The 57,671-nt window shown below is 39.5% G+C and carries 56 protein-coding genes and 1 tRNA gene (1 of these 57 only partly in view); 22 read left to right on the top strand and 35 right to left on the bottom strand.

Translation table 11 applies throughout. From position 1 onward, the window contains the following. Positions 1–80: 80 nt before the first annotated feature. The 5 genes from arfB to ACSVH6_RS03525 are packed head-to-tail and all read right to left on the bottom strand — an operon-like array spanning position 81 to position 4,052. Positions 81–482: an alternative ribosome rescue aminoacyl-tRNA hydrolase ArfB gene (arfB, locus tag ACSVH6_RS03545; RefSeq protein ID WP_438075600.1), complete on the bottom strand. Its 402-nt coding sequence runs from the start codon at positions 480–482 to the stop codon at positions 81–83. After that, positions 472–2,073, bottom strand: a complete 1,602-nt coding sequence (locus ACSVH6_RS03540; protein WP_438075598.1) for a DUF4301 family protein — start codon at positions 2,071–2,073, stop codon at positions 472–474. The genes arfB and ACSVH6_RS03540 overlap by 11 nt, the downstream gene beginning before the upstream one ends. Next, positions 2,040–2,657: a nicotinamide riboside transporter PnuC gene (gene pnuC / locus ACSVH6_RS03535; protein WP_438075596.1), complete on the bottom strand. Its 618-nt coding sequence runs from the start codon at positions 2,655–2,657 to the stop codon at positions 2,040–2,042. Before pnuC ends, ACSVH6_RS03540 begins: the two co-directional genes overlap by 34 nt. 19 nt (positions 2,658–2,676) lie before the next feature. Next, positions 2,677–3,393 carry a geranylgeranylglyceryl/heptaprenylglyceryl phosphate synthase gene (locus ACSVH6_RS03530; protein WP_438075594.1) on the bottom strand — a complete coding sequence of 239 codons (717 nt, stop codon included), beginning with the start codon at positions 3,391–3,393 and terminating at the stop codon, positions 2,677–2,679. Positions 3,394–3,395: 2 nt separating this feature from the next. After that, positions 3,396–4,052: a 4'-phosphopantetheinyl transferase family protein gene (locus ACSVH6_RS03525; RefSeq protein WP_438075592.1), complete on the bottom strand. Its 657-nt coding sequence runs from the start codon at positions 4,050–4,052 to the stop codon at positions 3,396–3,398. A gap of 140 nt (positions 4,053–4,192) precedes the next feature. Here ACSVH6_RS03525 and ahcY point away from each other — a divergent pair, with 140 nt between their 5' ends. Beyond that, entirely contained in the window at positions 4,193–5,509 is a 1,317-nt protein-coding gene (gene ahcY / locus ACSVH6_RS03520; RefSeq protein WP_438075590.1) for an adenosylhomocysteinase, read from the top strand. 53 nt (positions 5,510–5,562) lie between these two features. On the opposite strand, the gene ACSVH6_RS03515 is transcribed toward ahcY, so the two are convergent. Then, positions 5,563–7,953: a T9SS type B sorting domain-containing protein gene (locus ACSVH6_RS03515; protein WP_438075588.1), complete on the bottom strand. Its 2,391-nt coding sequence runs from the start codon at positions 7,951–7,953 to the stop codon at positions 5,563–5,565. A gap of 232 nt (positions 7,954–8,185) precedes the next feature. On the opposite strand from ACSVH6_RS03515, the gene ACSVH6_RS03510 reads away from it, so the two are divergent. After that, the gene (locus ACSVH6_RS03510) at positions 8,186–8,560 is read left to right on the top strand and encodes a hypothetical protein (RefSeq protein WP_438075586.1); all 375 of its coding nucleotides are present in this window, start codon (positions 8,186–8,188) and stop codon (positions 8,558–8,560) included. A gap of 82 nt (positions 8,561–8,642) precedes the next feature. Further along, the gene (locus tag ACSVH6_RS03505) at positions 8,643–9,113 is read left to right on the top strand and encodes a hypothetical protein (RefSeq protein WP_438075584.1); all 471 of its coding nucleotides are present in this window, start codon (positions 8,643–8,645) and stop codon (positions 9,111–9,113) included. 487 nt (positions 9,114–9,600) lie between these two features. Here ACSVH6_RS03505 and rpmA read toward each other — a convergent pair whose 3' ends face one another. Then, positions 9,601–9,861, bottom strand: a complete 261-nt coding sequence (rpmA, locus tag ACSVH6_RS03500) for a 50S ribosomal protein L27 (RefSeq protein ID WP_290874740.1) — start codon at positions 9,859–9,861, stop codon at positions 9,601–9,603. Between the two features lie 24 nt (positions 9,862–9,885). Next, positions 9,886–10,296: a 50S ribosomal protein L21 gene (gene rplU, locus ACSVH6_RS03495; protein WP_438075581.1), complete on the bottom strand. Its 411-nt coding sequence runs from the start codon at positions 10,294–10,296 to the stop codon at positions 9,886–9,888. A gap of 213 nt (positions 10,297–10,509) precedes the next feature. Here rplU and ACSVH6_RS03490 point away from each other — a divergent pair, with 213 nt between their 5' ends. Further along, positions 10,510–11,838, top strand: a complete 1,329-nt coding sequence (locus tag ACSVH6_RS03490) for a M16 family metallopeptidase (protein ID WP_438075579.1) — start codon at positions 10,510–10,512, stop codon at positions 11,836–11,838. A gap of 13 nt (positions 11,839–11,851) precedes the next feature. Then, positions 11,852–13,906: a M16 family metallopeptidase gene (locus tag ACSVH6_RS03485; protein ID WP_438075577.1), complete on the top strand. Its 2,055-nt coding sequence runs from the start codon at positions 11,852–11,854 to the stop codon at positions 13,904–13,906. A 51-nt stretch (positions 13,907–13,957) separates the two neighbouring features. Here ACSVH6_RS03485 and ACSVH6_RS03480 read toward each other — a convergent pair whose 3' ends face one another. Beyond that, positions 13,958–14,824, bottom strand: coding sequence for a DMT family transporter (locus ACSVH6_RS03480; protein WP_438075575.1), 867 nt, complete (start codon positions 14,822–14,824; stop codon positions 13,958–13,960). A gap of 113 nt (positions 14,825–14,937) precedes the next feature. Between ACSVH6_RS03480 and ACSVH6_RS03475 the strand changes: the two genes are divergently transcribed. Then, positions 14,938–15,327, top strand: coding sequence for a heavy-metal-associated domain-containing protein (locus ACSVH6_RS03475; RefSeq protein WP_438075573.1), 390 nt, complete (start codon positions 14,938–14,940; stop codon positions 15,325–15,327). Positions 15,328–15,372: 45 nt separating this feature from the next. Here the strand turns inward: ACSVH6_RS03475 and gldD are convergent, their stop codons facing one another. From gldD to mutY, 4 genes are all read right to left on the bottom strand, one after another. Beyond that, positions 15,373–15,933, bottom strand: coding sequence for a gliding motility lipoprotein GldD (gldD, locus tag ACSVH6_RS03470; protein WP_438075571.1), 561 nt, complete (start codon positions 15,931–15,933; stop codon positions 15,373–15,375). Between the two features lie 5 nt (positions 15,934–15,938). Then, positions 15,939–17,234 (bottom strand): gliding motility-associated protein GldE, encoded by a 1,296-nt coding sequence (locus ACSVH6_RS03465; RefSeq protein ID WP_438075569.1) that lies wholly within the window; start codon positions 17,232–17,234, stop codon positions 15,939–15,941. A gap of 25 nt (positions 17,235–17,259) precedes the next feature. Next, entirely contained in the window at positions 17,260–17,694 is a 435-nt protein-coding gene (locus ACSVH6_RS03460; protein ID WP_438075567.1) for a single-stranded DNA-binding protein, read from the bottom strand. An 85-nt stretch (positions 17,695–17,779) separates the two neighbouring features. Beyond that, on the bottom strand, positions 17,780–18,820 hold the full coding sequence (mutY, locus tag ACSVH6_RS03455) for an A/G-specific adenine glycosylase (protein WP_438075565.1): 1,041 nt from the start codon (positions 18,818–18,820) through the stop codon (positions 17,780–17,782). Between the two features lie 116 nt (positions 18,821–18,936). Here mutY and ACSVH6_RS03450 point away from each other — a divergent pair, with 116 nt between their 5' ends. The 3 genes from ACSVH6_RS03450 (at position 18,937) to ACSVH6_RS03440 (ending at position 23,530) form a co-directional block, all read left to right on the top strand. Next, complete coding sequence (locus ACSVH6_RS03450; protein WP_438075780.1) at positions 18,937–19,248, top strand: HU family DNA-binding protein; 312 nt, start codon at positions 18,937–18,939, stop codon at positions 19,246–19,248. A gap of 366 nt (positions 19,249–19,614) precedes the next feature. Then, positions 19,615–21,159: an Rne/Rng family ribonuclease gene (locus ACSVH6_RS03445; RefSeq protein WP_438075563.1), complete on the top strand. Its 1,545-nt coding sequence runs from the start codon at positions 19,615–19,617 to the stop codon at positions 21,157–21,159. A 124-nt stretch (positions 21,160–21,283) separates the two neighbouring features. Further along, a complete protein-coding gene (locus ACSVH6_RS03440; protein WP_438075561.1) occupies positions 21,284–23,530 on the top strand; it encodes a DUF7619 domain-containing protein in 2,247 nt (748 codons plus the stop codon). A gap of 31 nt (positions 23,531–23,561) precedes the next feature. On the opposite strand, the gene ACSVH6_RS03435 is transcribed toward ACSVH6_RS03440, so the two are convergent. Beyond that, positions 23,562–24,005 (bottom strand): nucleoside deaminase, encoded by a 444-nt coding sequence (locus ACSVH6_RS03435; protein WP_438075559.1) that lies wholly within the window; start codon positions 24,003–24,005, stop codon positions 23,562–23,564. A gap of 37 nt (positions 24,006–24,042) precedes the next feature. Between ACSVH6_RS03435 and ACSVH6_RS03430 the strand changes: the two genes are divergently transcribed. Beyond that, positions 24,043–25,839, top strand: a complete 1,797-nt coding sequence (locus tag ACSVH6_RS03430) for a 1-deoxy-D-xylulose-5-phosphate synthase (protein ID WP_438075778.1) — start codon at positions 24,043–24,045, stop codon at positions 25,837–25,839. A 235-nt stretch (positions 25,840–26,074) separates the two neighbouring features. Further along, positions 26,075–26,431, top strand: a complete 357-nt coding sequence (locus tag ACSVH6_RS03425) for a hypothetical protein (RefSeq protein ID WP_438075557.1) — start codon at positions 26,075–26,077, stop codon at positions 26,429–26,431. Between the two features lie 8 nt (positions 26,432–26,439). On the opposite strand, the gene ACSVH6_RS03420 is transcribed toward ACSVH6_RS03425, so the two are convergent. The 11 genes from ACSVH6_RS03420 to ACSVH6_RS03370 form a co-directional block, all read right to left on the bottom strand. Continuing rightward, a complete protein-coding gene (locus tag ACSVH6_RS03420) occupies positions 26,440–27,774 on the bottom strand; it encodes a deoxyguanosinetriphosphate triphosphohydrolase (protein WP_438075555.1) in 1,335 nt (444 codons plus the stop codon). Positions 27,775–27,829: 55 nt separating this feature from the next. Continuing rightward, positions 27,830–28,285 (bottom strand): GNAT family N-acetyltransferase, encoded by a 456-nt coding sequence (locus ACSVH6_RS03415; protein WP_438075554.1) that lies wholly within the window; start codon positions 28,283–28,285, stop codon positions 27,830–27,832. Beyond that, positions 28,282–28,794: an RDD family protein gene (locus tag ACSVH6_RS03410; RefSeq protein ID WP_438075553.1), complete on the bottom strand. Its 513-nt coding sequence runs from the start codon at positions 28,792–28,794 to the stop codon at positions 28,282–28,284. The genes ACSVH6_RS03415 and ACSVH6_RS03410 overlap by 4 nt, the downstream gene beginning before the upstream one ends. 4 nt (positions 28,795–28,798) lie before the next feature. Beyond that, positions 28,799–29,023 carry a hypothetical protein gene (locus ACSVH6_RS03405; RefSeq protein ID WP_438075551.1) on the bottom strand — a complete coding sequence of 75 codons (225 nt, stop codon included), beginning with the start codon at positions 29,021–29,023 and terminating at the stop codon, positions 28,799–28,801. A gap of 436 nt (positions 29,024–29,459) precedes the next feature. Next, positions 29,460–31,892, bottom strand: coding sequence for a ribonucleoside-diphosphate reductase subunit alpha (locus tag ACSVH6_RS03400; protein WP_438075549.1), 2,433 nt, complete (start codon positions 31,890–31,892; stop codon positions 29,460–29,462). A gap of 200 nt (positions 31,893–32,092) precedes the next feature. Further along, positions 32,093–33,070, bottom strand: coding sequence for a ribonucleotide-diphosphate reductase subunit beta (locus ACSVH6_RS03395; protein WP_438075547.1), 978 nt, complete (start codon positions 33,068–33,070; stop codon positions 32,093–32,095). A 341-nt stretch (positions 33,071–33,411) separates the two neighbouring features. Further along, on the bottom strand, positions 33,412–33,960 hold the full coding sequence (locus tag ACSVH6_RS03390; RefSeq protein WP_438075545.1) for a hypothetical protein: 549 nt from the start codon (positions 33,958–33,960) through the stop codon (positions 33,412–33,414). A 68-nt stretch (positions 33,961–34,028) separates the two neighbouring features. Further along, positions 34,029–37,424, bottom strand: coding sequence for a hypothetical protein (locus tag ACSVH6_RS03385; RefSeq protein ID WP_438075543.1), 3,396 nt, complete (start codon positions 37,422–37,424; stop codon positions 34,029–34,031). 82 nt (positions 37,425–37,506) lie between these two features. Next, positions 37,507–38,760 carry an aspartate kinase gene (locus ACSVH6_RS03380; RefSeq protein ID WP_438075542.1) on the bottom strand — a complete coding sequence of 418 codons (1,254 nt, stop codon included), beginning with the start codon at positions 38,758–38,760 and terminating at the stop codon, positions 37,507–37,509. A gap of 3 nt (positions 38,761–38,763) precedes the next feature. After that, the gene (locus ACSVH6_RS03375) at positions 38,764–39,237 is read right to left on the bottom strand and encodes an N-acetyltransferase family protein (protein ID WP_438075540.1); all 474 of its coding nucleotides are present in this window, start codon (positions 39,235–39,237) and stop codon (positions 38,764–38,766) included. A gap of 5 nt (positions 39,238–39,242) precedes the next feature. Next, complete coding sequence (locus tag ACSVH6_RS03370) at positions 39,243–40,091, bottom strand: M48 family metalloprotease (RefSeq protein ID WP_438075538.1); 849 nt, start codon at positions 40,089–40,091, stop codon at positions 39,243–39,245. A gap of 134 nt (positions 40,092–40,225) precedes the next feature. Here ACSVH6_RS03370 and fbp point away from each other — a divergent pair, with 134 nt between their 5' ends. Next, positions 40,226–41,233: a class 1 fructose-bisphosphatase gene (gene fbp / locus ACSVH6_RS03365; RefSeq protein ID WP_438075776.1), complete on the top strand. Its 1,008-nt coding sequence runs from the start codon at positions 40,226–40,228 to the stop codon at positions 41,231–41,233. Positions 41,234–41,261: 28 nt separating this feature from the next. Here the strand turns inward: fbp and ACSVH6_RS03360 are convergent, their stop codons facing one another. Further along, positions 41,262–41,693 carry a TerB family tellurite resistance protein gene (locus ACSVH6_RS03360; protein WP_438075537.1) on the bottom strand — a complete coding sequence of 144 codons (432 nt, stop codon included), beginning with the start codon at positions 41,691–41,693 and terminating at the stop codon, positions 41,262–41,264. Positions 41,694–41,843: 150 nt separating this feature from the next. Between ACSVH6_RS03360 and ACSVH6_RS03355 the strand changes: the two genes are divergently transcribed. The 3 genes from ACSVH6_RS03355 to ACSVH6_RS03345 all read left to right on the top strand — a co-directional run bounded on the left by ACSVH6_RS03355 (position 41,844) and on the right by ACSVH6_RS03345 (position 44,612). Beyond that, positions 41,844–42,437: a HupE/UreJ family protein gene (locus ACSVH6_RS03355; RefSeq protein ID WP_438075535.1), complete on the top strand. Its 594-nt coding sequence runs from the start codon at positions 41,844–41,846 to the stop codon at positions 42,435–42,437. A 143-nt stretch (positions 42,438–42,580) separates the two neighbouring features. Continuing rightward, entirely contained in the window at positions 42,581–43,009 is a 429-nt protein-coding gene (locus tag ACSVH6_RS03350; protein ID WP_438075533.1) for a deoxycytidylate deaminase, read from the top strand. A 34-nt stretch (positions 43,010–43,043) separates the two neighbouring features. Beyond that, a complete protein-coding gene (locus ACSVH6_RS03345; RefSeq protein ID WP_438075532.1) occupies positions 43,044–44,612 on the top strand; it encodes a S41 family peptidase in 1,569 nt (522 codons plus the stop codon). Here the strand turns inward: ACSVH6_RS03345 and ACSVH6_RS03340 are convergent, their stop codons facing one another. From ACSVH6_RS03340 to ACSVH6_RS03330, 3 genes are read right to left on the bottom strand one after another with little or no spacing between them, the layout of a single operon-like run. After that, complete coding sequence (locus tag ACSVH6_RS03340; protein ID WP_438075530.1) at positions 44,613–45,221, bottom strand: FAD-dependent oxidoreductase; 609 nt, start codon at positions 45,219–45,221, stop codon at positions 44,613–44,615. Between the two features lie 3 nt (positions 45,222–45,224). Beyond that, positions 45,225–45,422, bottom strand: a complete 198-nt coding sequence (locus tag ACSVH6_RS03335) for a hypothetical protein (RefSeq protein ID WP_438075528.1) — start codon at positions 45,420–45,422, stop codon at positions 45,225–45,227. Between the two features lie 38 nt (positions 45,423–45,460). Next, positions 45,461–46,036, bottom strand: a complete 576-nt coding sequence (locus ACSVH6_RS03330; RefSeq protein ID WP_438075526.1) for a MarC family protein — start codon at positions 46,034–46,036, stop codon at positions 45,461–45,463. Between the two features lie 83 nt (positions 46,037–46,119). Between ACSVH6_RS03330 and ACSVH6_RS03325 the strand changes: the two genes are divergently transcribed. Next, positions 46,120–46,692, top strand: coding sequence for a DUF3109 family protein (locus tag ACSVH6_RS03325; protein WP_438075524.1), 573 nt, complete (start codon positions 46,120–46,122; stop codon positions 46,690–46,692). Positions 46,693–46,725: 33 nt separating this feature from the next. Here ACSVH6_RS03325 and ACSVH6_RS03320 read toward each other — a convergent pair. Next, a tRNA-Ala gene (locus tag ACSVH6_RS03320) sits at positions 46,726–46,799 on the bottom strand. A 165-nt stretch (positions 46,800–46,964) separates the two neighbouring features. Here ACSVH6_RS03320 and ACSVH6_RS03315 point away from each other — a divergent pair. Together ACSVH6_RS03315 and ACSVH6_RS03310 are read left to right on the top strand one after the other, a co-directional pair. Beyond that, on the top strand, positions 46,965–48,854 hold the full coding sequence (locus ACSVH6_RS03315) for an Omp28-related outer membrane protein (RefSeq protein WP_438075522.1): 1,890 nt from the start codon (positions 46,965–46,967) through the stop codon (positions 48,852–48,854). Between the two features lie 32 nt (positions 48,855–48,886). Beyond that, complete coding sequence (locus ACSVH6_RS03310; RefSeq protein WP_438075520.1) at positions 48,887–49,633, top strand: T9SS type A sorting domain-containing protein; 747 nt, start codon at positions 48,887–48,889, stop codon at positions 49,631–49,633. Between the two features lie 79 nt (positions 49,634–49,712). Here the strand turns inward: ACSVH6_RS03310 and ACSVH6_RS03305 are convergent, their stop codons facing one another. Together ACSVH6_RS03305 and ACSVH6_RS03300 are read right to left on the bottom strand one after the other, a co-directional pair. Then, positions 49,713–51,398, bottom strand: a complete 1,686-nt coding sequence (locus ACSVH6_RS03305) for a DUF6029 family protein (protein WP_438075518.1) — start codon at positions 51,396–51,398, stop codon at positions 49,713–49,715. 3 nt (positions 51,399–51,401) lie between these two features. Then, the gene (locus tag ACSVH6_RS03300) at positions 51,402–51,881 is read right to left on the bottom strand and encodes a TlpA family protein disulfide reductase (RefSeq protein ID WP_438075516.1); all 480 of its coding nucleotides are present in this window, start codon (positions 51,879–51,881) and stop codon (positions 51,402–51,404) included. 91 nt (positions 51,882–51,972) lie between these two features. Here ACSVH6_RS03300 and ACSVH6_RS03295 point away from each other — a divergent pair, with 91 nt between their 5' ends. The 4 genes from ACSVH6_RS03295 to ACSVH6_RS03280 all read left to right on the top strand — a co-directional run bounded on the left by ACSVH6_RS03295 (position 51,973) and on the right by ACSVH6_RS03280 (position 54,321). Further along, complete coding sequence (locus ACSVH6_RS03295) at positions 51,973–52,809, top strand: Omp28-related outer membrane protein (protein WP_438075514.1); 837 nt, start codon at positions 51,973–51,975, stop codon at positions 52,807–52,809. 84 nt (positions 52,810–52,893) lie between these two features. After that, positions 52,894–53,067, top strand: coding sequence for a hypothetical protein (locus tag ACSVH6_RS03290; protein ID WP_438075512.1), 174 nt, complete (start codon positions 52,894–52,896; stop codon positions 53,065–53,067). A 36-nt stretch (positions 53,068–53,103) separates the two neighbouring features. Next, positions 53,104–53,553 carry a 6-pyruvoyl trahydropterin synthase family protein gene (locus tag ACSVH6_RS03285; protein WP_438075510.1) on the top strand — a complete coding sequence of 150 codons (450 nt, stop codon included), beginning with the start codon at positions 53,104–53,106 and terminating at the stop codon, positions 53,551–53,553. A gap of 15 nt (positions 53,554–53,568) precedes the next feature. Next, positions 53,569–54,321 carry a UDP-2,3-diacylglucosamine diphosphatase gene (locus ACSVH6_RS03280; RefSeq protein ID WP_438075773.1) on the top strand — a complete coding sequence of 251 codons (753 nt, stop codon included), beginning with the start codon at positions 53,569–53,571 and terminating at the stop codon, positions 54,319–54,321. A gap of 22 nt (positions 54,322–54,343) precedes the next feature. Here ACSVH6_RS03280 and ACSVH6_RS03275 read toward each other — a convergent pair whose 3' ends face one another. From ACSVH6_RS03275 to ACSVH6_RS03265, 3 genes are all read right to left on the bottom strand, one after another. Continuing rightward, positions 54,344–55,618, bottom strand: coding sequence for an MFS transporter (locus ACSVH6_RS03275; protein ID WP_438075508.1), 1,275 nt, complete (start codon positions 55,616–55,618; stop codon positions 54,344–54,346). After that, the gene (recJ, locus tag ACSVH6_RS03270; protein ID WP_438075506.1) at positions 55,619–57,313 is read right to left on the bottom strand and encodes a single-stranded-DNA-specific exonuclease RecJ; all 1,695 of its coding nucleotides are present in this window, start codon (positions 57,311–57,313) and stop codon (positions 55,619–55,621) included. 180 nt (positions 57,314–57,493) lie between these two features. Beyond that, a protein-coding gene (locus ACSVH6_RS03265) for a helix-turn-helix domain-containing protein (protein ID WP_438075504.1) crosses the window boundary here: on the bottom strand, positions 57,494–57,671 show its end. The gene runs 365 nt beyond the window's last position; 178 of the gene's 543 nt are visible here — the last part of the coding sequence; its start codon lies beyond the right edge, outside the window; the stop codon is at positions 57,494–57,496.

Below are 57,671 nucleotides of genomic sequence, written 5' to 3'. Positions count from 1 at the left end.
TTGGGTATAATCTCAGCTCGTTATTTGAGCACCCCTTTGAGACGCCGCAAAGATATAACTCTTTCTCTGAAAGTTCCTAGTTAAAAATGCGGTTTTCTTCTGTTCTGTTTGATTTCCGACAGATTGCGCTTGGCTTTAATTCTTTTTTCAATAACAGAACGGGGTATTTTGGTCGCCTTTCTTTTCTTAGGAACAATCAAAGCCGTTTTAATAAGTTCTAAAAATCGCTTGGTGACTATCGTTTTGTTTTTGAGCTGGCTTCGGTCTTCATCGCAATTTAAAATCAACAGCTGCTCTGAAGTCAATCTACTGGCCAATTTATGTGTCAACAGTTCTTTTTCTTCCGCAGTAAGGGCCTGTGACTGTTTCACATCAAAAGTAAGGACGACCTTCGAAGAAACTTTATTGACGTTTTGTCCTCCGGCTCCCGAACTTCGCACCGCTTTAAACTGGAGCTCCGTTAAGATGATATCAGTTTTCATATTGCGGTTGGTGTGCCGGTTTTAGTAAATCATTGACGGTTTTCACCGGATTGAAAGTAACCAACGGCACCTCAACAAAAATGGTAATCCACTTAGCCATGGCACCATTCCAAAGTCCGGGTAGTTCATACCCTTTCAAATCCTTCCCTTTATTGTTTTTATGTACAATAAAACCGGTACTCGAATCAACAAACTGTGTCAAATCAAATTTCTCCCCTTTATAATTCTTGGTAGCACAAACCAAATCCACAGGGTTAAAATGAGTAGCTTTGGCTAAAATAGCCGCCTGTTCCGGGTTATGTACATCCACCTGAGAGCTTTCCACAATCTGCAACGACACATTGCCTTTGTAACTTCTTACCCAAAAAGGGCCGCCTCCGGGTTCGCCCTCATTTTTTACCATGCCGCAAACGCGTATCGGACGATTCAGTTTGGTTTTGATAAAATCTATTTTGTTGTCTAAGGTGTATTTATAAAAATCTTCCAGCACATCAATATTCAGTTTTTGCTGCATAAAACGAATGATGCCTTCAATGTCTTTTTCTGTTATTTTTTGGTTATCGATATCCGATAATATTTGGAAAACCTGTTCCTGCAATTCCAATAAAACCCCAGCCAAGCCTTTTTTGTACAACGTAATTTCCTGAATGTGATTTTGGATGACATTGTCTATATTTTTGATAAAAATCACATCTGCATCCAGATCATTCAAATTGTTGATTAAAGCACCATGACCCCCCGGACGGAAAACCAAACGTCCTTCTTCATTACGAAACGGCTGATTTTGCATATCCACAGCAATGGTATCTGTACTTTTAAATTGGTACGAAAACCCAACATCCGTTTTAGTCCCTGACCGCATCTCTATCTTTTCCTGAACAGAGGCTACAATGTTTCGGAACAGCCTTTCATGATTTTCAGATACCGTAAAATGGAGATGGGATTCCGAATTGGAGCTGGCATAAAAAGCACATTCATTCAGATGCTCTTCTACCGGTGTGGCAATATGCTCCTCATATTTATGAAAAGCCAGAGTCCCTTTGGGTTTACTGGCAAAATCAAAATGATCATGAGCCAACATGGCTTGAATAAAACGATAACTCTTTTCGTGACTTTCAAGCGAATAGTATTCGGGATAAAGCGTTTTAATCTTGGCCTTTACTTCGTCATAAAACGGAAACTTCTCAATTCCTGCCAGAAAAACGGGAAGGTTTTTATCTTTTTTTCGGTTGATGTAGGCGTTGATGGTTTCGTTTTCGTGATCAAACTCATTTAAAAATTCATTCAAAAACTTAAACATTCTGCTGGCCGCTCCCGAAGCCGGGACAAACTTTTTGAGTTTTAGCCTTGTCTTTTTTTGGTCAAAAAAAGCCGCCTGCTCTTGAAATGCCTCTACAGACAATTTTACAATACCATCACCAAGCGTTGCCGGGCGCTCCAGAGTAATCTTCGGGATGCCGGATTGAAACAACAGCAACTCTCCTTCGATTTTATCTAAGGTAATTTCATGTGCTTCGATTTGGTCAAAATCGGCTTGTGTAAATCCGTATTTATGGGCTAAAGTGTCTTTTGTTGTAAGATGCGCTTCCATTCTAAATAGCCGTAAACGGCAATAATTGTAAAAATTAAATATTGAATACTCGTAAACGAATAACCCTTGACATAATACATCGGGATGGAAATAATATCACCGACAATCCACAAAATCCAGTTCTCTATTTTCCTTCTCGCCATGAGCCACATGCCCACAAAAAAGATTCCGGTCACTAGGGTATCCACATAGGAGGTCCAATGGGTAAATTTATCAAAAAAAGTGTAAACCACTATAACAAACAGCACTGTTAACACAAAAATGACCCCCGACCATTTCTTTTCGGACGCGTTCATTCTTGAAACAGGGAATTCAACTACGTCTCCTTGCTTTCGGGTCCAGTGGTACCAGCCGTAAACACTCATCACTACGTAGTAAAAATTAATCATCATATCTCCCAGCAAAGACCATTTCCACAGCAAATACACATAGATGGCCGTGTTGATGATTCCGGTAGGAAACACCCAAATGTTGTCTTTTTTGGCATACCAAACACTCAACAACCCGAAAAGAATAGCCGTCACTTCCAACAGGATGTCATACATCGGATAGTTTTTGTATTGTGAAAACAGGAATTCAAACATGTCAATGAGGATTTAGGATTTATTTTGAAAAAAAATCACTGTCGTTTTCAAATGCGGTTCCTATGACTACCATATCGGCACCATGAGCAAAAGCCGCTTCTATCCCGGCTTTGGAACGAATACCGCCGCCAACAATCAACGGAACCGAAATCCGCTCCGCCACCGCGGCAATCATTTCCAAAGGAACAGCCTTTTGCGCACCGCTTCCGGCTTCCAGATAAATAAGTTTATTGCCGATTAGTTCTCCTGCCTTAGCCGTTTGCGCCACATAATCCGCATTGTTCCTGTCTAAGGGAGTCGTTTGAGTCACCCGTTCTACAGCCGTTTCGCTGCCGCTTTCAATCAGGATATAACCCGTTGAAATGATTTCCAATTGGGTTTGCTCTAAAATTGGAACCGCAGCAATCTGATGTCCTATCAAATAATCCGGGTTTCTGCCCGACAACAACTGCAGAAACAAAATCCCATCCGCTTTCGCTGAAATTTGCGAAGGATTTCCAGGAAACAAAACAACAGGCAAAGCCGTTTTTTCTTTGATTAAGGTCAGCATGGCATCCAAATGATTTCCTTCAAACGAACTGCCGCCAACGAGTATATGGGTTACCGGGGCACCCTTTATTTTGGAAATGACGGTGTCAATCGAATGCAAATCCAACTTGTCCGGATCCAAAAGAATAGCTAATAGTTTTTGATTCCCCGATTTGGCATCGAGTATATGATTGTAAAGATTTCCCATGGTTATCTTTCAGCCGAAGCAAAACCGGATGAAACAGCATTAAACGCACACACAAAAACATAGTTTTCGATAAAATCAAAAAGAATGTCAAAGCGCTCCGTTGTATTATTGAATCGCAGCGTTACGCCGCATTTTTTATCCTCCAGGTTAAAATCATCCTCAAAGATGTGGTCCTTGAAACTAATCCCCGTTTCATTTTTGATTTTAAACACCGATTCTTTAATCCCCCAAACTACGGTAGCCTTTTTTAATTGGTCGTCAACATTCAAATTTTGCAAATGCGAAACATCCATAAAACGAGGCGCCAGTTTCAGCGTTTTGTCTTTCAGCATTTCCAAATCGGCGCCAATGTTTTCATCACTCAACATAATCACCGAAAAATCATGGGAATGCGATATCGAAATGTGCCGGCCGTCTTTCAAATGGGGCTTCCCAAAGGCATCATAGTACAAATCAAAATCAGTATACCCCGCTTCCATCAGCAGCCTTCGCACCGCCATAAACCCTTTTTGATGGTCTTCAGATTTCATACCTTCCAAACGGGTCAACGAAACTTCCTTAAGCGCAATACTGTTAAAAAGCACGTCAAAACTTTCCGTGATTTTCCAAACCAGCAAATCAGTATGGGCATTTAACGCTTTGATTTTTAGTAACGGCATGAGTAATTTGAAATTATCTGTTTGTTTTTCAGAAAATTAAGAGGCTAAACAATTCACAAAAAAACAAAAAACCTTTTTTTAATTCTTTTCTATTGCGTAATTTTGCGCCATCTTTTAAAAAAAACAAATATACACAATAGATGAGTACACAAACATTACCTTATGTAGCTTACAAAGTTAAAGATATTAACTTAGCAGCTTGGGGAAGAAAAGAAATTGAATTGGCAGAAGCCGAAATGCCGGGATTAATGGCACTTCGTGCGGAATATGGTGCGAGCCAACCCTTAAAAGGAGCCCGTATCGCAGGATGTTTGCACATGACCATTCAAACAGCGGTTTTGATTGAAACTTTGATTGCGCTTGGAGCCGAGGTGACTTGGTCTTCTTGTAACATTTTCTCTACTCAGGATCAGGCGGCTGCGGCTATTGCTGCTGCAGGAATCCAGGTATACGCTTGGAAAGGTCTTGACGAAGAATCTTTCGATTGGTGCATTGAGCAAACTTTATTCTTTGGTGAAGACAGAAAACCATTGAACATGATATTAGACGACGGTGGTGATTTAACCAACATGGTATTCGACCGTTACCCTGAATTAATCCCTGGCATCAAAGGATTATCAGAAGAAACGACTACAGGAGTACACCGTTTATACGAAAGAATGAAAAACGGAACCTTATTCATGCCGGCAATCAACGTAAACGACTCAGTTACTAAATCAAAATTCGACAACAAATACGGTTGTAAAGAATCAGCAGTTGATGCGATTCGTCGTGCCACTGACGTAATGTTGGCAGGAAAAAGAGTAGTAGTGTGCGGGTACGGTGACGTAGGTAAAGGAACTGCCGCTTCTTTCCGTGGTGCCGGTTCTATCGTAACCGTTACCGAAATCGACCCAATCTGTGCCTTACAAGCAGCGATGGACGGTTTTGAAGTGAAAAAATTAGACACTGTAGTAGGAAATGCTGATATCGTAATCACTACTACCGGTAATAAAGACATCGTGGTAGGAAGACACTTCGAAGCCATGAAAGACAAAACCATCGTATGTAACATCGGTCACTTCGATAACGAAATCGATATGGCTTGGTTAAACAAAAACCACGGCGCTTCTAAAATCGAAATCAAACCGCAAGTAGACAAATACAACGTAAACGGGAAAGACATCATCATCTTGGCTGAAGGTCGTTTGGTAAACTTAGGCTGTGCTACCGGTCACCCAAGTTTTGTAATGAGTAACTCATTCACCAACCAAACTTTGGCTCAAATTGAGTTATGGAACAACAGCGCTGCGTACAAAAACGAAGTGTACATGTTACCAAAACATTTAGATGAAAAAGTAGCAGCCTTACACTTAGCCAAATTAGGCGTGGAATTGGAAACCTTAAACGACGAACAAGCCGCTTACATTGGCGTAGAAGTACAAGGACCATTCAAACCGGAATATTACAGATACTAATCGTTCAACGATTTAATTATAGAAACCCTTGCTGAGAAGCGAGGGTTTTTTATTTACCGCTTTAAGGCAAAATGACCTCTTTCTGTTCTGCCGTCCTTGAACTTTATGAGGTACCAATAATCATCGGAAGGAAGTTTTTTCCCATTGAAATTCCCATCCCAGCCTTCACCTCCCGCAGTAATTTGCTTGATAAGTTTCCCAAACCGGTCAAAAATCTGAATTACCATATCAGGATGTGCTGTGGCACAATGCAGATACCAGTTATCCTGATAACCGTCTCCATTTGGAGTAAAATAAACCGGAATACCAATGATTTCAAACGTTTGTGAAGCTACACCACAACCATTCCTGTCGCTTGCATAGGCAGTGTGGTTCCCGCAGGAAACATTATGGAATTGATTTGACGGCTGGAAAGGACCATTCGGTTCATCAATGCTATAACCATAATTTGGCGAAGCCGGATTGATGGTAACCGAATTGTTTTCGATAGCAGTCCCCTGACTAATTACAGAAGTGATACTTGCACCTTCAGAAGCATTCACCAAAATAGTTCTTGTGTTGCTGCAACCATTAGCATTCACAATGTCTACAGCATAGTTTCCGATTTGACCGGCAATAATTGAATAGCTTGTATCAGGAAGTGTTGCTCCATTAAAATGCCACACGAAAGTATAAGGCGCTGTGTCGAGCAAACCCGCATCAATTGTGGCTTGAAATCCCGGGATGTTAGTACAAATATAGGTTTCGTCATTGGCTTCAATTTGGGGAAGCCTGTTAACTCTCAACATAATTTCACTAACCCCCGAACAACCGTTCATATTGTCGTCTATCCTCACAAAAACGCTAGAGTTATAGGGAACTGTATTGGTGTACGTAAGATTGGTAATCCGGTTTTGTTCTAGCAGCGCATCTTGAAGCGTAGCATAATAGGCTAACGTCTGCATCGGTGACAAGATTACATTTGCCTGGTTAAGGTCAAACGTTGCGAAACCATTTCTATTTATATCACATGTTTCCAATCCGGCAATAATCTGCCCAGCTGTGGTATTTACATTAAGTGTTAATGGATAAGTGATGCTGCAACCATTCTGATAAGACAACTTTGCTATGATGATTTGCGGATTGGAGACATTGGTATAATTTGCCGAGAGCGGATGATTAGCGGCAAGGCTTGCGTTATCCAAATAATAGGTCACACTAATGCTCGAAGAACCGCCGGTAAAAAAACCATCAGCCTCTCCAAGATTGAATAAGGTAATGCCGTCCTGGCTGGCACCATAGTCGCACTGAACTAAATTGGCAGCCGTTACGATAGGAAATGTGTTTACAATTAAATCGATGGGACGTATTAAAAAACAGTTTCCAACTTTGACTTTTACAAAAACCGTCTGAAGATTGGGAGTCGAATTATAAAAAAATTGAGGAAGCGGATTACTCTCACTGTTGGCATCAGCTTGCGACAAATAATAACTGATGGTAGTCCCGGGTGTAGCACCCGGATAGATGAAAGCCGTTACATCGTGCATATTAAAAGTTGCCTGACCGTTGAACTGGCTCCCATCGGCTGTGTCATCGCATATAGAAAACGCTGTTCCCTGCAAACTAATCTCGTTCGAAATACTGATTTCAAATGAGGCATTATTATAGCATTCTGTTATAGTGTTCTCTATTCTCGCATAGAGGGTCTGTGGGTTTGAGGTATTTACAAACGAGCTGGGAGTCGGTATTTCATTAACACCCAAAAACGCATCACTCTCGCTGGTATAATAAGTAACAGCAACATCGGTTTGGCTTCCAATGATAAGAGGAGTGTTTTGTGTTAAATCAAAGGCAGTCGATGCATCCGGAACACCATCCGTATCACATTCGGTTAAATCCATTGAAGTCACTCCGGGTGGAAGCACAATTTGAGGAGATTGGTTAAAGGTGGCCGTGCCACTCCATAGTACCGAAAAATTACTATTGCCAAAAGCGCGGTCAACGACAAGCATATAGGTTTCTCCCGCTAAAACATCAACATTCGAAACAAACCCGTTTCCATCGGCAGAGGGTCCTTCATTGCTATCGGTTTCAGAACTTCGTGTTCCGGTATGATTAGAGTTTAACCCTGCAGCAATTGGATTAGTTGTCGAACAGCGAATTATGTATTTGTCCGTGCACGACTCATAGTAAAAAAGATAAAAATCGAAATCTTCATTGAGGTTTAGGCTTTGAGGAACAATCGTGAATTCAAGGGTTCCCGAAGTAGCAATATTAATTTTCATCCAAATGCTGTTGAATTCTTGGCTTCCGCAGCTGCTCACTTCCTGTACAGCTCCCGGACCGTTTACTTCAATGTTGTTAAAATTGGTGTCTCCACACACAATCACCGCATTTACACAATCATTCTGAGCACTACCGTTAGCAGATGATAACAGTAAAATTAAAAAGAGTAGGTATTTCATAGCTGAATCAAATTTACGGTATTTCTGTAGGAAACACAACAACAAGCAGTATATTAACAAAAACCCTCACAACAATGTGGGGGTTTTTGGTTTGTATCAATTGGTACTATTTTTTATATATTAGCCTATAACAAAAGACCGCTACTATCAGATCAAACAGCTTTAAATAGACAGAGAGGTTTATTTGATCAGACATATAAGCTAGTTAGGAGACATAATTCGACTTCATACAATGAAGAACTTTAGTTTAAAAATACTCGTAATTCTTTTCTTTACAACTATAACAGAATGTTATTGTCAACAGAAACTAAACCTTGTCAAATTTGAAATCTTTGCAGAAGAAAATCAACCAATGGCTGGTGCTGATATTTTTGTAAAAAATTCAAGTCCGATAATAGCAACTCAAACAGATTTAGATGGAAAAGCAAAACTAAAATTGAGCGATTTAAATGTTGAGATTCGAATAGGCGTTATGGGACCAAGCATAACATTTAAATTATTTGAAAATGTTGATTTAGTAAAAGTTAACATCAAAAAGCAAAAAGTGGAATATTATTCGAAAAACAAAATCCTGAAAAAAAGAAAGTTAAAAATCAAGGGTTACTAAAATTACGTCGCCTAACAGCGATCCATTACAATAGCTGGTTTCCCCACTACCGCGCAAAGCCGCGGCATGTTATAGCCAATCCATGAAAAAAAACACAACTCTAATTTTAATTCTTTTATTTAGCTGTTTGACTTCTTTAAGCCAGACAAACAAATTACCAATTCCAACAAAGTCATTTATTGAGAAAACTCAAAACTTAGAAAATTTTGAAGAGGAATATTTCACAAAGTATCTTGGAAAAAAATCGGAAAAGATTCTAAAAAGATTTAGTGACTCAAAAGATGTTTGCGCAAAAGAGTTTGAATTTAAAACAGGAATTAAGTTGAAAACAAATTCATGTTCTGAAGCTGGCATCGAAGCGGAAATTATTTTTCCAAATTACTCAAAAAATGATGTCATTAAATTCGTTGAGTGGTTTTTCAAAAATGATTACAGTAAGTGGAATAAATCAAAAACTACATATCAACCTATAGAGGATGGTGATGCGGGTTGTTATTTGGAAATTAAAGAATTGAAAGGCAAGATTACACTAAAGTACTCATGTGGCTGCTAAACCCGCTCCGCAAAGTCTCCCGACTTTGAGGCTCCCCCGCTACCACACGAAACCCAAGATTCAACGAAGTCAATCCTTCCGCGTAGTTCCTCCTTCAAAAACACTTTTTTTACAATCAATAGGGTTTTGCTTTAATCACACAGGGTTTTATTCAAATCAGATGGGGTTTTACTTCTGCCGAGAGGGTTTTGCTCTAATCACACGGGGTTTTATTCCAACCGCCCGGGGTCTTGCTTCAGCCGAGAGGGGTTTTGTCTAGCCGCAAAGGGTTTTGCTTCTGCCGCGCGGGGTTTTTTGAAAATGTGATGGGGTTTTTCTCTTGCGGAGAGGGTTTTTTGAAAATAACGGGGGGTTTTTAAACAAAAGATGAGAATTTTTCAATAATTTCAACAACCCCCTCCCAAAGTCTTAGCTTGTTTAAGTTTACACAAAACAAAAAACCCGTCTACTTTCGTAAACGGGTTTTATATTGTATAAGAGTATGTTCTTATGCTTCGAAGGGAAGGATAGAAACAAATGATTTGTTATCTCCTTTTTTCTGGAATTTTACAATCCCGTCAACTTTTGCATGTAAAGTGTGATCTTTACCCATGTAAACGTTATCTCCGGCATTGTGCTTAGAACCTCTTTGTCTAACGATGATATTACCAGCAATTGCAGCTTGACCACCATAAATCTTAACGCCTAAACGTTTCGATTCTGATTCTCTACCATTCTTAGAACTACCGACACCTTTCTTGTGAGCCATGACGTTTTAGTTTTTAAATGTTAATTATTCTTCTGTAGTTTCCGCTTTTTTTGCTTTCGGAGCTTTTGGCTCTGCAGCTTTTTCAGCTTTTGGTTCTGCAGCTTTAGCCGCTTTCTTTGAACCAGTAGCACTGATTCCTTCAATTACAATTTGAGTAAGATACTGTCTGTGACCGTTTCTTTTCTTGTAACCTTTTCTTCTTTTCTTTTTGAAAACGATTACTTTGTCTCCTTTTAAGTGTTGTAACACTTTGGCTTCTACTGAAGCACCTTCTATAGCTGGGGCGCCTAAAGTAATGTTGCCGTTATCGTCTAATAAAAGAACTTTGTCAAAAGAAACTTTTGAACCTTCTTCATTAGCCAAACGGTGAACATAAACCTTTAAGTCTTTGCTTACTTTAAATTGTTGCCCTGCTATCTCTACGATTGCGTACATAACAATAATGTTTAGTTAATTTTTAAGTGCGCAAATATACGACTATTTCTTAGACTCACAACTCTTTGATAAAAAAAGTTCCGCATTAAAAATCAGCCGCTTAACACCCCCGAAATATTTTCACACCAATACAGAAAAAAAGATACCTTTGGTGTAACAAAATTTAAGGTTAGTTAACTAACTGAACAATCAACGAAAAAATTTCAATTTTTTATGAAAAAATCTTTAATCGCTTTAAGTTCAATGCTTATGCTTGGAGGAGTAGCTCATGCCCAAAAGGTAGCTTTTGAGGAGTACGATTTACCAAACGGTCTGCACGTAATTTTACACAACGACCCGTCTGCACCGGTGGTAATCACCTCAGTTATGTATCACGTAGGTTCCAAAGACGAACAACCGGATCGTACCGGTTTCGCTCACTTTTTCGAACACTTATTGTTTGAAGGAACCGAAAACATCAAACGCGGAGAATGGATGAAAACCGTTACCTCTAACGGAGGAACCAACAACGCCAACACTTCAGAAGACCGAACGTACTACTTTGAAGTTTTCCCTTCCAACAACACCGAATTAGGTTTGTGGATGGAATCAGAGCGATTAATGCACCCGGTAATCAACCAAATTGGTGTTGATACCCAAAACGAAGTAGTAAAAGAAGAAAAAAGATTACGTGTTGACAATCAACCTTACGGACAATTGATTGCACAAGTAAAGAAAAACATGTTCAAAGTACACCCGTACCGTTGGGCCACTATCGGTTCTATGGAACATTTGGATGCTGCCAAATTGGAAGAGTTCCAGGCATTCAACAAAAAATTCTACTCGCCTAACAACGCTGTTCTAATTGTAGCCGGTCAAATTGATGTGGCACAAACCAAAGCTTGGGTTGCAAAATACTTCGGTCCTATCCCAAGAGGTGTAGAATTGAAAAAACAAACATTCACAGAAGCGCCTATCACCGAAACGATTCACGCGACTTACGAAGACCCGAACATCCAAAAACCAATGGTAGTAGCGGCTTACAGAACACCATCAATGAAATCTCGTGATGCTCGTGTATTGGATATGATTTCTACCTATTTAAGTGACGGTAAAAGCTCTAAGTTGTACAAAAAGATTGTAGACGACAAAAAAATGGCGTTGCAAATCGGAGCCTTCAACTACAGCCAGGAAGATTACGGTCAGTACATCCTTTACGGAATGCCGCAAGGTGACTTTACTTCAACCGACTTAATCAAAGAAATCGATGAGGAAATCGTAAAATTACAAACCGATTTAATTTCGGAAAAAGACTTCCAAAAACTGCAAAACATCAACGAAAATAACTACGTTGACAGCAATTCAAACATTGAGGGAGTAGCCGAAAACTTAGCTTCTTTCTATTTATTATACGGTGATGTGAACTTAATCAACACCGAAATCGAAATGTACCGTTCTATCACTCGCGAAGAGATCAGAGAGGTTGCCAAAAAATACTTAAATCCAAACCAACGTTTGATTTTGGATTACGTACCTGCCAAAGACAAAGCTGAGAACAAATAATAAATCGAAGAAAATGAAAAAATCAATTATAATATTATCAAGCTTGTTTTTAACTTTCATTATGCAAGCCCAAGACAGAACCCAACCCAAACCGGGACCGCAACCTAAAATTAACTTCAACAAACCGGAAACGTTTTCGTTACCTAACGGTTTGAAAGTTTTAGTGGTTGAAAATCACAAATTGCCACGTGTATCTTTCAGCTTAAGCATTGACAATGCCCCTTATGCAGAAGGAGCAAAAAAAGGAGTGGATGAACTAACCAGTAGTTTAATCGGAAACGGATCTCTAAAAACATCTAAAGATGCTTTTAATGAAGAAATCGATTTCATGGGAGCCAGTATTAATTTCTTCTCCTCAGGAGCTTCAGCCAGCGGATTATCTAAATATTCTAAAAGAATCTTAGAGTTAATGGCCGAAGGGGCTTTAACACCTAACTTCACTCAGGAAGAATTCGACAAAGAAAAAGACAAACTAATTGAAGGATTAAAAACACAGGAGAAAAACGTTTCTGTGGTAGCCGGAAGAGTAGAAAACGTTTTGGCCTTCGGTAAAAACAATCCTAAAGGAGAGTATTTATCAGAAGAAACCATCAACAATGTTTCGTTGAGAGATGTAAAAGACAACTACCGTACTTATTTTGTTCCTGAGCACGCTTATTTGGTAGTGGTTGGAGATGTAAAAACCAAAGAAGTAAAGAAAATGGTTGAAAAACTATTCAGCTCTTGGGTAAAAGCAACGGCTCCAAGAATTGAATATTCCAACCCAAGCAATGTGCAGTACACACAAATCAACTTTGTTGACATGCCTAACGCGGTGCAATCTGAAATTTCGTTGATTAACACCGTAAACTTAAAAATGTCTGACCCTGACTTCTTCCCGGTTATCTTGGCAAACCAAGTATATGGTGGAGACTTCAACAGTTATTTGAACATGAACTTGAGAGAAAAACACGGCTGGACCTATGGGGCACGCTCTAGTGTTGGTTTCGACAAATACTTGAACAGTATGTTTAAAGCCAATTCTCAAGTGAGAAATGCCGTTACGGACAGTGCGGTAGTAGAAGCTTTAAATGAACTAAAAAGAATCAGAACCGAGAAAGTAACCGACGAGATGTTAAACAGCGTAAAAGCAGGTTACATCGGACGTTTCGTGATGCAGGTTGAAAAACCGGCAACTGTGGCTCGTTATGCTTTAAACATTGAGACAGAAGGTTTACCGGCCGACTTTTACGAAAATTACATCAAAAACATCAGTGCCGTAACTGCGGATGACGTTATGAGAGTAGCTAACAAATACTTCCTGGCCGACAACTTGCGAATTGTAGTTACCGGAAAAGGATCTGAAGTAATTGAAGGATTGGAAAAATTAAAAATCCCGATGTTCTACTTTGACAAATTTGGTAACCCTACCGAAAAACCGGCCATGAAAAAACCGGCTCCGGCAGGCGTTACAGTAAAAACGGTATTAGACAATTATATTAAAGCTATTGGTGGTGAAAAAGCGGTTAGAGCTGTAAAAACGATCTTTGTTTCGGGAACAGCTGCTATTCCACAAGCTCCGGCTCCTTTAAAATATACTTCTAAAAAAGATGCCAAAGGGAAAACCTTGATGGTAATTGAAATGGAAGGTATGGGAGAATTGTCTAAACAAGTTATAAACGACAAAGGAGGTTATATGGTAAACCAAGGTCAAAGAAAAGACTTAAGCGCTGAAGATTTGGCCGAAAAGAAAGCTACCGCTGGTACTTTTGAAGAATTAGGTTTGTTGAAAAAAACCGATTTGGTTTTAGATGGAATTGAACCTATGAATGGCAGCGATGCTTATGTAATCAAAAATGGAAAATCTACTCTTTACTACGATGTTACTTCGGGATTAAAAATAGCAGAAGTAAAAACAATCGAAAGAGGAGAACAAAAAATGACGGTTTCTACTAACTTTGGAGATTACAAAGAAGTTAAAGGTATAAAAGTTCCTTATGCAGTAACCATGAATCAAGGGTTCGAATTGAACTTTGTTATGGATAATGTAAAAATCAACGAAGGAGTTTCAGATGTAGATTTCCAATAATCAAATCAAACTGATTTCATACCAAAAGCCTCGGGAATTCCCGAGGCTTTTTTATTTTCTATTGGCTAGATAAACGCCGGCCAAAACAATAAAAGCTCCTGCCAGCTGTGTCCCAGTCAGTGATTCGTTGTCCAACAACCCCCAAAGCAATGCCACAATAGGAATCAGATAGGTTACCGAGGAGGCAAATACCGGAGAAGAAATTTGGATGAGTTTATAAAAAATCACATTGGCCACACCCGTGCCGATTATCCCCAAAATCATGACAAACAACATGGCATGTTGTGTAGACGGCAAATGAACTCTGGAACTGAAATCGGTAAACAACAATATCGCTGTGGCCGGAATCAGCATCACTACAAAATTTCCGGTCGTAATGCTCAAAGGCTTCACATCGGATAGATATCTCTTAATCAGATTGACATTAGTAGCATAGCAAATCGTAGCCACCAAAACCAAAAAGGCATAATAATAATTCTCACTCCCCTCTTGATTGTCACCGGTAAAAATCAATACCACAGTTCCCAATAACCCAATTACAATCCCAATAAATTGATTTCTCCTGAAATTCAGACCAAATACCAAAGCCCCCAACAGAAGGGTGTTCAAGGGAGTGAGCGAATTTAATATCGAACAGATTGAACTGCTCACCTTAGTTTCGGCTATAGCAAAAAGATAAGCGGGAATAAAGGTCCCGAATAGGGAGGTCAGTGCCACAAATTTCCATTGATGCAACGGAATAGCCTTCAAACTCTTAAATCCAACCAACAAAAGAAAGACTGCACAGAAGATAATGCGCAACGAACCCAACTGAAAAGGATTCAGCCCAACGAGCCCCTTTTTGATCAAAATAAAAGAGCTGCCCCATATTAAAGCCAGGGCAAAGAGAATAATCCATTTCAAAGGTGGTAATTTCATAATCAGAGCGTAGGTTACAAATTTTGTACTTTTTTTAAGAAGCAACGATTTTATTTTTTACTAATTTTGACCCGGTATTCGATACGATATTAATCTAAATAAATATAGAAATCATGAATTTCACCAAATCAATTTTAGCTTTCGGTCTTGCTGCTTCCTTATTTGTGAGTTGCAAAGATACAGCAAGCCAACCTACTGCGAAAGCTTCAGAAGAAACAACTGATGCCGCTTCAAAAACTACAGCTGTAGCAACCAAACCGGAAACTGCCAGTTTCAGAATTGACGGAATGACTTGTGCTATCGGTTGTGCTAAAACTATTGAAACTAAATTATCCAACATGAAAGGTGTGCAGAAAGCTACCGTTGATTTTGATAAAAAACAAGCTACTGTTGATTTTGACGGAGCCGTTTTAACTCCTGAAAAATTAGTTCAAGCCGTGGAGTCAACCGGTGATGGCGAAACCTATAAAGTGTCTGATGTAAAGACCGGTGAAAAAATTTAAACCCATTTATAAGAACGAAAAAGGAACTCCTCGGAGTTCCTTTTTTTATTTCCACTTCAATGTTTCCATCAACCGCTGCATATCGTTTCTAACGTAGCTGGCTGCCGGCATTATAGAATCATAATTAGGTTTGGCATAAAAATAAACCGAACCGGTAACAAAATGCTGCACACTGTCGGTAGCATAAAACTGGGCATTCGTAGCAGCATTTCCGCTTACACGATAAAACATACCGTATACTTTGCTGTCCTTATTGATAAAGGGTTGTTCCAAAATATCATCTGCTTTGATGACATGTTCGTAAGTCAACTTTTGAGCGTCTCTCAGCAAGACATCAATATTTTTGTTCACCGTTTTATAAGTGATGTAAATTGTAGCTTTCATTTTAGGATACTGAATCGAAAACCCGCAATTTTTATCTTCCTTGATAATGGCCTCTTCATTCATATCAAAACTAAACGGACAGTGATTACTGAACGAGGCATACTTGGCTACCGGATAATCCAACCGCAACTGACCGGCAGGTTTGGGCAGCACTTCATTTTTACAGCTTACAGTCAAAGTGACCAGCAGCAGCATGAAAAAACCAATTGTTTTTTTTATCATTATAATTATTCGAGTGTTACTTTTAATTGTTTTATTCTTTTTTTATCTACTACTTCAACGGTGAAATATACATTCGAAAAATGTATTTTTTGTCCTTTTTTAGGAAAGTTGCCTAAGATTTCCAAAATAAATCCGGCCAAAGTTTCTGCCTCTCCTTTCCCTTCTTCAAAAGTCGCTTCATCAACCTCTACAATACGATAAAAATCTTTGAGGTTAATCTTCCCTTCAAAAAGAAAATTCTTGTCGTCAATTTGAGAAAAATTGATATTCTCGTCATCAAACTCATCCGAAATATCCCCAACAATTTCTTCTATCACATCTTCTAAAGAAACCAATCCGGAAGTACCTCCATACTCATCCACCACAACGGCTAAATGACTTTTCAATCGCTGAAAATCTTTCAGCAAATCGTCGAGTTTCTTGTTTTCGGGCACAAAAAACGGTTCCCGAATCAGTTTATTCCAATCAAATTCCTTTTTATGAATATGCGGAATCAAATCTTTCACAAACAAAATTCCTTCAATCTGATCTATATTCTCACGATACACTGGAATTCTGGAATATCCTTTATCAACAATTTTGGGGTAAATTTCGGCAAAAGTTTCTGCAATTTCCAAAGCAAACACATCAATTCTCGGACTCATAACCTGACGGGTATCAGTATTTCCGAAAGATACAATTCCTTCTAAAATTTTTTGCTCATCACAAGAAGTGTCGTCAGTAGAGGTTAATTCTAAGGCCTGTGACAACTGGTCCACCGAAATATTGGTTTTTTGTTTCCCCAGTTTTTCATGCAAAAAAACGGTCACCGCACGCATTGGTAAGCTAATCGGCGAGAGCAATTTGTCTAAAACAAGTATCGGGTGGGCAATAAATCGGGAAAATTTAACATTGTTCCGGCTGGCATACACTTTAGGCAATACTTCTCCGAACAATAGAATGAGGAACGTTACCAACAAAACCTCAACAATGAATTTCAATACAGGGGAAGCAATACTTTCAAAAAGAGAATTCCCCACAAAGGAGAAGATAATTACCACGCCTATGTGGCTGAAATTATTGGCAATCAATATGGTGGCCAAAAGTTTTTTAGGGCGCTGCAATAGTTTGGAAATAACATTGGCCTTAGCAACATCCTCTTCAAACAAAATTTTTAAGTCTTTTGCATTAAGCGAAAAAAGGGCTACTTCGGCTGCCGAAACCATGGCAGAAGCAAATAAAAAAAAGGCTATTCCGATACTTCCAAAAAGCAGGTTGGTATCTATAGTATCCAAAAAAGTAAGACTGGGCTCAGGGTCCAAAGGCTTCAGGGTTAGTTAAACAATATCAAAACGGCAAATCGTTTTCGGGACTTGCGGTATTGGGTGCTTCTGCGGCAGCTTTAGGCTCCAGATGTTGCGGAGTTTTCAATCCTTCAACTTCTTTTTTAGTAGTTAGAAAGGTAAATTCTGTGACTTGAATTTCGGTAGTATATTTGGTAGTTCCGTCCTCAGCCTGCCACTGGCGAGACTTAATTCGACCTTCGATATATATTTTATCTCCTTTGGATAAATATTTTTCACAGATTTCCGCTGCTTTATTTCTCACTACTAAATTATGCCATTCAGTAGAAGCAATACGCTCATTGGTTTGTTTGTTGATATACACTTCATTAGTCGCTAAAGGAAAACGACCGATACAATTGCCTCCCTCAAAGTAGTGCATTTTGACATCATCGCCAAGATGGCCAATCAGCATAACTTTATTTAAAGTCCCATTCATCTTTTATGCATTTGTTTTATTCCGCTGCGCTCCATACAATTCGGCTACGCCTTGAGTCCTTCAAATTTACTACTTTTTTTGAAAACTAAAAGGTTTCTTTTTCAATAAAATTAAAAATAACGATGGGAAAAGGCATTTTTTTTACTGATTCCCAACTGTTTCCGTTTTTAATTTTGCCGGCTACTTTGATTTTCCAAAATTTTATATTCAGGTGCTGATGGGATAATTTGTGTACGAGGCTCTCGGGATTGCATAAGTGAATTTCCAGGATATTGTTAGAAACAAAGGACTGTCTTTGAATTAATTCCAAAACGGCTGTATCGGTTTCCGGGGTATCGGTTTCAAGCAGGGGGAATTCATATAAGTTGTGCCAGATTCCTTTTTGAGTCCGTTTGTGAATCACCGTATTTTCATTGTCATCAGAAAAAACCAAATAGTGAAAATACCGTGATTTTACTTTTAGCTTTTTCGATTTTACCGGAAGCTCAGTCACTTTTTTCTTTTGCAGAGCCAAACAACTTCCACTGAAGATGCACTCCGGACAATTCGGATTCTTGGGAACACATTGCAGTGCGCCAAACTCCATAATGGCTTGATTAAAGACTCCTGCATTTCCTTTTGGCAATAATTCGGCTGCTAATTGTTTAAATTCTTTTTTGGCACCGGCCGAAGCAATATCAGTATCCACGTCAAAATAGCGTGACAAAACCCGAAAAACATTTCCATCAACTACAGGAACATTTTCGTTATAAGCAAAAGAAGCAATAGCAGCAGCAGTATATTCTCCTATACCTTTCAGATGAAGCAACTCTTTATAGGTCTTGGGAAATTCACCGTTATATTCAAAAGCAATTTGTTTAGCGGTTCCATGCAGATTCCGAGCACGGGAATAATACCCCAATCCCTGCCAAAGCTTCAACACTTCCTCTTCAGTGGCATTGGCCAAATCAAAAACCGTGGGGAATGCTTCGGTAAAACGCAAAAAATAAGGCAATCCCTGCGCCACACGTGTTTGTTGCAGCATGATTTCTGAGAGCCAAATGACATATGGACTCGCCGTATCGCGCCAAGGCAAATCCCTTTTATTTTGTAAGTACCATTGAATTAATAATTTAGAAAACATCATAGCTGAAATGTGGGCAGCAAAAATAAATCTTTATGTGATTAAATTTTAATTGATTATGCTTGAAATATTGTTTTTATTATTCATATATTTGCAACCTCAAAAAAATTACACATAATATTAAAATACGAAAGAAAATGACGAAAGCAGATATCGTAGCGAAGATTTCAGAAAAATTAGGTCTTGAAAAAGGAGATGTTCAAGCCACTGTTGAAGCGTTTATGGAAGAGGTAAAAACTTCTTTGGAAACTGGAGACAATGTTTATTTAAGAGGTTTTGGTAGTTTTATCATCAAAACAAGAGCTGAAAAAACAGGAAGAAACATTTCTAAAAATACAACTATTAAGATTCCTGCTCACAACATTCCAGCATTCAAACCTGCTAAGGTATTCGTAGAATCAGTTAAAACTAATACTGAAGTAGCTGTATAAAACTTATTTATTAATCACAAAAACCGAACTTATGCCAAGTGGTAAAAAAAGAAAAAGACATAAGGTAGCGACGCACAAACGTAAAAAAAGAGCGAGAGCTAACCGACACAAAAAGAAAAAGTAGTTCTAAACTACTTTTCTTTTTTTAAAAAACGTTCATTGAAATGGAAATATAGTAATCAGCGGTCAGTAATCAGTTACTGCCGACTGAACACTATTTTTCACCGGGTAACAACATACCTGTTTAAAATGTTTAATCCATCCTTACAATTCGGTTAGGAGTTATGAGTTATGTGTTTTGAGTTGAAAAACTGAAAGCCGAAAACTGAAAACTGAAACTAAATAGTTCGGATAAAAATTTACAACATGAATAAAGAATTAATCATCAGAAGTGGTGAAAATGCTGTAGATTTTGCCTTATTAAAAGATGGAAAACTAATTGAATTACACAAACAAGAAGAAACAAACAACTTCCAGGTGGGCGATATTTTTATTGCCAAAATCAGGAAGCCGGTTGCCGGTCTGAATGCTGCTTTTGTAAATGTAGGCTTTGAAAAAGATGCCTTTTTGCATTATCACGATTTAGGACCGAGCTTAGCTTCTTATTTGAAATTCATAAAACTTGTAAGCGCAGGTAAACTAAAAGATTTCTCCCTAAAAAACTTTCAGTTTGAAAAAGAGATTGATAAAAACGGTGCTATTTCAGATATACTGAGCGCCAATCAATCGGTATTAGTACAGGTGGTTAAGGAACCCATCTCTACCAAAGGGCCACGAATAAGCTCAGAGCTTTCCTTCGCGGGTCGATTTGTGGTATTGGTTCCGTTTTCAGACCGTGTTTCTATTTCTCAAAAAATAGAATCCAAACAAGAAAAAGACCGACTGAAGAAACTGGTACAATCTATCAAACCTAAAGGTTTTGGGGTTATTGTGAGAACAGTAGCCGAAGGCAAAAGCATAGCCGAATTAGAAAAAGATTTGCAGAACTTATTATCAAGATGGACTGCAATGTGTAAAAAATTACCAACTGCTCATCATCCGTCCAAGATTTTGGGAGAGCTTAACAAAGCTTCTTCTATCCTCAGAGACGTGTTCAACGATACTTTTACCAGTATCCAGATTGATGATGAAGAGTTGTACCAAGAAACCAAGGACTATTTAGCCGAAATAGCACCTGACAAACAAAAAATCGTAAAGCTTTATCAGTCGAAAGACGTACCTTTATTTGAGAAATACCATATTGAGCGACAAATCAAAACATCCTTCGGGCGCACCGTTTCGATGAGTAAAGGGGCTTATTTGATTATTGAACACACTGAAGCATTACACGTTATTGACGTGAACAGCGGAAACCGTTCCAATAAAGCCACCAACCAGGAAGACACAGCTCTGGAAGTAAATATGATAGCCGCTGCCGAAATCGCCAGACAATTGCGTTTGCGAGATATGGGAGGTATTATTGTAGTTGATTTTATCGACATGCAAAATTCAGACAACCGTCAGGTTTTGTTCAACTTTTTGAGAGAAGAGATGAGCGATGACAAAGCCAAACACAAGATATTGCCGCCGAGCAAATTTGGACTTGTTCAAATTACCCGTCAAAGGGTTCGTCCGGAGGTAAATATAGAAACAAGGGAAGAAAATCCGAACAATTTGGCCGGAGACGTAGATGCTCCGATTCAAATTATTGACAAGATTGGCTTTTCACTTGAAAAGATTATTAAAGACCACAATGGTGTGAAATTGAATGTTCACCCTTTTGTGGCAGCTTACCTAAAAAAAGGTTTTCCATCAATACGTTCAAAATGGTTTTTTGAACATAAAAAATGGGTGAAAATCATACCGCGTGACGCTTACACGTATTTAGAGTATCATTTCTTTGACAAAGAAGGAAATGAGATTAAAGAATAAAAGAGAAACCGCCTTGCGAAAGCCTGGCGGTTTTTTTATTTCTTTTTGCCAGAGCATTCTTTTTGAAAGAAAAACCAACTAAAGTGTTTTTTTAATACCTTTGAGTATCAAATAACTAAACCTGATGAAAAAAAGCTACTCCTTATTGTTTTTGATTTTCTCTGTCTTGACGGCTTCTGCCCAGATTATTGATTTCCCGGATCCTAATTTCAAAGCATGGCTCATGGCATCCAGCCCAACAGAATCTATTGCATGGAATATGTCAGGTAAAGCAAAAATCGACACCAACAACGATGGCGAAATAGAAGTGAGTGAAGCACTTGAGATAATAAGATTGAACGTCTCAAACTCTAACGTCAGTGACTTGACAGGTCTTGGTTATTTCACCAATCTAATAGATTTCCGTGCTGACCATACTAACATAACTGCATTCAACTTTCCTGAGATAAATTACCTATTATCGCTCAGTTTGAACTATAATAATAACTTAACGGCACTAACATTATCAAACCCGGCGTTACGGTATGTATACATTGACAACAATCAAATTTCTTCGCTTACGCTACAAGGTCCGCTTCCTTATTTAGAGCTATTATATTGCAATTCAAATAACTTGACAAGTATTGATTTATCAGCATGTCCCGCTTTAGTAACCTGTTTTTTGATGGATAACCAACTCACCTCGATTGTATTTCCAAATTACCCCAGCCCTACAACTCCGGCAGAACCCAGTTTTGACTTAAGCGGAAACCAGTTTGTGACCTTAACAGCCCCAAACCATTTGCTCGGACATTTTATATCCAAAAACAATCCTAATCTTACATACTTGAACCTTAAAGAGTTTATCCATTATTCTTTTCAAGCAAGTGGATTTAACTTTCATCAAGACTGTGATTTTTCAAACTGCCCGGTACTGGAATATGTATGTGCCCGTGAGAGTGATTTGAGTCTTGTGCAAAGTGCAATTAATTACTACGGCTATACTAACTGTCATGTCAACACCTATTGCAGTTTTAATCCGGGTGGGACTTTTTACACTCTTCAGGGAACCAACACTTTTGATAGTAATAATAATGGCTGTGACAGCAGTGACGGGCTTATTCCAAACATGAAATACAGTATATTCAACGGTTCTTCGACTACTACTTTGGTCGCCGGAAATGACGGGTCGTACCATTATAATGTGCAGGACGGCACCTATACGATTACGCCTGTTTTTGAAAATCCGTTACTGTATACCGCCAACCCGACCAGTGCTACCGTAACCTTCCCTGCTACCAGCAGCCCTTCGGTTCAGGATTTTTGTGTGGTTGCCAATGACATTCATAACGATTTAGAAGTATCCTTGTTTCCAACCAATGCTGCCCGCCCCGGGTTTGATTCGGAGTATAAAATCATTTATAAAAACCCCGGGACTACAGTACAGAGCGGAACAATTTCGTTGACCTATAATGATTCATTAGTGGATTTTGTTTCTGCTAATCCTAATTCCTCCAGTCAGTCAACCAATACCTTGAGTTGGAGTTTTGTGGATTTACTGCCTTTTGAAACCAGGGAAATTACTGTGGTGATGAACGTAAATTCTCCCATGGAAACTCCTGCCGTTAACGGTGACGATATTCTGAATTATGTTGCCAGTGTTACTGGGGCAACCGATGAAACTCCGAATAACAACAGCGCTACATTAAACCAAACGGTCATGAATTCTTTTGATCCCAATGATAAAACCTGTATTGAGGGTACCACCATTAGCCCAAGTATTGTGGGTGATTATGTGCATTATATGATTCGGTTTGAAAATACCGGAACAGCTAATGCCGAGAACATCGTAGTAAAAGATGTGATTGACACGACAAAATTTGTTCTAAGCAGCTTAACTCCGTTGAGTGGCAGCGCCAACTTTGTGACGAGAATTACGTCCAACAAAGTGGAATTTATTTTTGAAAATATTCAACTGCCGTTTGATGATGCCAATAATGACGGTTATGTGGCCTTTAAAATTAAAACAAAGTCAACACTAGTGCCCGGCGATACCTTTAGCAATGCTGCCACTATTTATTTTGATTACAATTTCCCGATTACGACCAATACATATACTACTACGGTATATGAACCTTTGGGAAATCCTGATTTTGATTTTGGCAGTGCGTTTACTTTATCGCCGGTGCCGGCTAAAAATGAACTGACCATTCGCTCAAAACAAAGCCTGACCATTCGCTCTGTAAGCATCTATAACATGCTTGGGCAATTGATGGAAGTACACACCAACCCGAGTGAAACTCTTGATGTTTCCAATCTGAAAACAGGAAGTTACCTGATTAAGGTTATTAGTGATAAAGGAACTTCGAGTGCTAAATTCATAAAAGAGTAATTAAAAAAGCCCCTTTAAATATGGGGCATTTTCATTTCCTTTTAGAAGCAAAAAACCGAAGCATTAAATCAGAAGCTTCTTTTGCCAAAACCCCGCGCACCACTTCGGTCTTGGGATGCAGTTTGGTGCCCAAATTTTCATACCCTCGTTGTTCATCGGAAGCACCAAAAACCACTTTGGAAATCTGGCTCCAGTACAAGGCGCCGGCACACATTTGACACGGTTCTAAGGTCACATAGAGTGTACAGCCTTTGAGGTATTTCCCTCCGATAAAATTAGCCGCTGATGTGATGGCCTGCATTTCGGCATGAGCGGTGACGTCATTGAGCATTTCGGTAAGGTTGTGTGTACGGGCAATGACTTTGTTATCAATCACAATGACAGCGCCCACCGGAATTTCCCCTTTTTCAAAAGCCGCTTCGGCTTCCTGCAAAGCTTTTTTCATAAAATACTCGTCGGTGAAAGGATTTTCCATGAAACAAAAATACAATTTCAATTCGTACATTTGCGGTATGCCGAAAAAATTGCTCGAACATATCACCAATCCAACCGATTTAAGAAAATTAGATGTCGCCCAATTGCCTCAATTGGCCAAAGAGTTGCGCGATTTCATTATCGATATCGTATCGGTTAAGGAAGGTCATTTGGGAGCCAGTTTAGGCGTAGTCGAACTGACTATTGCGTTGCATTATGTTTATGACACCCCGAATGATTTGTTGGTTTGGGATGTAGGTCATCAGGCTTACGGACACAAAATTCTGACGGAGAGACGCAAAAAGTTTGACACGAATCGTCAATTGGGCGGCATTTCCGGTTTCCCGAAACGTAGCGAGAGCGTGTACGATACTTTTGGGGTCGGACACTCCTCTACCTCCATCTCGGCCGCTTTGGGTATGGCTATTGCCTCACAGCTTAAAGGCGAAAACAAACATCATATTGCTGTTATTGGCGATGCTTCTATTGCCAGCGGAATGGCTTTTGAGGGATTGAATCATGCAGGGGTTACTACCGCTGATTTATTGGTGATTTTAAACGATAATGCCATTGGGATTGATCCCAGCGTGGGCGCTTTGAAAAACTACCTCACCGCCGTAAAAGAGGGCAAAAACCCGAAGCAGAATAACATGATTAAGTCGCTGAACTTTGATTATTCAGGACCAATAGACGGTCATGACCTGCCTGCATTAATCCAAGAATTGGAACGACTCAAAAAAGTAAAAGGACCCAAATTCCTCCATATCATTACGACCAAAGGTAAAGGTTTACAACAAGCCGAAGAAGACCAGGTAAAATACCATGCGCCCGGAAAATTTGATGCGGTGACCGGAAAAATCCACAAAACGGCTACTGAAAATCTGCCTCCTAAGTTTCAGGATGTTTTCGGACTGACCTTGGTGGAATTAGCCAAAAACAATCCGAAAATTATTGGCATTACCCCGGCTATGCCCTCCGGAAGTTCCATGAAATTCATGATGGAGGCTTTCCCGGAAAGGGCTTTTGATGTGGGAATTGCCGAGCAACATGCGGTTACGCTTTCTGCCGGAATGGCCACACAAGGCATGGTGGTTTTTTGCAACATTTATTCTACCTTTTTACAACGCGCGTATGACCAGGTCATACACGATGTGGCGTTGCAGAACCTGCCGGTGATCTTCTGTTTGGATCGTGCCGGATTGGTTGGCGAAGACGGTGCCACGCATCATGGTGTTTTTGATATTGCTTACCTGCGTTGCATTCCGAACATGATGATTTATGCACCAAAAGATGAAACCGATTTGCAAAACATCCTCTACACGGCTTCATTGGGATTGAAACACCCGATTGCCATTCGTTATCCCAGAGGCAGAGGGAAAAACCCGGAGTGGAAATTCCCGAATGGTTTTGAAAAAATAGAAATCGGTAAGGCTCAAAAGCTGAAAAAAGGAAAAAAAGTAGCTGTTTTATCCACCGGTACTATAGCGCACAATGTCACCACTGCTTTAGAGGAAATCAAAGATTCGGAGTATTTTGCCCATTATCATTTTGGCTTTATCAAACCTTTAGACGACAAGAAATTGCACAAAATCTGCAACAAATTCTCCACTATTATCACCGTGGAAGAAGGTGTTACCACGGGAGGTTTTGGGAGTGCTGTATTAGAGTTTTCGGCTAAAAACGATTATGTCAATGAGATTTTTCTTTGCGGGGTGCCCGACTATTTTATTGAGCATGGCACTGTTGACGAATTGCAACAATTATGCAACATTGACGTGGATGGATTGAAAACACTCTTCTCGGGTATCATCGAAGAAGAGGAAGATGATGAATAAGACTTTATTCTCCTTGGTAATTACTTTTAATATCTGATAAGATACTTTTACTACCTTCTTTTTTACGTTTACCACCTACAAATTTACTTATAACAAATTCAACTATACTTTTAATAACTAAAGTGGTACTACTAGTAATTATATATATAGTTTTAATAAGCTATATTATACTTTTAATTAATTTTTTTATACTTTTAATAACTGATTTAGAGTGTCTAACGTAAATTTAGCTGTTATGAGAATAGGAATAAACAACATTCACACAGGAGTTTTGCTCACTAAGGTTACTAAAGAGAAACATATTTCAAATCCCGAATTAGGAAAATTGATTGGAAGAATTCCGCTATCAGTGAAGCAATACAAGCAAAAAGGCACTATGCAAACAGCAGTCCTGGCAGAAATATGTCACGCTTTAAAGCATAATTTCTTTAGTGATATGGCCGATAAGCTGCCGCAGCATTTTACCAAAAACCAACCCAATACTGATGCTATCCTAAAAGAAAAGGATGATTTAATCGCTCAGTTACAGGAAGAAAACAGGATATTGAAAATACGAAACGAGATTTTGCTCGAAATACAAAAAGCAAAATAAATTAACGATTAAGCCGTCACGATTTGATTCAATTGTACCGCCTTACCATCGGTCAACATGGAGATGAAATGGCAAATATGCAATAGCCTGTCGTAGAGGGTTTCTTTTTCCAAATGGTGCTTTTCGGGAAGTATTTTCATCAATAATTTATCGTAGTTTGTGGCCTTCCCTTCATGCGTATTGTTGTAGGCGGTGATGAATTTATCCAATAAATTATTGATAATCTGGTAGCCTGAAAGTTCTTTCTCGATGACTTCGCGGCTTTGGTAAATTTTCTTGACACTCAGATTGATGATGTCATCCATTTGCGCTTTGTACTTGCTTTTATCGGTCAGGGCAAAATGGAATTGTCCTTTCAAAATAGCTTCTTCGTTTTCAATAAACACCCGAACAGCATCGTTAATTAAATTACCAATGGCCAAGGCACGGAGGTAACTGATGCGGTCTTCTTTAGTGGTTAAGGTCTGATATTTGGCAGTGTCAATGGTATCTTTCACCAATTTGATTAAATATTCTAACGCAAAATCTTCAGAAACCAAGCCCAGATTGATGCCGTCTTCAAAATCAATAATCGTGTAACAAATGTCGTCTGCCGCTTCCACTAAAAAGGCCAACGGATGGCGTTCGTAGCCTATGTCGTTTCCGGTTTTGTTTGAAATCATCCCCAGTTCTTCGGCTACTTCTTTGAAGAATTCCTTATCGGATTGGAAGAACCCGTATTTTTTATCTGAGATGTTTTTGGTGGGCTTTTTAGGCAGACTTTCTTTCGGATATTTGGTAAAGGCACCCAGCGTTGCATAAGACAACCGCAAACTGCCCTCAATACCCGGACGCGAACTCGTGAGTACTGAAAAACCATTTGCATTTCCTTCAAAATCGACTAAATCCTGCCATTGCTTAGGCGTGAGTTGGTCTTTATACTTTTGTCCTTTTCCAATCGAGAAATACTCGCCAATTGCTTTCTCTCCGGAATGTCCAAAGGGAGGATTCCCAATGTCATGGGCTAAAGCGGCTGCGGCTACTATGGCTCCGAAATCATTCATGTGATAGCCGTGAACTTCCTTCAGATGCGGGTACTTTTCGATGATTTTTTTTCCTACTAATCTTCCGATGGAGCGGCCTACTACCGAAACTTCTAAACTGTGGGTCAGTCTCGTGTGCACAAAATCGGTTTTTGATAGCGGAATCACCTGAGTTTTATCTTGTAAACTGCGAAAGGCTGAAGAAAAGATAATTCGGTCATAATCTACTTCAAAACCCAAACGGGTATCATCTTGTTCAATACGTAGTCTTTTGCTGGTGTCGCCTTGGCGTTTCAGAGATAAAAGTTGTTCCCAGGTCATTTAAATTTCAGGATTTAGGAATTGGTAAGTCAGGTTTTAAAAACTCAAATATAATCTATTTTAACTTCTTTTTGAGGCAAACACTGTTGGCCACACCTACATAGGGTTCAAAATTTTCGGTGATTTCATAACCCAATTTTTGGTACAACCCAATGGCATCCGTCTGCATAGACCCTGTTTCGAGAATGGAAATGGCGTAGTCCTCTTCTTGGGCCCAGTGCTCTAACGAGGTGAGTATTGTTTTAGCGATGCCTTTTCCCCGGTATTCGGGCAAAGTGTACATGCGCTTGATTTCGACGGTATTGGAGTCATATTCTTTGTACGCCCCTATGCCTACCGCCTTTTGGTCATCATACGCAATCAAGGCGTTTTTCAGCAAAGCCGATTTGTTGAATTGGGCGTAAAAAACATGGTCTTCTCCATCCAGAATTCTCAGGTAAGCATCGAGTTGGGCAACTAAATGGTTAAAATCGTTATTATCTGAAGAAGTCCGCACCAGTCTTATCATCATTCGCCTGTTTTGCCTATTTCTTCAAAAGAGTAAAAAAGATCGCGCTTTTCTTCAAACAAGTTCTTTTTAACCACATAGGTTTTAGAGAGACTGTCGTGCCAACCGCGACAAGGTGTTCCCAAAAACGACAATTGATTGAAGGGAATAATGCGGCAGATGGTTCTCATTAATATGGTTCTGTAGTCGGGTTTTGAGCCGTCTTCCATCACTACCAGAGTTCTTGTGATAAACTTAGCGATACTTCGAGCCATGAAAATCTCGGTGAGATTATAGTAAAGCAAGGCAATAACAATCCCAAAGATGTACTCTTGCACTTTGGTCATTTTTTCAAAAAAATCAGATGCATTTGAGTAGCCAAAGAAGGTTAAAACAATACCCAAGCCAATCCCTAATACTAGTCCAAATACTACTTGCACAGCGTAATCTATAAGATAGTTAGCAAATCGTTGTTGGTTCGAAGCCAACAAATCATCGGTTACTAAAAATTGCTTTTCATAATGGTTTTCCATGGCCTTACTCTTTGTCGTTAGCCAAAAAGAAATTACGTGATTTCTTCGGGTATACATTGTAACTCTTATCGCTTGGGTTGGCAATCACCGATTTGATGTTGATTTCGTCGCCTATTTTGAAATTGGCTTCTGTGTATTTATAATCCAACAAATATTCTCCGCAGAAATAATTGCCGTCTTTGTCTTTTTCAATGATTCCGGTGTAAACTCCTTTTTTTTCTTTTGACATTCTATATTAATTTATATATGGATTTTTGTCTAAACTACCATCTATTTTCAGATTGTAAATATTAACAATTTTAAGGTATAAAATTACTTCTTTTTAAAGTTCCTGATATTAAAAATATTTTATATTTGTAAAAAAATAACCCCCAATGCGGGAACATTGAGGGTTAATAAACAAAGAAAGGTTTGTTTAAGAATTTGATTTATGAAATCAATCTTAATTTAACTTTCATCAGCTATACATTTGGCTTGACTTAGTTCTTTGTTTTTAAAGAAGCTTGGTTTTAACACCACAATCTAGATTGGCTAATGAGACCAACTTCGAAACTTCTTCAGTAATTATAGCACTCTTTTGAGTGCTTTATTTTTATACTATAGTTACAATGTAAAAAACATCAGAAATCAATGCTTTTACATTGTAACTACAGAATAGTTTTTCATTAAGATCCGCACATTTCGCAATCATCTCCTCCTGTGCCGGCCGCATTGCGGGCGCGTTCTACCATAGCGGCAAAATCTTCGGCGGTCATTTCGCCGTTTTCTACCGGTGCCACTACCTCAACGGCTACCGGTTCTGGTACTTGTACTGTGGGTTCTGCTTTTTTATCATTGTTCAAGGTGAACTTGATGGCGTCTACCGCAGCTTTGGTTCTCAGGTAATACATTCCGGTTTTTAAGCCGCTTTTCCAAGCGTAGAAATGCATCGACGTTAATTTGGCATAGTTAGCATCCTGCATGAACAAGTTCAACGATTGTGATTGATCAATGAAATACCCTCTGTGACGCGACATATCGATAATGTCTTTCATTGACATCTCCCAAACCGTTTTGTATAATTCTTTCAAATCCTGCGGAATACGGTCAATATGTTGTACCGAACCGTTGTGACGCATGATTTCCTGTTTTAAGTCTTCATTCCAAAGACCTCTTTCTACCAAGTCATTTAACAAATGCTTGTTCACCACGATAAATTCTCCTGACAACACACGACGCGTATAAATGTTAGACGTGTATGGTTCAAAAGCTTCGTTATTCCCCAAAATTTGAGAAGTCGAAGCGGTTGGCATTGGTGCCATCAAGAGAGAGTTTCTCACTCCGTGCTCCATCACTTCTTTGCGCAAGCCTGCCCAATCCCATCTGCCTGAAAGTTCCTCGTCTTTGATATTCCAAAGGTTGTGTTGGAACAATCCTTCTGAAATTGGCGAGCCTTTGAACGTAGAATACGGTCCTTCTTCTTTGGCCGCTTCCATAGAAGCCGTTACCGCCGCAAAATACATGGTTTCGAATATTTCCTGATTCAATTGTTTGGCTTCGTCGCTGGTGAACGGCATGCGCAATAAGATAAACGCATCGGCCAATCCCTGCACGCCCAATCCTACCGGACGGTGACGCATATTAGAATTTTCCGCTTCCGGAACCGGATAGTAGTTGCGGTCGATTACTTTGTTTAAGTTTTTGGTAACGCGTTTGGTTACGTTGTAGAGTAACTGGTGATTGAATTCGCCGTTTTCCACAAACATCGGTAACGAAATAGAGGCCAAATTACACACGGCAATTTCATCAGGCGCGGTGTATTCCATGATTTCGGTACAAAGGTTTGATGAACGAATCGTTCCCAAATTCTTTTGATTGGATTTACGGTTGGCCGCGTCTTTGTACAACATGTATGGCGTTCCGGTTTCGATTTGCGACTCTAGGATTTTCTCCCAAAGTTCACGGGCTTTAATGGTTTTTCTTCCTTTACCCTGATCTTCGTAAGATTTGTATAACGCTTCAAACTCTTCTCCGTACACATCACACAAGCCCGGACATTCATTCGGACACATTAGGGTCCAGTGACTGTCTTCTTCTACACGTTTCATGAATAAATCGGAGGTCCACATGGCAAAGAACAAATCACGTGCACGCATTTCCTCTTTACCGGTATTCTTTTTCAAATCCAGGAATTCGAAAATATCGGCATGCCAGGTCTCCAGGTAAATAGCGAAACTTCCTTTGCGTTTTCCGCCTCCTTGGTCTACATAACGAGCGGTGTCATTAAACACACGCAACATTGGTACGATACCGTTCGAGGTTCCGTTGGTGCCGCGGATGTAAGACCCTGTCGCTCTCACGTTGTGGATAGATAAACCGATTCCTCCCGCCGATTGCGAGATTTTGGCTGTTTGTTTTAGTGTATCATAAATTCCGTCAATACTGTCGTCTTTCATCGTTAGAAGGAAACAAGACGACATTTGCGGTTTTGGTGTTCCGGCGTTGAAAAGTGTTGGTGTAGCGTGCGTAAAGAACTTTTTCGACATCAACTCGTAGGTTTCAATTACGGCTTCCATATCGTTTAAGTGAATCCCCACGGCCACACGCATCAACATATGTTGTGGGCGTTCTACTATTTTCCCGTTGATTTTCAACAAATAAGAACGCTCTAAGGTTTTGAACCCAAAGTAGTCGTAACTGAAATCGCGGGTATAGATGATGTGTGAGTTTAAAAACTCTGCATTGGCCTGAATTACATTGTAAACTTCTTCCGAAAGCAAAGGTGCTTTTTGGTTGGTTCTCGGATTTACATAAAAGTACATTTCTTTCATGGTTTCCGAGAAGGATTTGTTGGTGTTTTTATGTAAGTTAGAAATAGCAATACGAGCTGCCAATTGAGCGTAATCCGGGTGTGCGATTGTCATAGAAGCGGCCGTTTCCGCAGCTAAGTTATCCAATTCTGAAGTGGTTACACCGTCGTACAATCCTTCGATGACACGCATGGTTACTTTTACAGCGTCTACCAAATCATTTAATCCGTAACATAATTTTTTGATTCTGTCCGTGATTTTGTCGAACATTACGGGCTCTTTGTGGCCGTCTCTTTTTACTACATACATAGCTTGTCAGGTTTTGTAAAAACAGTAAATCCCTTCACTGTTTTTGGGTTATTTGTAATGGTTTGTTTGTTTTTAGGACTATGCTTTACTTCCCAGCCCTGATGGAAATGAAAATCCTGTTATTGTGAGCTTGGCTCGCAATGACAGATTGTAATGTACAGCAGGAAAATGGTTTCCTGTAATGCCCGAGCTTTTCGCTCCTAGAAATCGGCGTCGAAACTTATTTTTCCGGCTTCGGAATCGGTATTCATTACCCCGGCTTTTTGGTATTCGGCCACGCGTTTTTCGAAGAAATTGGTTTTCCCCTGCAACGAAATCATGTCCATGAAATCGAACGGATTGCTCGAGTTGTACACTCGTTTGCAACCCAATTCCACCAATAATCGGTCGGCAACAAACTCTAAATATTGTGTCATTAACGTGGCATTCATTCCAATGAGGCTCACCGGAAGTGATTCGGTAATGAACTCACGTTCAATGTTTAGGGCATCGGTAATAATTTCGGTAATTCTTGATTTTGATACTTTGTGTATCAAGTGGTGGTTGTGCAAGTGCACTGCAAAATCGCAGTGAACTCCCTCATCGCGAGAGATTAATTCATTAGAAAATGTCAATCCCGGCATCAAACCGCGTTTTTTCAACCAGTAAATAGAACAGAAAGCTCCCGAGAAGAAGATTCCTTCTACGGCAGCGAAAGCGATTAATCTTTCGGCAAAGGATTCAGAAGCAATCCACTTCAATGCCCAGTCCGCTTTTTTCTTAATGGCCGGAAACACTTCAATGGCGTGGAATAACTGATTTTTTTCAGCTTCGTCTTTTACATAGGTATCAATCAAAAGGGAATAGGTTTCACTATGAATATTTTCCATCATAATTTGGAATCCGTAGAAAAATTTGGCTTCCGGGTATTGCACTTCGTTGACAAAGTTTTCAGCCAAATTTTCATTCACAATTCCGTCAGAGGCAGCAAAAAAGGCCAGAATGTGTTTGATGAAATATTTTTCATCGTTATTCAGTTTGTTGTTCCAGTCGGATAAATCCTGGTGCAAATCAATTTCTTCGGCAGTCCAAAAACTGGCTTCCATTTTCTTATACCATTCCCAAATATCCTGATGTTTGATTGGGAATATTACGAAGCGATCTTTGTTTTCTCTTAAAATTGGTTCGATAGCAGCCATTTTGATTTTTTTTGATGTTTTGGGCGATTTTTTAATGAAATCTGTCAGTTACAAAGATTGTCAAACCAAACGTAAAATGAAAGTCAAACTTATTCACAATACGCTCTAGTTTTTAACAAATGAACGGATTTAAGCAGCGTTTTTGAAATTTTTTATTTTAATGATTATCAGCTATTTACAAAAATTAAAAATCAAAAAAAGCCCTAAAATAGAGGCTGTTAGGAATTTACTGATAGCTAAATTTTAACATTTTACGCCTTCTGAAAATGCCGTTTTCAGCCTAAAAAAAGAGCGGCTTTTCCTTTGAAAAAACCGCTCTTTGAAAAGTGTTACATTATTTCTTATTTGTCATCCGAAATATAGGTTTTATTACCATTAGAGTTAATATAGTATCTTCCTCCTCTTGGCCCGGTAAACACTTTTTTACCTTTATACTCTCCGGTTACTTTGTCCGGTGTTCTTGGTGCTTTCTCGTTAGAAACTCTTTCTTTAGCTTCTTTTTTTACTTTGGCTTCCGTTTTATTGGCAGCCGCTTTGGCTTTTCCTTCAGCAGATTTTGCTTCTCCTCTGGCCGATGCATTATCCCCTTTGTCTGCATTTTTAAAACGCTTGTCAGGTGTTCCGTCTTTTTTTAAAGGCACTCCAGCATCTGCATCTTTGAAACGTTTGTCAGGCGTACCGTCTTTTTTAAGTTTAGTTGCTTTTTCTTTGGTTTCTTTTTCTTCTTTTTTGGCTTTTTTCTCGGCCTTTTCTTTTACCTCTTTAGCCTCTTCTTTTTTCTTTTTTGCAGCTTTTTCTGTTTTGGCTTTTGCTTTTTCGGCTTTGGTTTCCTGTGCGTTTGTATTAGCTATGAAAACCAAGAGAAAACACAATAAAAATAGTTTCTTCATGACGTTTTATTTAGTGGATTATAGACATAAAAGTAAAGAAAAAACAAATAGGTTGGTGTTGAAAACTATTAAAAGTACGCTCTCAATTGCACATTACCAGTATGAATGGTTTGGCTTGTTTCGGTTTTTCTGCCTTGATAGTTGATATTAATATCCAAAAACTCCGTAAGATTCTTTTGAATAAGCAAGCGCCAGGTCATATTTTTTCCGGGCTGAAGTCCTTCTAACATTTGGAAAGCCACAGGAGACTGAGCATCACCAACAAACTTATTTTGATACAAAGAAAATTCCCCATTCATGGTAAGCTTTTTTTCACTGGCATAAGAAAATGAAGTTCCGAATCGATTTTGCAGGAGTTTTTCGGAATCTCCCAAATCATTTTTTTTGTTTTGATATTCGTAAAAAATATCCCAGCTGGCATTTTTATTGAACAAATACGAAATCTTGGGATTGATTTCATAGGCCTTGACTTCAAAATTTTTGCTTGAATAGTTTTCGGAATGCAGAGAAGTAAAGACTGTTTTAGACGCCAATGAGAACAACCAGGTTTTTTGCACCAAATGAGCATATTGCAACTGATGTGAATTATTTTTGCTCTGCTGCGACCCTACCGAAAGCAGGCTTTTCACTTGGTTCTGCGTAAACGTGTAAGTCATCGAGTGCCTTTGCTTACCCCGATTGTAAAACAAACTGTTTCGGAAACTTGTATTCAAACCCAGTAAATCTTCGTTAGAGGCAGAAAAAGGATTCAGGTCAAAATTATCACCCTTGCGTTGGATTTTCCGTTCAATCAAATAGGATGTCTGGTTGTAAAAATGAGAGGCCAACTTCTTGAAGCCGGATTCATTTTGCCAGATAGACGGATTCAATGTCAATGCTTGAGAAAATTTATTCTGATGCGTTTTTATAAAAACCTGATTGGGCAAAAACACCCGAATGTATTTGGCTAAATCCGGGAAGGGTGCTACTTCAAACTCCTGTAATTCCTGAATTCCGTTCCCATTGTAGTCGTTCCAAGTGTAAACCCCTTGCCCGGGCTGCACTTCCAAATAGGTAAACTCCTGTTGCGCAATCGTTCCCGAAGTTGTTTCATACGCGGTGGTGACTTGCATGAATTGCTTAAAATACTGGTCATTATACAACAGGCGCGAATTAAGCGAAGGTTCATTGGGACGGGCATTATCCGCATATTTCAGGTTTCGGTAATTCACAAATAACGACAAATCGCTTTTATTGGTCTGCACTAATTTTGATTTTAAATAATAGGACTGAGAGGTATTGACTTTCTTCAAAAACCCGTTTTGTAAACTGTCATTGACACGTTGTAAATAGCCCAATTCCACAAAAACTTTGGTGCTGTCTCCCCGACCGACAAACGCGCCATATTCGGTAAACCGCTGGCTTAAGGCAGACAGCTGTTGGGTAGCAGCAAGTTTTTCTTTGTTGTTTTCCAAACGCAAACTACCACCAATCCAATTTTTAGCGAAATGATAACGCGCTTGGGATTGATTTCGAATAAACGTAGAGCTGGCGTAGTCGCCATCGCTTTTCAGATAACTCCCGTATTCCTGAAGATTCCAATGGTTAAGACGGAAAGATCCGTTGACGATATGCCGGCTTCCTGAAAAACTTTTCGAAAAATCAAGCTTTTCAAATTGGTAGGTCAGCTTTCCTTTTTCGGGCAAACTAAAATCGATTCCATTAATAAGCAAACTCTGATTGCCTTCAAAAGTGGTCAGATTCCAGTCGCGGTTAAACTCAATATTGAACAACCGCTCAATGGTTCGGAAATCTTTTTGGACAAATTGGTAATTGCCAAAAGCATCCACTTGCCATTTTTTAGTAAAAATTCTTTGTTTAAAATTCAGTTTTCCGGCCGTACCTTTATTGTTGCTGTCATCTATAGGGGAAAATAAATTCAAATCGTTATTACTCACCCCCACTTCAAAATCAATATTCGTTTTCTCGCTGGGATTGTATTTTCCCAAAACCGTAGCAATTTGTATTTTGGTGGGCGCCACCAATCGGACGATTGGTTCGTAATTGTGATTGGGAACCGTACTGGACAATCCAACATATTGGTAAATTTTACCAACCGCGCTAGAATTGGTCAAAATATAACTTCCCTGATTCAGACCAACAAAGGTAAACTTCACATTGTACAGTTCGTCATTCGGATTGTTCGAATATTCAAAGGTTTCGACACCGTTAACAACAACCTTCTTATACAGGACTTTATTTTCTGAATACGTATCCAAATAGGCAGAAGGTGCAGTCATAAGATTAGTATTATCCCCTGCATTAGCCAAAATGGCTACTTGTTCAGCAGATAAATTTTGTTGCAGCGGTTGGTTTTTGACATCATTTTCAGAATACAAATACCCACCCAAACTCCATGTCTTAGCCTCATGATTGGCTCCGGCATAAGTCACAAAACGGGTATAATTTCTATCCGAATATTGGTATTCAATCACAATCCGCATTTCGGACGTAATGGGAAACAGAGAAGTAAAAGTAATCTCTCCGGCATTGTAATCAATCACATAATCGTTGTTTTCCCCTCGCTTGCGCAAAATTCCGTTTACATATACTTTTTCTGAACCGGAAATAACCAAAACATACAATTCACCGTTATTGCCACGGAGTTTATAAGGACCCTGATTGCCTTCCTGACCGGTAAACGAACTCTTTGCGTATTGCCCACGAACCAAGGCTCCGGCTGCAAAAATATCCGTTTTGTTTTCTTCTCCGCCAAACGTGAAATGTGTCGAAAGCCCTTGTACTTTTTTGTTGAAATTCAAAAACCTGGATTGCCGGTTTTCCAAAAATAAATCGCCGGCACGAATACTCCATTTATCGGTAAACAACTCGATAAAAATTTGGTCAAATTCATCCAGTTTCTGAGAATAACCCCCTTCCTGCAAGGGAATATTCGAATCCTGTATGGAGGCACGAAGCGAAACTTTATCAGATATTTTTCCGGTGATTTGTAAATCAAGGTTAGAAGTTACCGAAGCATTTTGATTGTTGCCGATGGTTACCCCGCGTGTGATACTTCCTGAGGTTGTTAATCCGTCAAACGGGATGAATTTTTTTACTGTACGATTGACTTTGTAAAGGTTTGCGTCGTTGGCCACAACCCGGTCCTGGTCATAAATACTGTATGTTTTGGTGAGTTGTTTCGGATAACTGAAGTAGCGGACTGTGATGCTGTCATTTGACGTAAAGTCCTTTCTGAAAATAAGTTTTCCTTTTTTGAAATCAACTTTATAAAAAGAACTGTCAACAACAGTACCATCCGCTTTTAGTAATTTAAAAAAGCTTGGACTGATGCTTACTTTTTCAATTTCTATTGAGTCTTGGGAAACGGAAATTTTTTTACTGTTGTATAAGGTTTTGACTTCCTGAGCTGAAAGCTTGGAAAATCCGACCAAAACGAACAGTAAAAAAAGTTTTTTAAGCATACCTAGTATAACGTAAAAATATGCCTTTTAATATAAAAAGCCTCGAATACACTACAATATTAGTGCATTCGAGACTCAAAATCTATTCTTTAGTCACAATCTGCATGGTTTCTCTGGAGATTTGTTTCAACAGTACTGTTTTGCCCTTCTCTACCATTTCGGCTGCTTCTTTGTTGAAATGTCGAATGGTAAACAAAGAGACATTTTCATTGTATGACACTTTAAATTTTTTAGATAAAATAGTTTTCAGTTCGTTGAAATTGCCAAATTTATCTTCAATAGAAACAGAGAAACTAATTGCGGAGTTCTGAATCAAACTCACTTTTATCTTGTATTGATGGAACAATGCAAAAATTTCACTGATGTTTTCCTCCATGATAAACGAGAAATCAATAGAAGACAGTGAAATGAGCAATTGCTCTTTTTTCACTATAAAACACGGAACTTTCGGTTCCAAATCTTCCCCTTTCGAAACACTGGTTCCGGGTAATAACGGATTTACAAATGATTTTACAAACAAAGGAATTTCTTTTTTCTGCAGTGGTTGCAGAGTTTTCGGGTGAATTACCGAAGCGCCGTAAAAAGCTAACTCAATGGCTTCCCGATAGGAAATTTGGTTTAACAAAACGGCATTTTCAAAGTAACGCGGATCGGCATTTAACACTCCCGGAACATCTTTCCAAATCGTTACACTTTCGGCATTCAAGCAATAAGCAAAAATTGCCGCGGTATAATCGGAACCTTCACGGCCCAAAGTGGTTGTAAAATTATTTTCATCAGAACCTAAGAACCCTTGCGTAATATTGAGTGCTTTTTTCTTAATCCCTTTGGCAATAAATTGTTGGGTTTTCTCCCAATCAACATTGGCATCGCGGTAATTGTTATCGGTTTTAATAAAATTGCGAACATCAATCCAGTTGTTTTTCAATCCGGCATGATTAAAATAATGACTCACAATTGTGGTAGAGATAATTTCCCCGTAACTTACTACTTGGTCGTATACAAAGTTGTAATTCGGAGATTTATTGCTGCGAATAAAATATTCCAAATCGGCAAAATGACTGTTCACAGCATAAAAAACATCGTGCTCTTCGTCATCAAATAAGTCTAATAAAATTTGGTTGTGGTACTTCTTGACGTCTTGCAGTGAAGAATGCAATTCATTGGATTTTTCGAAGTAATTCTTGATTACCAATTCCAAAGCATTTGTTGTTTTTCCCATAGCGGAAATCACTAAAAGTGTGTCTTCATGACCTACTTTTTCTAATACACTAAATACGTTTTTGATTCCATCGGCGTCTTTTACAGAAGCGCCCCCAAATTTAAAAATTCTCATTATTTACAGTTTGCTTAAAAATTCGTTGATTCCTGTTTCATCCATTTGCGCCACACGCCAATCGTCTAATACTTTAGCGCCTGATTTGATATAAAAATCAATTGCCGGCGTGTTCCAATCCAAAACATTCCATTCGATGCGACGGACATTATCTTTCTTGCCTTGCTCTATAATTTTAGAATACAACGCGAATCCCAAACCGGAACCACGCATTTTTTCTTTGACGATTAAATCTTCGAGGTGAATGGTTTTGCCTTTCCAGGTAGAGTAGCGGTAATAATATAACGCCATGCCTACAATTTCGCCATCAACCTCAGCGATGAATGTATGAAACAAAGGAACTTCCCCAAAACCGTCGCGCTCTAGGTCAGCCACAGTAACAACCACAGCATCGGGTTCTTTTTCAAAAACAGCCAACTCCCGTATGAGTTCCAGTACGGCCGGCATGTCTTTTTTTTCGCCTTTTCTGATTAGCATCGGGATTATTTTTTCTTCTTTTTAGTTGTTTTTTTTGTCGTGGTCGTGGCTTTATTTGAAAATTTCATCTGCACATACGGTTTGTACAAACCGTCTGCAGTGGCTCTGGCTCTGGCCTTATCAGCTCTGTCCTGCGGATCCGGGTGCGAGCTTAACATTTTAGTAAGAAAATCGGCTTGTGCACCGCCACTCATTTTGGCCAAGATAGCAAATGCTGCTTCTACCGCATTTACATTGTATCCGTTGCGTTTCATAAAGGCATACGAGTAATCATCTGCTTCTGACTCTTGTTTACGACTGTATTTGCTATCTAATATCGCATTGGCTAATTGTCCGTATTGACTGTCCGTCAGCTTAGCCACTTTGTCTGACTGTGACGAAACAGCTCCCACTAACGCAGCTTTTCTTAATGCAGCTTTCATAGCATCTCTGGAATCGTGATTGGCCACATGTCCGATTTCGTGCCCAATCACCGCCAACAATTGATTGTCATCCATAATATCCATCAATCCGGAAAACACGCGAACACTCCCATCAGCAGTAGCAAAGGCATTAACATCTTTCGTGAGATACACTTTATAATTCAATTTCAATCCGCCTTCATTAGCGTGCTTCCCAAAAATTCGATTCAAACGCACGGCATAGCCGTCTTTAGGACCGGCCACTGTATTGGCAGAATCCATTTTTCGTACCGCTTCTTTTGACATGGCAGCCGCATCTTCATCGCTGTAGGTAAAACTGGCCACTCCGGTTTGAAGAGCACCCATGGCTTTTTCTCCCAAATTAATCTGAGCATTTATTTTGGTTATGCTCATAATTGCAATAATTGCCGCTAGAACTAATCTTGTTTTCATGGTTTACTTTTTAACATAATCAGCTACAAAGATAAAGGAAGTTTCACTAAAATTTGGTCTGACATTTTTTAAAAATTCAGTAATTTTTTAATTAAAAAACCGATATTTGCATGCACAACTACAACGATTTCGCAATGGAAGAACGCAATAAAACCCTTGGTGAGTTTATCATCGAAAAACAGGAAGAATTCAAATATTCTTCCGGAGAATTATCCCGAATTATCAACTCCATCCGATTAGCGGCAAAAGTCGTAAACTACAAAGTCAACAAAGCCGGACTGGTAGACATTGTCGGTGCTGCCGGAGACCAAAATATTCAGGGTGAAGACCAGCAAAAGCTGGATGTATATGCCAATGAAATTTTTATTCAAACGCTTATTAACCGTGAAATTGTATGCGGAATCGCCTCAGAAGAAAATGACAATTTTATTACTGTAGCAGGCTCTGACAAAGGCCACAATAATAAATATGTAGTCTTGATGGATCCCTTAGACGGCTCTTCCAATATTGATGTCAATGTTTCGGTAGGAACCATCTTTTCTGTATTCCGAAGAAAAACGGCCGTGGGAACACCGGTTACTTTAGAAGATTTTCTGCAACCGGGAACCAGTCAGGTGGCCGCAGGTTATGTAATTTACGGAACCTCAACCATGCTGGTTTACACTACAGGTCACGGTGTAAACGGTTTTACCTTAAATCCGGCCATTGGAACATTTTATTTATCCCATCCGAACATGCAGTTTTCAAAAGACGGTAATATCTATTCCATCAACGAAGGAAACTATGTGCATTTCCCGCAGGGAGTAAAAGATTATTTAAAATATTGTCAGCTCGAAGAAGGTGACCGTCCCTACACTTCACGTTACATCGGAAGTTTGGTTTCTGACATTCACCGCAACATGATTAAAGGCGGAATTTATATTTATCCGACAAGTTCTAAATCACCCAAAGGCAAACTGCGTTTGTTATACGAATGCAATCCGATGGCTTTCATTGCCGAACAGGCAGGTGGCAAAGCTTCTGATGGTTTCGGCAGAATTATGGAAATACAACCGACAGAATTACACCAACGCGTGCCTTTCTTTTGTGGAAGTTACAACATGGTGGAAAAGGCCGAGGAGTTTATGGCCAAATACAGTTAAAAAAAGTCCCGATTACTCGGGACTTTTTTTATTTATTCATGTGCGTCATTTCGTAAACGAACGTATCGCCGTCTACATTGAGAACAAGCAGTGACAGCGCCTTGTCCACGATGTAATTTACATTCCCGGGTGTAAATCCTAAGGCCAAAGCAAATTTGGTTAAGATTTCTTTTTGTTTAGGTCCTAATACGTGATCGGCGTAAACCATTCTCGACAAGTCATATAAACGTTCCAAACGTTGTACATGTAAATAAGGCGGATTGATTGGGTATTTTAAAGGATTTTCTAAAATCTCTTCGTATTCTGCAGGAGTTATCTCCAAGCGAACAGCCAGTTTATCCAAGAACTCTCTTTCCTCTTTACTCATATCTCCATCTGCGGTGGCGACACGTACTATTGCCGAAAAATGTCCTTTGTTTCTGCTTTTAAATTCACTATCAAATAAATCTGAAATTGACATAATGGTATGGGTTTTTATAGTGCAAATATAAGTCAATTTACTGTTTTTGAGAAACCAATTTCAAAAATGTTTTTCATCGATTTTAGCATTTATTTTAAATATCCAACAAAAAAATAGTGTAAGTTTACCTTCCAAAACCAACCATTTACCATGTCAGATTTCTGGATGTATTTCAATATCGGATTAAAACATGTCCTCAATGTTTACGCCTATGACCACGTTTTATTCCTGTTGGCGCTAACTGTCCCTTACGAATTTAAATCCTGGAAGCGCATCCTGATTTTGGTTTCGCTATTTACCTTAGGTCATTCCTTAGCGCTCTTGCTTTCGGTTTTCAATATAGTTACCGTAAAACCCAACATCGTTGAGTTTTTAATCCCTATTACCATTCTTATTACAGCCTTATTCAACATTGTCACATCGGGTAAATCGAACAAAAAAGACGGCACTACGTTTATTGGCATTGTGACGGTTTGTTTCGGAATCATTCACGGTTTGGGGTTTTCCAATTATTTCAACCAAATCCTCAGCGGAAAACCTTCTGATAAATTATTACCGTTGACCGAATTTGCTGTCGGTATCGAAACGGCTCAAATCGTAGTCGTTTTAGCCTCGTTGCTCTTGGCCTACATGGTACAAACCCTCTTCAAATTCTCCAAGCGCGACTGGACGTTACTAATTTCTGCGTTTATTGTCGGGGTTGTCATTCCCATCATTTTACAAAACGAAATTTGGCATAAATAATTATTCAGAAGAGAAAGGTTTCGGTATATTTGCTATCCTTGTTCCTGCTGTCCGCTTTACTTCGGTATCGCTCCCATCAGGGCTAAAAGAAAAACGATATTGATTAGAAGCAATCAACCGAGCTACGAACCTTAGAGTACAAAATGAAAGAGAAGAAACAAAACAAATACGACAAAGCCTATTTACGCATCGCCGCCGAATGGAGTAAACTGTCCTATTGTCAGCGCAAACAAGTCGGTGCTATCATCGTTCGTGACCGCATGATTATTTCCGACGGGTATAACGGTACGCCTTCGGGTTTTGAAAATTGTTGTGAAGATGATGAAGGGCTAACGCATTGGTATGTTTTGCACGCAGAGGCCAATGCGATTTCCAAAGTTGCACGCTCCACCCAATCCTGTGAAAATGCAACTTTATATATCACCCTTTCACCTTGCAAAGAATGCAGCAAGCTGATTCATCAATCCGGAATCAAGCGCGTTGTTTACCAACATGGTTATCGGGATACTTCAGGCGTTGATTTCTTAGAAAAGGCGGGTGTTGAAGTACACCAACTCGAAAATTTAGAGTAATTTTACCAAACAGATTGTCGACTGTTCCCTCCAAATGAAAGCTAAGGAAAAATACTTGCCACTGTTGTTGTTCTCCTGTGTAGCACTGGGTGTTATCATTGGCGGTATGCTTAATTTTCCGCAGCGTACACTTTCTAAAAAAAATGCCAGCAAAGCCAAAATTGAAAAGTTAATTGACATGATCAACGACGAATACGTTGACGATGTCAACTCTGATTCAATTGTCGATTTGACTGTAAACAGTATTTTGGCCAACCTTGACCCACATTCCGTTTATATTCCGCCCAGCGAGCAATCTTCGGAGTCCGAAATAATGAAAGGCGATTTTGTTGGTGTCGGCATCAACTTTTATATGCACAACGACACCGTTACTGTGGTCAAAACATTGGAAAACGGTCCGGCAGCCAAAGCCGGTATTAAAGCCGGAGATCGCATTTTGTATGCCGGAAAAACCAAACTCTTTGGGCGAAAATTACCAACCGACAGTTTGTACAACAAATTCAAAGGAGAAGAAGGCTCTGATGTTTTACTAACTGTTTATCGGAAAAACTCAAACAAAAAATTAAAAATAAATGTTACCCGTGAAGTTGTTCCTATTAAGAGTGTAGACATCGCCCTGATGCTAAACAAAAATACGGGCTACATCAAAATCAACCGCTTTGCCGAAAACACTTATGACGAATTTCACTCAGGCCTGCAAAAGCTGAAAAATAGCGGCATGAACACGCTGATTATCGATTTGCGTGACAATGGAGGCGGTTATTTGGAAAAAGCTGTCGAGGTGGCCGATGACCTTTTGAAAGAGAAAGAACTCATTGTTTTTACCAAAAATAGAAAAGGCAACATCACTAAAACTTACGCTACAGAAAAAGGTATTTTTGAAACCGGAAGAGTGTATGTTTTGATTGATGAAAACTCAGCTTCAGCCAGTGAAATTTTATCGGGAGCCATACAAGATAATGACCGAGGAACTATCGTGGGACGGCGTTCTTTTGGAAAAGGACTGGTGCAACGCGAAATGAATTTTGATGATGGTTCTGCTGTACGCCTGACTACCTCGCGGTATTACACCCCAAGTGGCCGCTCCATTCAAAAGCCTTATGTAAAAGGAAAAGCAGAAGAATACGAACAGGATTTCGGAAATCGTTTTGACAGTGGCGAGTTGTATGCCAAAGACAAAATTAAAGTGGCAGATTCCTTAAAATTCAAAACCAAAAAAGGGCGAATTGTGTATGGCGGTGGCGGTATAGTACCGGATATTTTTGTGCCTTTGGAAGTTAAAAAAGGAGAAGAAAGTTTAGCTTACATCCTCAACTCAGGTATTGTAGGGCATTTTGTTTTTGAACAATTAGACAAAGACCGCAACACCTTCAAGGGACAGACTTTCGGTCAATTTTTAGATCGAATGCAAAACAACACAGCGATAGTTTCTAAATTTGAAAATTACCTGAAAGATTCCGGTTTGGAAATGAAGTTGAATGACAACAAAACCTTAGTCAAAAAATACCTCACCGCTGAATTTGCCAGACAATTATTTGGCGAAAGCCAATACTACAACATCATTCTGAAAGATGATGCCATGTTAAAAGCTGTTTTGAAGTAATTATTTCCTAATGCTATCGTGTACCTGTGTGTGCACCCCGTTATTCCACAACGTCAGTATATCCGTTGCAACTGCAGCACCGCTTCCGGCAGCAATGGCTAGTTGACTTCGCCAGCCGGCTAAAGTTCCCGTGACGTAAATTCCTTCGGTTACTTTGTGATCAATGTTTTGCAGCTGAATTCTGTTTTTCTCAGGAATCACTTTTTGATGTGGCATGACAAATGATTCCAAACCTTCTATAGTAAAAGGATTTCCGGCTCCAATTCCAATGACAACAAACTTGGTATGATAGGAATTTTTATTGGTAACAACTTTAAAATCTCCGGCCCTTCCTTCAATTTTTATGGCTTTTTCATCATGAATTTGAGTGACGTGCGGATATAAATTTTGCAGTTGTTCAACACTTTCGGTTAGCAATTCAGAACCTAATTTTCCGGCCGGAATTCCGTAAGCATTATTAAACAGAGCGTCTTGAAGTGACGATGCTTTTTGATGAGCAATGATGCCTATTTTTTTATCTGCGGCAAAAGGTTTGTTGTAAGCCGAGCCCAGCACCAAAGCGCAGGACAACCCGGAAACACCACCGCCAATTATCAAGACATCAAACATGGATTAGTGCTTAAGTTTATCTTCTATTTTTTTGGACATTCTGAAAATCAGCAAAATCAGAACGGCGCAAAAAGAAGCCACAATGCCAATCAAAGCTATCATGCTGTTCCCTTCCAATGGTTTATTGAAATCGAGCAGAAAAACATTAACAACAATTAACGAACTGGCTATCAAAAGAAGAATATTGGTAAAAATTTTCATGAAATAGGTTTAGGCGACAAAAATACTAAAAAAGGACATTATGCAAAGAGCCCTTTAACATTAGCGGCAAATAATTTAACAGCAATGGCCAACAGCACAATGCCAAAAACCTTTCTGATGATACTGAGACCGTTATCACCAAGCATTTTTTCAATTCGGGCTGAAGATTTCAAAACCAAATACACCAGAATGATGTTCAGAAAAATGGCTATGATAATGTTAATCGACTGAAATTCGGCCCGGAGAGAAAGTAATGTTGTCATCGTTCCGGCACCGGCAACTAGGGGAAAGGCAATGGGAACTATAGAAGCTGAACTCGCTTTCTCTTCTTTGTATAATCGAATTCCCAATATCATTTCCAAAGCCAAAAAGAACAAAACGAACGAACCCGCTACTGCAAACGAGTTGGCGTCAATACCGATTAATTTTAGAATTTCTTCTCCCACAAAAAGAAAAGCAATCATGATTCCCAAAGAAACCAAAGCGGCTTTTTCGGAATGAATGTGACCGAATTTTGCTCTCAAATCAATAATTACCGGAATACTTCCTACGATGTCAATGACAGCAAAAAGAACCATGGTAGCGGTGGCAATTTCTCTAAAATCAATATTCATACAATTATTTTTTTACAAAATTAGGTTTTTAATCGTTTGCAATCGCTTTTTGATTTTACCTTTGCGGCGTAAATCAATACATTATGTTTCAACTAGGAAAAACCATTGTTTCGGAAGATATACTGGAAAAAGATTTTGTTTGTAATCTTTCGGCCTGTCACGGCGCTTGCTGTGTAGATGGTGATGCCGGCGCTCCCTTAACTCAAGAAGAGACCCAAATTTTAGAAGCAATCTACCCGAAAGTAAAACCTTTTTTGCGTAAAGAAGGTATTGAAGCTATCGAAAGATTAGGTACTTGGGTTGTTGGTACCGACCAGGATTTGGAAACACCATTGATTGACAACAAAGACTGCGCTTATGTGATTTTTGACGGAAAAACAGCTCTTTGCGGAATTGAACAAGCTTACAATCAAGGCATCATCGATTGGAAAAAACCGGTTTCCTGTCATTTGTACCCGATTCGTGTCAAAGACTTTACTGAATTTGCAGCGGTGAATTATGATCGTTGGGATATTTGTAACCCGGCTTGTTCACTGGGAAAAGAATTGGAAATCCCGGTATACAAATTTGTCAAAGAAGCTTTGATTCGCAAGTTTGGAGAAGATTGGTATGCAGAATTAGAGAAGGTTGCAGAAGACTTAAAAAACGAAAAATAAAAAAAGCCGAAGTTTAAACTTCGGCTTTTTTAGTGGAGAATACCGGATTCGAACCGGTCACCTCTTGCCTGCCAGGCAAGCGCTCTAGCCAAATGAGCTAATCCCCCTTGTTTTTGACGGAGCAAATATATAATTTTTGTTTCTAACTTTCAAAATTCATGAAAAAATAAATAATAACTTCATAAGCAAGTAATTAGAATGAACATTTTTCACTATACTTGCATTTATTTTTAAAAACGAACAAATTTTACAACTATAATAAACTTAATTTCATGAAAAAAACTACTTTACTGCTTTCATTACTACTCACTTCAGTGTTTGGGTTTGCTCAAACAACATACTACTCTGAAGATTTCGAAACCGGTGATTTGAATGGTTGGGTGACCAACGATTTAGATGGCGATGCCTTTGATTGGTCTGTATTAGACGCTTCAGGGATTAACAGTGTTTTCGGAAACGGCGCCTTGGTGTCATTTTCTTATGATGATGGTTCATCAGCTCCACTAACACCGGACAATTTAGTTACCTCTCCGGCTATCGATTTGAGCGTGGTTACAGACCCTAATGTGTATTTATTTTATGACACGCAAACCAGTGCAAGTTGGCCGGCAGAGCATTATGCTGTTTATGTAACGACTTCAAACGACCCATCAGTAATTACTACTGCTACTCCGGTTTTTGAAACCACCAATGCCAGTACTACCTTGGTTAATAAATTTATAAACTTGACTGCTTATATTGGTCAAACTGTTTATATCTCTTTCAGACATTACTCTTGTACTGATGCTTATTACCTGGTTCTTGACAATGTGGTGTTAAAAAGTTTGGCTCAGAACGATGCCTCATTAGTATCGGCTAAATTGAACCGTTATAGTGCTCTAAGTACTGATAACACTTTAACTTTAACGGTTAAAAATACAGGAAGCAACCCTATAACTAATTTAACTGTTAACTGGAATGACGGGATTTCAGACCATATCAGCACCATAACAAAATCAATAGCTGTAGGAGCAACGAGTACTACGGTAACTCATCCAACTAAAGTTAATTACGCAAATGTTACCGAGAAAAATTTAACTTTAACCATAACCGCTGTTAACGGGAATACTGACCCAGTTCCTTCCAATAACACAACATCAAAAAAATTCAACACGGTTAGTCAACCTTCTCCGAAAAAAGTTTTATTTGAAGAAGGAACAGGAACATGGTGTGGTTGGTGTCCAAGAGGAGCGGTAGCTATGGCTTACATGGATACCACTTATCCAAATGAGTTTATCGGTGTTGCGGTACACAACCAAGACCCAATGATGCTTGATGAATATGATGGCGGAGCCGGTTTTTCAAGTTTCCCCGGAATGAATGTTGACCGTGTGGTAAAAGGAGCTGATGTTAGTCAGGCTCTAATGGTTTCTAATTTAAACACTAGAAAAGTGTTAACAACGCCTGTTGCCTTAGAAGCTAACGGAAGCGTTACCGGAGCTGATGTAACCATTAACGCGATGGCTACTTTCAGAACAAACTTTGCTAATGCCAATTACAGATTAGGTGTTATTGTTACTGAAGATAATGTTACCGGAACAGCAACGGGATACAAACAAACTAATTACTATGCCGGTGGTGCCAATGGTACTATGGGCGGTTATGAGTCATTGCCAAACCCTGTTCCTGCCGCCAGTATGGTGTACAACCACGTGGGAAGAGAATTGTTAGGAGGATTCAGTGGTCAAGAAGGTTCTGTTCCTTCAGTTATTACTGATGGGCAGACAGTATCTTACACTTTCAACTATACCGTACCTGCGACTAGCAACATTGATAATATGCACGCTGTTTTAGTTTTAATTGACCAGGATAATGGAGAAGTAGTTAATGCTAAATCCGTAGAAATGGCGACGTTGGCTGTGAACCACAATTCATTAGACACCGCTATCAGTGTTTATCCAAACCCGGCTAGTGACTACATCAACATCAATAATCTAAAAGGAGGAGACTATACCATCACCATTTATGATTTGGCCGGTAAAGCAGTTCAATCAAACGTAAGCAAAAATGTATCTGAAAATCAAACTGTAACCGTTCCTGTTAAAGGAATCGCTACTGGAGAATACATCATAAACATTGCTACAGGAAACAGCTCTTACAGCAAACAATTATTGATTAAATAATCTGATTACCCTTCTTATTCAATAAAAAAATTATGAAAAAAGCATTTTTTTTAATCGCATGTCTTTATTCTTCATTGTCATTTTCACAAATGACAATGAAGAAGTTAGATGGCACTCCCATTCTTAACGGAGACATCTTAACCTATACCACATTAGGAGACGAGAGTAACATTTCATCGAATGACCCGGCGTATTTAGGTTTTAAAATCTACAACAGTTCGGCCAGTAATATCAATGTGAAAATGAAACTGATAAGCATGACAAATGCTACCGGAAGCAACCTTCAGTTTTGTATTGATCCTATTTGTGTAGGAACCATTACGGTTGGGAACTCTTACCCTTCCAGCGGCTCTTCTGTTGTTCCTGCCAACGGACAAAATGGAAATTTTGACCATTTTGTTAATGCCTATGGCGGTAACGGCACAGCTAATGTGGAATACGTTTTGAAGTTCTACATGGTGAATTCATTCGGAGCCGAAACCGGTAACTCTATCACATTCACTTACAGATACAGTCCGAATCTTAGTGTAACTTCTAATAGCTTGAAAGAAGCCGGAATCAGTGTTAACTCGACCTTAGTTACTTCTCAGGTTGATTTTGCTTCCACTGTTGGCGGAAGAGTAGAATTGTTCGATTTAAACGGAAGATTGATTAATCAAAGCAATTACATTTCAGGGTATAACACCCTTGATGTATCTCTTTTAAATGCTTCGGTTTACATTATGAACTTTACTTCTGATGAAGGTAAAAAAGCTTCTTTAAAAATCATCAAAAAATAATTCCTTATATATTTTATAAGACAAAAAAATCCCCATCAAATGATGGGGATTTTTTTATGCTGCTAAATTTGTAAAAGACTTAGAAACTCGTGTTCAATGATAATGAAACTCCCGTACTTTCAGGAACATAACGACAAACACCACCTACACAAACCAAACCACCTCTTTGTCTTCCATATGCTAAAGCAATTCGGGTTGATTTATAACGGTAAGCACTTCCTACGGAATAGTAATGGTGTTGCAACTTTGCATCTTCATTGCCGTAATTGTACATATCCGAAACATACATGCTGTATTTGGTCCCAAAATTAAACTCGGTCAACAAACTCGCCCAATTCCTTTTATCACTGTTCGCCCAAAGGTGTTCAGCCTGAACGCGAACCGAATTGTTGTTGTTGAATTTACAAGTGGTCTCAGCACCAACGATGTTAGACTTCACTTCACCGTAAGTCTCCTGAATGTATTTTTTATTGTAATATTGGTTGATATAACTAAATCCGGATTGCCATTTCTCATTCCACTTTTTGGTGATTTCTATGTTGGCATCGGTAAAATATTTTTCACCAAAACCTATGAAATCGGTGTGGTAATCTTGTGGAGAATAAATATAAAAATCACCTCCTAATCCGTGATATTCGGCGTAGTTTAAAGCTACTTTTGTACCATACTTCCCTCCAAGGGCTGTTCCTTTTTTAAAGTTATAGAACAAGTCGATTTGTCCGCCTATTTCTCCGGCTTTCACCAAATTCACATCGTTAATAATTACATTGGGCTGTGCCTGATATACGTAGATGTTTGCCAAATTGTAATGGTGCTGCTTGGTCAAACTCGGTACATAATTCATGATTAAATCATTGTATTGATTTCCTTTGGCCAAACGCTCTGCATAGAAACTCATGTTTTCCAATCGACGGAAAGTTGCATCCAATCCAAATCCTTTTTTGGAATACCCCATGTTCAACAAGAAGGCGCTTCCCGGTTTAATCAGATTATTGTCTATTTGATTTTTTACTTGCACCACAGCATCTTTTCCTTTATAATCATACTCTGATGACACATAATATCCGTTGTGGCTGTAATTGATTCTTCCGGCAAATGCATTGGTCAGTTGGTTAAAGTTAGGATTAGCCACTGCAGTCTTTTCGTCGCGTCCTACATAAGTAAAACCTATTGCCAATTCATCTTTCTCAAATTTGAAAACATCTGAAAGGGTCAACTCAGCATCCGCTCCGAAAATCTTTCCTTCTGAAACGTCAAAGCCAGTTCTCATTTGACCGTAAAGTGTCTTTAAGGTAAAATATTTTGTTGGTTTATAAATAAACCGCAATCCGCGTAATGCATTATTAATTCCCAACGCACGGTCTTCCCAGGTACGCAACAACAAGCCGCTACCAAATTGCTCATAGTAATACCCCGCCGTCACATCAATTTTTTCATTTTTGAATTGGGCAAAATAAGTGGCTACATTGGCATTTTCGTATTTTGGATTGTAATTTAACAATGCTTGTTGTTCATAGGCCTCTGCCTGTATCCCGAAAGTCCAGTTCTTGATTTTGTAATTAACAAACAAATAACTGTTCGAACGCAACGGATCCTCAGGATGTACTACCGGGTTGTGAAATTCATCAAACAAACATTTATCGTTTAAATACCATTGTGCATTGGTTTCAAATCCTCCGGAAAACGTTCCTTTGTCTTTTTCTTTTTCTTGGGCAAAAGCGGCAGCCGAAAGCCCCAACAAGCCCATTACAATAATTCTCTTCATTGATTACAACGTCTTTAATTTGGCCAATAATTCATTCTCATTTCCGGGTACGTAGCCATTTTGAATGTGAACAATCACTCCGTTTTTCACCACCACAGTATAGGGAATATTTACAATTCCCAAAGCTCTTTTCAACTCTTGATTGCTATCCAATAAGACTTTGTATTCCCATCCTTTTCCATTTACTAACGGCTTGATTCTTTTTTGGGTTCTGGAGTCATCCGTAGCCACGGCAATGATTTCAATCGGCAAAGTTTTTTTCCATTCTTCCTGAACGTCATTCATTTCGTCCAATTCGTTAATACAAGGGGTGCACCAAGTAGCCCAAAAAGAAAAAATATAAATTTTATCTTTTTCGGTAAAGTCAGTAGCAACGGATACTTTTTTACCATCAATATCTGACAATGAGACATTTGGCATTTGTTTTTGCGAAAACGCAGTAAGCCCTGCCATAAGCAGGAATAAGGTTAGTAGTTTTTTCATTGTAGTTTAAATTGTTTGTACAAATAACGAAATAATAAGTCTAACATTAAAGTTTTTTTGTTTTATTTGCCGTGAAAATAACAACAACTAAATGACAAAGATTAAATTTTTACTTTCGCTGGTAATTCTTGCTGTTTTTTACTCTTGCAGCGATACCAATGTTATCCAAAACTTACCCGAAGATACCGAGACGGCAGCTCCCGTTCCGGGCTATTTCAAAAAACGCGTTTTAATAGAAGATTATACCGGTACTTGGTGTGGAAACTGCACCCGTGTAGCATACGCTATTGACCAAATGTATGAGCAATCCGACAAGGTAGTTTCTATTGCTATTCACAACGGGAATGACCCGTATCATTTTGCGAATTACCAACCGTTAAAAGACATGATTTTACCTCCCGGGGTTGATTTGGAATTACCGCAATCGAGGTTAAACCGAACTATCGTTTGGACTTCTCCGGAGCCGTTCAATTTGGCACAGGCGAAAGCCCTGACCGGAAACAATGCCGGACTGGGATTAGCTTTAGCTTCAACAGTGGCTGAAGACGGCACGGTAAATCTGGATGTTAACATGAAGTTTGCCCAAAACTATACCGGTCTGAAATTGGTTGTCTATGTCTTGGAAAACCATTTGATTCATTCACAAGCCAATTACACGACTTACTTCGGTAATATTAATCCGGTTCCAACGTATGAGCACAACCATGTGTTGAGACAAAACATCACTGATTTGCTGGGTGATGCCATTACAGAAAGTACCACAGCCGGACAAACCGTAACAAAATCATTTTCTTTTGCCATGCCGACTTCGGTTTCCAATCCGGCGAATGTGAGTTTTGTAGCCATACTGGTCAATTCTGATAATTTAGCATTGAATGCCAGAGCTGCTGATAAAAATGAAATTCAGGAATTTGAACAAAACCCATAGTTCTTTTCCCCGATATAAAAACAAGGTTGCCCCAAAGGCAGCCTTTGTTTTTTTATGTAAATTTGTTTAACCAAATAAAATCTTATGAGCCTTATCTTCTTACTGCAGCAGGTCGATGTCAACGAAAAAATAAAACATGCCCCCAACAACGCTTACCTTATCGGAGTATGGATTGGCAATATTCTTCCGTTTGCCATCATCGTAGGGGCTGCGTGGTGGATGTATGCCCGAGCTAAAAAAAGACAAAACGAACAGTAGATTTATTTACTAAATTTGCCGCATAAAACTTCACGTATGAGTAACATCAGAATCACCAAACAATTTTCTTTCGAAACCGGACATGCATTGTATGGCTACGACGGCAAATGCAAAAACGTGCACGGTCACAGCTACAAACTTTCGGTGACGGTTATTGGCAAGCCCATTACGGATACTTCCAATGTAAAATTCGGAATGGTAATTGATTTCTCTGATTTGAAAAAAATTGTGAAAGAAGAAGTGGTAGACCAGTTTGATCATGCCACCGTTTTTAATAAAAACACCCCGCATGTGGAACTAGCTGCCGAACTTAAGAACCGTGGCCACCATGTGATTTTAGTGGACTACCAACCCACCAGTGAAAACATGGTGACCGATTTTGCCCAAAAAATAAGCAACCGTCTACCCGCCGGTATCACCTTACATTCTTTAAAATTACAGGAAACCGATACTTCTTTTGCCGAGTGGTATGCTTCGGACAACTAATCCCTTCCCTTATTGATGACGCTTCCACCTAACAAAAAAATATACTTCGCCTCTGATCAGCATTTTGGAGCTCCTACGCCCGAAGCCAGTTTCCCGAGAGAACAAAAGTTCGTGGCTTGGCTTGATGAAGTAAAGCAAGACGCTGCTGCCATTTTTCTTTTGGGCGATTTGTTTGATTTTTGGTTTGAATATAAAACCGTGGTCCCCAAAGGCTTTGTGCGCGTCTTAGGCAAATTAGCCGAAATTCGCGACAGTGGCATTCCCATTTACTTTTTCGTGGGCAATCACGATTTGTGGATGACGGATTACTTTCAAAAAGAATTGAACATTCCGGTTTATTACGACAATCAGGAGTATGAATTTAACGGCAAAACTTTCCTAATAGGTCACGGTGACGGCAAAGGCCCCGGGGATAAAGGCTACAAGCGCATGAAGAAAGTTTTTACCAATCCGTTTTCCAAATGGCTCTATCGCTGGTTGCATCCGGATATTGGCGTAAAACTGGCCCAACACCTTTCGGTAAAAAACAAACTGATTTCGGGTGAAGCCGATGTGAAATTCCTGGGCGAAGAAAATGAATGGCTGATACAATATGCCAAACGCAAACTGGAAAGCAAACACTACAATTACCTCATCTTTGGTCACCGCCATTTGCCTATGGTCATCACAGTAGGTGAAAATTCGCAATACGTAAACTTGGGCGACTGGATTGGTTATTTTACCTATGGGGTTTTTGACGGCAATCAATTGGAGCTGAAAGAATACTAAGTTGTTTCCTTTCGGCTAACCACTAAAGGTTAGGTCCTTCCTTCATTTCCTCAATATCCTTATGCAAATCCAAATTTCTGAATGACGGTAAAGCAAATCCGGTGAAAGTTACGGTGAGCAACGTCATGGTCCCGCCAAAAACAACAGCGGTCACTGTGCCCATAAGCTTGGCCGTAAGTCCGCTTTCAAAAGCGCCGAACTCATTGGAGGATCCCACAAAAATAGAATTTACCGAGGCAACCCGACCGCGCATGTTATCGGGAGTATAAAGTTGTAATATGGTTTGACGGATCACAACGGAAACCCCATCAAAAATCCCACTGAAGAACATGGCCAAGACCGACACCCAAAACCAGGTAGACAATCCGAAAACAATAATACAAACACCAAACATAAAGATGGCCGACAATAATTTAACACCGGCCTTTCGGTTTAACGGAATGTAGGCCGACAGTACCATGGTAATGAATGACCCCACGGCAGGTGCTGCCCGTAACACCCCAAAACCTTCGGAGCCTACTTTTAGAATATCCTGCGCAAAAACCGGCAACAAGGCCATAGCGCCACCAAAAAGCACCGCAATCATATCGAGAGAAAGCGCTCCGAGAATGAGTTTGTTGTGAAATACAAACCTGACCCCTTCTCTTAAACTCTGCATTACAGGTTCACCAATCTTGGGATTAAGAATAGGTTTTTTTTCGATTTTAGCTAAAAACAACAGCGCTAAAACGGAGCAGACAAACACCAGACACATTGACCAATGTACTCCTATTAAACTGATGGAGAATCCCGCCAAGGCCGGTCCAATCATCGACCCCATCTGCCAAACGGAACTGCTCCAGGTGGAAGCGTTGGGATAGGTCTTTTTGGGAACAATTAAAGCCAATAACGAAAAGATGGTGGGTGTGATGAAAGAGCGGACCAATCCACCCAAAAACACCAAAGCGTAAACCGTATACAAAATGGCATGTGATGATAAATGCTCGGTAATATGCGGCACTGTAATCAAAAACAACCCAAAACTAATGAGCGAAAAGCCAAAAATACATTTGACCAAAAGGCCTTTTTTTTCACTTTGATCCACGATATGTCCGGCAAACAAAGCCATTCCGATAGCCGGAATGATTTCCATTAAGCCGATAATACCCAATGAAAGTGGGTCTTTGGTTAAACTGTAGACCTGCCATTCGATAATAACAAACTGCATCGCCCAGGCAAATACCATGGCGAACCGCAAGAGCAGGAAATAATTGAATTCTTTATACCGAAGGGCTTCGTAAGGATCGTTCTTTTTCATTTAAGCAGGCTTAATATCTTTCAATCGAAGTTGCAAAGATACGGTTCCGTTAAATTCATTTTCATCAATACAATAACAAATTGTCATCGGTTGTCGGTTTTGGGTAAGATGCAATTGGTTTCCCAATCCGAAACCGATGGCGCCAAAACCCGGAGAGCCGTTTTGCTTGACAAACAGTTTGAGATGTTCTTCTCCGGCACCGATTCCTTTGGCGTAACCGGTATCAACAACATTCTTGGTCATGAAAACCGGCGTCATATTTTGAGGCCCGAAAGGTTCAAACTGGCGGAGCAAACGCATCAATTTATCATTGATATCCGTCAGGGCAATTTCGGCATCGATGGTAATTTCGGGAACCAGTAAATCAGGATGTATGGTTTCCTCCACCACCCGTTCAAAAGCTTCTTTAAATGCAGCATAATTCTCTTCTTTAAGCGTCATGCCTGCCGCGTACATATGTCCCCCAAATTGTTCGAGGTGTTGGGCACAGGCTTCAAGAGCATTGTAAATGTCGAAATCTTTTACAGAGCGGGCTGAGGCCGCGAGCTTGTCGCCACTTTTGGTAAAAACAATGGTCGGGCGATAATGGGTTTCTGTCAAGCGGGAAGCCACAATTCCGATTACCCCTTTGTGCCAATTTTCACTGTACACGACAGTGGTAAATTTTTGCTGTTCGCCGTTTTCCTGTATCTGTGCTAACGCTTCTATAGTAATTTGTTTGTCTAACTCTTTGCGATCGCTGTTATATTGTTCGATTTCGGAAGCAAATTGTTCCGCTTGGTCTAAGTCGTATTCGGTTAACAAAGCCACCGCTTCGTTGCCGTGCTTAATTCTTCCGGCCGCGTTGATGCGGGGTGCAATGATAAAAACGACATCGGTGATGGTCAATGTTTTTTTCTTAACGTTTTGTACCAAAGCTTTGATTCCGGGTCGCGGATTGGAGTTGATCACCTCGAGTCCAAATTTGGCCAGCACCCGATTCTCACCTGTAATAGGAACAATATCGGCTGCGATGGCGGTAGCTACCAAATCGAGGTAAATCAGTAAATCATCCAGAGTCTGGTTCCTGTTTTTGGCCAAAGCCTGTACCAATTTAAATCCTACTCCGCATCCGCACAATTCATCATAGGGATAGGTACAATCGTCTCGTTTCGGGTCGAGTACCGCCACGGCTTCGGGCAACATGTCTCCCGGACGGTGGTGGTCACAAATGATAAAGTCAATATTTCGCTCATTGGCATACGCAATATGGTCGACCGATTTGATGCCACAATCCAGCGCAATAATCAAGGTAAATTCGTTGTCCTCAGCAAAGTCGATCCCCTGATACGAAATGCCGTAGCCTTCGTCATAGCGATCGGGAATATACGTGGCCACATTGGGGTAAAAACTTCTCAGATAACCAGATACCAAAGACACTGCTGTGGTGCCATCAACATCATAATCCCCAAAAACCAAGATGTTTTCATTGTTTTCTATGGCCGTTTCAATCCGCTTCACAGCCTTATCCATGTCCTTCATCAGGTAAGGATCATGCAAATCGTCCAAACTCGGACGAAAGAATTGGCGCGCCTGCTCAAATGTTTCAATACCGCGCTGTACTAAAAGTGTGGCTATGAGTTCGTCAACCTTCAACTCAGCTGCCAAGGCTTTTACTTTTTCAGAATTGGGTTTGGGTTTGGTTGTCCAGCGCATTTCATCTAGGAATTAAAAACATAAAAGTAGGAAAAATATTTTAAAAATCAATCGATCGCAAGGTGATTCATTATCAAGTGGTTGCTCTCGGGTCAAAAATACAAAGATGCTACCAATAGCATCGCAACATCCAAAACTAGTACTTCACCATTCATAAAATGCACTATTTTGTACCATTCTTTATTCTGCTGCGCTGCGCTGCAATTTTAGCAAGGAAGCATCCAAAAGTACTTTTTCGTGCTGTAATACCTCTTGTTTCAATTCGTACTTCAATAAATTGGATAAATTGTATTTGTCCAACGTTTGGATTGCTTTATTGGCGATATGTTTAAGCAAACTCATCTCGGAAGCGGCTTTT

The organism is Flavobacterium sp. XGLA_31, from assembly GCF_051547105.1.
Classification (GTDB): domain Bacteria; phylum Bacteroidota; class Bacteroidia; order Flavobacteriales; family Flavobacteriaceae; genus Flavobacterium.
This window is presented reverse-complemented; position numbering and strand designations above follow the sequence as displayed.

Excerpts from the sequence above, each read along its gene's own strand:
- ACSVH6_RS03400 (WP_438075549.1), bottom strand. The coding sequence starts at position 31,892 with ATGTATGTAGTAAAAAGAGACGGCCACAAAGAGCCCGTAATGTTCGAC.
- ACSVH6_RS03475 (WP_438075573.1), top strand. The coding sequence starts at position 14,938 with ATGAATTTCACCAAATCAATTTTAGCTTTCGGTCTTGCTGCTTCCTTA.
- pnuC (WP_438075596.1), bottom strand. The coding sequence starts at position 2,657 with ATGTTTGAATTCCTGTTTTCACAATACAAAAACTATCCGATGTATGAC.
- rplU (WP_438075581.1), bottom strand. The coding sequence starts at position 10,296 with ATGTACGCAATCGTAGAGATAGCAGGGCAACAATTTAAAGTAAGCAAA.
- ACSVH6_RS03510 (WP_438075586.1), top strand. The coding sequence starts at position 8,186 with ATGAAGAACTTTAGTTTAAAAATACTCGTAATTCTTTTCTTTACAACT.
- ACSVH6_RS03355 (WP_438075535.1), top strand. The coding sequence starts at position 41,844 with ATGTCAGATTTCTGGATGTATTTCAATATCGGATTAAAACATGTCCTC.
- ACSVH6_RS03300 (WP_438075516.1), bottom strand. The coding sequence starts at position 51,881 with ATGAAAAAACTACTAACCTTATTCCTGCTTATGGCAGGGCTTACTGCG.
- ACSVH6_RS03310 (WP_438075520.1), top strand. The coding sequence starts at position 48,887 with ATGAAAAAAGCATTTTTTTTAATCGCATGTCTTTATTCTTCATTGTCA.
- ACSVH6_RS03345 (WP_438075532.1), top strand. The coding sequence starts at position 43,044 with ATGAAAGCTAAGGAAAAATACTTGCCACTGTTGTTGTTCTCCTGTGTA.
- ACSVH6_RS03275 (WP_438075508.1), bottom strand. The coding sequence starts at position 55,618 with ATGAAAAAGAACGATCCTTACGAAGCCCTTCGGTATAAAGAATTCAAT.
- ACSVH6_RS03430 (WP_438075778.1), top strand. The coding sequence starts at position 24,043 with ATGCCGAAAAAATTGCTCGAACATATCACCAATCCAACCGATTTAAGA.
- ACSVH6_RS03490 (WP_438075579.1), top strand. The coding sequence starts at position 10,510 with ATGAAAAAATCTTTAATCGCTTTAAGTTCAATGCTTATGCTTGGAGGA.
- gldD (WP_438075571.1), bottom strand. The coding sequence starts at position 15,933 with ATGATAAAAAAAACAATTGGTTTTTTCATGCTGCTGCTGGTCACTTTG.
- ACSVH6_RS03525 (WP_438075592.1), bottom strand. The coding sequence starts at position 4,052 with ATGCCGTTACTAAAAATCAAAGCGTTAAATGCCCATACTGATTTGCTG.
- ACSVH6_RS03485 (WP_438075577.1), top strand. The coding sequence starts at position 11,852 with ATGAAAAAATCAATTATAATATTATCAAGCTTGTTTTTAACTTTCATT.
- mutY (WP_438075565.1), bottom strand. The coding sequence starts at position 18,820 with ATGATGTTTTCTAAATTATTAATTCAATGGTACTTACAAAATAAAAGG.
- ACSVH6_RS03405 (WP_438075551.1), bottom strand. The coding sequence starts at position 29,023 with ATGTCAAAAGAAAAAAAAGGAGTTTACACCGGAATCATTGAAAAAGAC.
- ACSVH6_RS03515 (WP_438075588.1), bottom strand. The coding sequence starts at position 7,953 with ATGAAATACCTACTCTTTTTAATTTTACTGTTATCATCTGCTAACGGT.
- ACSVH6_RS03330 (WP_438075526.1), bottom strand. The coding sequence starts at position 46,036 with ATGAATATTGATTTTAGAGAAATTGCCACCGCTACCATGGTTCTTTTT.
- ACSVH6_RS03315 (WP_438075522.1), top strand. The coding sequence starts at position 46,965 with ATGAAAAAAACTACTTTACTGCTTTCATTACTACTCACTTCAGTGTTT.
- ACSVH6_RS03385 (WP_438075543.1), bottom strand. The coding sequence starts at position 37,424 with ATGCTTAAAAAACTTTTTTTACTGTTCGTTTTGGTCGGATTTTCCAAG.
- rpmA (WP_290874740.1), bottom strand. The coding sequence starts at position 9,861 with ATGGCTCACAAGAAAGGTGTCGGTAGTTCTAAGAATGGTAGAGAATCA.
- ACSVH6_RS03435 (WP_438075559.1), bottom strand. The coding sequence starts at position 24,005 with ATGGAAAATCCTTTCACCGACGAGTATTTTATGAAAAAAGCTTTGCAG.
- ACSVH6_RS03440 (WP_438075561.1), top strand. The coding sequence starts at position 21,284 with ATGAAAAAAAGCTACTCCTTATTGTTTTTGATTTTCTCTGTCTTGACG.
- ACSVH6_RS03335 (WP_438075528.1), bottom strand. The coding sequence starts at position 45,422 with ATGAAAATTTTTACCAATATTCTTCTTTTGATAGCCAGTTCGTTAATT.
- ACSVH6_RS03370 (WP_438075538.1), bottom strand. The coding sequence starts at position 40,091 with ATGAAAACAAGATTAGTTCTAGCGGCAATTATTGCAATTATGAGCATA.
- ACSVH6_RS03540 (WP_438075598.1), bottom strand. The coding sequence starts at position 2,073 with ATGGAAGCGCATCTTACAACAAAAGACACTTTAGCCCATAAATACGGA.
- ACSVH6_RS03290 (WP_438075512.1), top strand. The coding sequence starts at position 52,894 with ATGAGCCTTATCTTCTTACTGCAGCAGGTCGATGTCAACGAAAAAATA.
- ACSVH6_RS03415 (WP_438075554.1), bottom strand. The coding sequence starts at position 28,285 with ATGATGATAAGACTGGTGCGGACTTCTTCAGATAATAACGATTTTAAC.
- ahcY (WP_438075590.1), top strand. The coding sequence starts at position 4,193 with ATGAGTACACAAACATTACCTTATGTAGCTTACAAAGTTAAAGATATT.
- ACSVH6_RS03305 (WP_438075518.1), bottom strand. The coding sequence starts at position 51,398 with ATGAAGAGAATTATTGTAATGGGCTTGTTGGGGCTTTCGGCTGCCGCT.
- ACSVH6_RS03505 (WP_438075584.1), top strand. The coding sequence starts at position 8,643 with ATGAAAAAAAACACAACTCTAATTTTAATTCTTTTATTTAGCTGTTTG.
- ACSVH6_RS03480 (WP_438075575.1), bottom strand. The coding sequence starts at position 14,824 with ATGAAATTACCACCTTTGAAATGGATTATTCTCTTTGCCCTGGCTTTA.
- fbp (WP_438075776.1), top strand. The coding sequence starts at position 40,226 with ATGGAAGAACGCAATAAAACCCTTGGTGAGTTTATCATCGAAAAACAG.
- ACSVH6_RS03390 (WP_438075545.1), bottom strand. The coding sequence starts at position 33,960 with ATGAAGAAACTATTTTTATTGTGTTTTCTCTTGGTTTTCATAGCTAAT.
- ACSVH6_RS03285 (WP_438075510.1), top strand. The coding sequence starts at position 53,104 with ATGAGTAACATCAGAATCACCAAACAATTTTCTTTCGAAACCGGACAT.
- ACSVH6_RS03530 (WP_438075594.1), bottom strand. The coding sequence starts at position 3,393 with ATGGGAAATCTTTACAATCATATACTCGATGCCAAATCGGGGAATCAA.
- ACSVH6_RS03325 (WP_438075524.1), top strand. The coding sequence starts at position 46,120 with ATGTTTCAACTAGGAAAAACCATTGTTTCGGAAGATATACTGGAAAAA.
- ACSVH6_RS03395 (WP_438075547.1), bottom strand. The coding sequence starts at position 33,070 with ATGGCTGCTATCGAACCAATTTTAAGAGAAAACAAAGATCGCTTCGTA.
- recJ (WP_438075506.1), bottom strand. The coding sequence starts at position 57,313 with ATGCGCTGGACAACCAAACCCAAACCCAATTCTGAAAAAGTAAAAGCC.
- arfB (WP_438075600.1), bottom strand. The coding sequence starts at position 482 with ATGAAAACTGATATCATCTTAACGGAGCTCCAGTTTAAAGCGGTGCGA.
- ACSVH6_RS03340 (WP_438075530.1), bottom strand. The coding sequence starts at position 45,221 with ATGTTTGATGTCTTGATAATTGGCGGTGGTGTTTCCGGGTTGTCCTGC.
- ACSVH6_RS03360 (WP_438075537.1), bottom strand. The coding sequence starts at position 41,693 with ATGTCAATTTCAGATTTATTTGATAGTGAATTTAAAAGCAGAAACAAA.
- ACSVH6_RS03445 (WP_438075563.1), top strand. The coding sequence starts at position 19,615 with ATGAATAAAGAATTAATCATCAGAAGTGGTGAAAATGCTGTAGATTTT.
- ACSVH6_RS03295 (WP_438075514.1), top strand. The coding sequence starts at position 51,973 with ATGACAAAGATTAAATTTTTACTTTCGCTGGTAATTCTTGCTGTTTTT.
- ACSVH6_RS03460 (WP_438075567.1), bottom strand. The coding sequence starts at position 17,694 with ATGAATGGGACTTTAAATAAAGTTATGCTGATTGGCCATCTTGGCGAT.
- ACSVH6_RS03380 (WP_438075542.1), bottom strand. The coding sequence starts at position 38,760 with ATGAGAATTTTTAAATTTGGGGGCGCTTCTGTAAAAGACGCCGATGGA.
- ACSVH6_RS03410 (WP_438075553.1), bottom strand. The coding sequence starts at position 28,794 with ATGGAAAACCATTATGAAAAGCAATTTTTAGTAACCGATGATTTGTTG.
- ACSVH6_RS03350 (WP_438075533.1), top strand. The coding sequence starts at position 42,581 with ATGAAAGAGAAGAAACAAAACAAATACGACAAAGCCTATTTACGCATC.
- ACSVH6_RS03425 (WP_438075557.1), top strand. The coding sequence starts at position 26,075 with ATGAGAATAGGAATAAACAACATTCACACAGGAGTTTTGCTCACTAAG.
- ACSVH6_RS03375 (WP_438075540.1), bottom strand. The coding sequence starts at position 39,237 with ATGCTAATCAGAAAAGGCGAAAAAAAAGACATGCCGGCCGTACTGGAA.
- ACSVH6_RS03420 (WP_438075555.1), bottom strand. The coding sequence starts at position 27,774 with ATGACCTGGGAACAACTTTTATCTCTGAAACGCCAAGGCGACACCAGC.
- ACSVH6_RS03280 (WP_438075773.1), top strand. The coding sequence starts at position 53,569 with ATGACGCTTCCACCTAACAAAAAAATATACTTCGCCTCTGATCAGCAT.